The 45,548-nt window shown below is 59.8% G+C and carries 41 protein-coding genes and 1 pseudogene; 17 read left to right on the forward strand and 25 right to left on the reverse strand.

The features are described 5' to 3' along the window. Positions 1 to 167: 167 nt before the first annotated feature. Complete coding sequence (locus tag HU811_RS06600; RefSeq protein WP_186654790.1) at positions 168 to 992, reverse strand: SDR family oxidoreductase; 825 nt, start codon at positions 990 to 992, stop codon at positions 168 to 170. A gap of 30 nt (positions 993 to 1,022) precedes the next feature. Continuing rightward, positions 1,023 to 1,487 carry a multidrug transporter gene (locus HU811_RS06605; protein ID WP_092393758.1) on the reverse strand — a complete coding sequence of 155 codons (465 nt, stop codon included), beginning with the start codon at positions 1,485 to 1,487 and terminating at the stop codon, positions 1,023 to 1,025. Positions 1,488 to 1,660: 173 nt separating this feature from the next. Here HU811_RS06605 and HU811_RS06610 point away from each other — a divergent pair, with 173 nt between their 5' ends. Beyond that, positions 1,661 to 4,378, forward strand: a complete 2,718-nt coding sequence (locus HU811_RS06610; protein WP_186654791.1) for an RHS repeat domain-containing protein — start codon at positions 1,661 to 1,663, stop codon at positions 4,376 to 4,378. A 75-nt stretch (positions 4,379 to 4,453) separates the two neighbouring features. Here the strand turns inward: HU811_RS06610 and HU811_RS06615 are convergent, their stop codons facing one another. The 13 genes from HU811_RS06615 to yaaA form a co-directional block, all read right to left on the reverse strand. Next, positions 4,454 to 5,905: a mannose-1-phosphate guanylyltransferase/mannose-6-phosphate isomerase gene (locus HU811_RS06615; protein ID WP_092393749.1), complete on the reverse strand. Its 1,452-nt coding sequence runs from the start codon at positions 5,903 to 5,905 to the stop codon at positions 4,454 to 4,456. Between the two features lie 233 nt (positions 5,906 to 6,138). After that, positions 6,139 to 6,804 (reverse strand): alginate O-acetyltransferase AlgF, encoded by a 666-nt coding sequence (locus HU811_RS06620; protein WP_186654794.1) that lies wholly within the window; start codon positions 6,802 to 6,804, stop codon positions 6,139 to 6,141. Between the two features lie 14 nt (positions 6,805 to 6,818). Beyond that, positions 6,819 to 7,994 carry an alginate O-acetyltransferase gene (locus HU811_RS06625; RefSeq protein WP_186654795.1) on the reverse strand — a complete coding sequence of 392 codons (1,176 nt, stop codon included), beginning with the start codon at positions 7,992 to 7,994 and terminating at the stop codon, positions 6,819 to 6,821. Between the two features lie 11 nt (positions 7,995 to 8,005). Then, on the reverse strand, positions 8,006 to 9,571 hold the full coding sequence (locus HU811_RS06630) for an MBOAT family O-acyltransferase (RefSeq protein ID WP_092393740.1): 1,566 nt from the start codon (positions 9,569 to 9,571) through the stop codon (positions 8,006 to 8,008). Between the two features lie 221 nt (positions 9,572 to 9,792). Next, positions 9,793 to 10,917: a mannuronate-specific alginate lyase gene (locus HU811_RS06635; protein ID WP_092394888.1), complete on the reverse strand. Its 1,125-nt coding sequence runs from the start codon at positions 10,915 to 10,917 to the stop codon at positions 9,793 to 9,795. Between the two features lie 23 nt (positions 10,918 to 10,940). Beyond that, complete coding sequence (locus tag HU811_RS06640; protein ID WP_186654797.1) at positions 10,941 to 12,392, reverse strand: alginate O-acetyltransferase; 1,452 nt, start codon at positions 12,390 to 12,392, stop codon at positions 10,941 to 10,943. An 11-nt stretch (positions 12,393 to 12,403) separates the two neighbouring features. Continuing rightward, positions 12,404 to 13,996 (reverse strand): mannuronan 5-epimerase AlgG, encoded by a 1,593-nt coding sequence (gene algG / locus HU811_RS06645; RefSeq protein ID WP_186654799.1) that lies wholly within the window; start codon positions 13,994 to 13,996, stop codon positions 12,404 to 12,406. Between the two features lie 26 nt (positions 13,997 to 14,022). Continuing rightward, positions 14,023 to 15,507: an alginate export family protein gene (locus tag HU811_RS06650; protein ID WP_092394885.1), complete on the reverse strand. Its 1,485-nt coding sequence runs from the start codon at positions 15,505 to 15,507 to the stop codon at positions 14,023 to 14,025. A 5-nt stretch (positions 15,508 to 15,512) separates the two neighbouring features. Further along, a complete protein-coding gene (algK, locus tag HU811_RS06655; RefSeq protein ID WP_186654801.1) occupies positions 15,513 to 17,021 on the reverse strand; it encodes an alginate biosynthesis TPR repeat lipoprotein AlgK in 1,509 nt (502 codons plus the stop codon). Positions 17,022 to 17,030: 9 nt separating this feature from the next. Next, positions 17,031 to 18,200, reverse strand: coding sequence for an alginate biosynthesis protein Alg44 (locus HU811_RS06660; RefSeq protein ID WP_092393728.1), 1,170 nt, complete (start codon positions 18,198 to 18,200; stop codon positions 17,031 to 17,033). Between the two features lie 35 nt (positions 18,201 to 18,235). After that, positions 18,236 to 19,717 carry a mannuronan synthase gene (gene alg8, locus HU811_RS06665; RefSeq protein WP_371264131.1) on the reverse strand — a complete coding sequence of 494 codons (1,482 nt, stop codon included), beginning with the start codon at positions 19,715 to 19,717 and terminating at the stop codon, positions 18,236 to 18,238. 101 nt (positions 19,718 to 19,818) lie between these two features. Then, positions 19,819 to 21,135, reverse strand: a complete 1,317-nt coding sequence (locus tag HU811_RS06670; RefSeq protein WP_092393722.1) for a nucleotide sugar dehydrogenase — start codon at positions 21,133 to 21,135, stop codon at positions 19,819 to 19,821. An 811-nt stretch (positions 21,136 to 21,946) separates the two neighbouring features. Continuing rightward, complete coding sequence (yaaA, locus tag HU811_RS06675) at positions 21,947 to 22,726, reverse strand: peroxide stress protein YaaA (protein ID WP_186654803.1); 780 nt, start codon at positions 22,724 to 22,726, stop codon at positions 21,947 to 21,949. A 288-nt stretch (positions 22,727 to 23,014) separates the two neighbouring features. Here yaaA and HU811_RS06680 point away from each other — a divergent pair, with 288 nt between their 5' ends. From HU811_RS06680 to HU811_RS06705, 6 genes are all read left to right on the forward strand, one after another. Then, positions 23,015 to 24,139 (forward strand): polysaccharide deacetylase family protein, encoded by a 1,125-nt coding sequence (locus HU811_RS06680; RefSeq protein WP_186654817.1) that lies wholly within the window; start codon positions 23,015 to 23,017, stop codon positions 24,137 to 24,139. Between the two features lie 335 nt (positions 24,140 to 24,474). After that, the gene (locus HU811_RS06685) at positions 24,475 to 25,869 is read left to right on the forward strand and encodes a PhoH family protein (protein ID WP_047228849.1); all 1,395 of its coding nucleotides are present in this window, start codon (positions 24,475 to 24,477) and stop codon (positions 25,867 to 25,869) included. A gap of 258 nt (positions 25,870 to 26,127) precedes the next feature. Further along, a complete protein-coding gene (gene moaC, locus HU811_RS06690) occupies positions 26,128 to 26,601 on the forward strand; it encodes a cyclic pyranopterin monophosphate synthase MoaC (protein ID WP_047228850.1) in 474 nt (157 codons plus the stop codon). Continuing rightward, the gene (locus HU811_RS06695; RefSeq protein WP_092393710.1) at positions 26,598 to 26,840 is read left to right on the forward strand and encodes a MoaD/ThiS family protein; all 243 of its coding nucleotides are present in this window, start codon (positions 26,598 to 26,600) and stop codon (positions 26,838 to 26,840) included. The genes moaC and HU811_RS06695 overlap by 4 nt, the downstream gene beginning before the upstream one ends. A 3-nt stretch (positions 26,841 to 26,843) precedes the next feature. Further along, a complete protein-coding gene (gene moaE, locus HU811_RS06700; protein ID WP_092393707.1) occupies positions 26,844 to 27,296 on the forward strand; it encodes a molybdopterin synthase catalytic subunit MoaE in 453 nt (150 codons plus the stop codon). 270 nt (positions 27,297 to 27,566) lie between these two features. Next, entirely contained in the window at positions 27,567 to 28,343 is a 777-nt protein-coding gene (locus HU811_RS06705) for an ABC transporter substrate-binding protein (RefSeq protein WP_092393704.1), read from the forward strand. A 130-nt stretch (positions 28,344 to 28,473) separates the two neighbouring features. Here the strand turns inward: HU811_RS06705 and HU811_RS06710 are convergent, their stop codons facing one another. From HU811_RS06710 to HU811_RS06730, 5 genes are all read right to left on the reverse strand, one after another. Beyond that, on the reverse strand, positions 28,474 to 29,100 hold the full coding sequence (locus tag HU811_RS06710) for a helix-turn-helix transcriptional regulator (RefSeq protein ID WP_092393701.1): 627 nt from the start codon (positions 29,098 to 29,100) through the stop codon (positions 28,474 to 28,476). A gap of 88 nt (positions 29,101 to 29,188) precedes the next feature. Further along, a complete protein-coding gene (locus HU811_RS06715; protein WP_186654804.1) occupies positions 29,189 to 30,316 on the reverse strand; it encodes an NAD(P)/FAD-dependent oxidoreductase in 1,128 nt (375 codons plus the stop codon). A gap of 145 nt (positions 30,317 to 30,461) precedes the next feature. Beyond that, positions 30,462 to 31,409 carry an ornithine cyclodeaminase family protein gene (locus tag HU811_RS06720; RefSeq protein WP_186654806.1) on the reverse strand — a complete coding sequence of 316 codons (948 nt, stop codon included), beginning with the start codon at positions 31,407 to 31,409 and terminating at the stop codon, positions 30,462 to 30,464. Positions 31,410 to 31,534: 125 nt separating this feature from the next. Beyond that, entirely contained in the window at positions 31,535 to 32,998 is a 1,464-nt protein-coding gene (gene rhlB / locus HU811_RS06725) for an ATP-dependent RNA helicase RhlB (protein WP_092393691.1), read from the reverse strand. Positions 32,999 to 33,097: 99 nt separating this feature from the next. After that, positions 33,098 to 33,754 (reverse strand): alpha/beta hydrolase, encoded by a 657-nt coding sequence (locus tag HU811_RS06730; protein WP_186654807.1) that lies wholly within the window; start codon positions 33,752 to 33,754, stop codon positions 33,098 to 33,100. Positions 33,755 to 34,227: 473 nt separating this feature from the next. Here HU811_RS06730 and HU811_RS06735 point away from each other — a divergent pair, with 473 nt between their 5' ends. The 4 genes from HU811_RS06735 to HU811_RS06750 all read left to right on the forward strand — a co-directional run bounded on the left by HU811_RS06735 (position 34,228) and on the right by HU811_RS06750 (position 38,392). Further along, positions 34,228 to 35,259, forward strand: coding sequence for an amino acid ABC transporter substrate-binding protein (locus HU811_RS06735; protein ID WP_092393685.1), 1,032 nt, complete (start codon positions 34,228 to 34,230; stop codon positions 35,257 to 35,259). A 65-nt stretch (positions 35,260 to 35,324) separates the two neighbouring features. Then, positions 35,325 to 36,506, forward strand: a complete 1,182-nt coding sequence (locus HU811_RS06740) for an amino acid ABC transporter permease (protein ID WP_047228860.1) — start codon at positions 35,325 to 35,327, stop codon at positions 36,504 to 36,506. Positions 36,507 to 36,518: 12 nt separating this feature from the next. Then, positions 36,519 to 37,616, forward strand: coding sequence for an amino acid ABC transporter permease (locus HU811_RS06745; RefSeq protein WP_092393681.1), 1,098 nt, complete (start codon positions 36,519 to 36,521; stop codon positions 37,614 to 37,616). Between the two features lie 11 nt (positions 37,617 to 37,627). After that, the gene (locus tag HU811_RS06750; RefSeq protein ID WP_047228862.1) at positions 37,628 to 38,392 is read left to right on the forward strand and encodes an amino acid ABC transporter ATP-binding protein; all 765 of its coding nucleotides are present in this window, start codon (positions 37,628 to 37,630) and stop codon (positions 38,390 to 38,392) included. 58 nt (positions 38,393 to 38,450) lie between these two features. Here HU811_RS06750 and HU811_RS06755 read toward each other — a convergent pair whose 3' ends face one another. Both HU811_RS06755 and HU811_RS06760 read right to left on the reverse strand, forming a co-directional pair. Then, a complete protein-coding gene (locus tag HU811_RS06755; protein WP_092393678.1) occupies positions 38,451 to 38,939 on the reverse strand; it encodes a type II toxin-antitoxin system MqsA family antitoxin in 489 nt (162 codons plus the stop codon). After that, the gene (locus HU811_RS06760) at positions 38,936 to 39,247 is read right to left on the reverse strand and encodes a type II toxin-antitoxin system MqsR family toxin (RefSeq protein ID WP_092393675.1); all 312 of its coding nucleotides are present in this window, start codon (positions 39,245 to 39,247) and stop codon (positions 38,936 to 38,938) included. Before HU811_RS06760 ends, HU811_RS06755 begins: the two co-directional genes overlap by 4 nt. A gap of 152 nt (positions 39,248 to 39,399) precedes the next feature. Between HU811_RS06760 and HU811_RS06765 the strand changes: the two are divergent. The 5 genes and pseudogenes from HU811_RS06765 to HU811_RS06785 all read left to right on the forward strand — a co-directional run. Further along, positions 39,400 to 39,584, forward strand: a pseudogene (locus HU811_RS06765) (GntR family transcriptional regulator); the annotation flags it as partial. 14 nt (positions 39,585 to 39,598) lie between these two features. Further along, positions 39,599 to 40,903, forward strand: coding sequence for a CynX/NimT family MFS transporter (locus HU811_RS06770; RefSeq protein WP_186654808.1), 1,305 nt, complete (start codon positions 39,599 to 39,601; stop codon positions 40,901 to 40,903). A gap of 85 nt (positions 40,904 to 40,988) precedes the next feature. Next, the gene (locus tag HU811_RS06775; protein ID WP_186654810.1) at positions 40,989 to 41,459 is read left to right on the forward strand and encodes a nuclear transport factor 2 family protein; all 471 of its coding nucleotides are present in this window, start codon (positions 40,989 to 40,991) and stop codon (positions 41,457 to 41,459) included. A gap of 41 nt (positions 41,460 to 41,500) precedes the next feature. Further along, a complete protein-coding gene (locus HU811_RS06780) occupies positions 41,501 to 41,824 on the forward strand; it encodes a GIY-YIG nuclease family protein (RefSeq protein ID WP_186654811.1) in 324 nt (107 codons plus the stop codon). 79 nt (positions 41,825 to 41,903) lie between these two features. After that, the gene (locus HU811_RS06785) at positions 41,904 to 42,836 is read left to right on the forward strand and encodes a glutathione S-transferase family protein (RefSeq protein WP_186654812.1); all 933 of its coding nucleotides are present in this window, start codon (positions 41,904 to 41,906) and stop codon (positions 42,834 to 42,836) included. A gap of 86 nt (positions 42,837 to 42,922) precedes the next feature. On the opposite strand, the gene HU811_RS06790 is transcribed toward HU811_RS06785, so the two are convergent. The 3 genes from HU811_RS06790 to yejK form a co-directional block, all read right to left on the reverse strand. Further along, complete coding sequence (locus HU811_RS06790; protein WP_186654815.1) at positions 42,923 to 43,198, reverse strand: hypothetical protein; 276 nt, start codon at positions 43,196 to 43,198, stop codon at positions 42,923 to 42,925. A 179-nt stretch (positions 43,199 to 43,377) separates the two neighbouring features. Continuing rightward, positions 43,378 to 43,734 (reverse strand): glutaredoxin family protein, encoded by a 357-nt coding sequence (locus HU811_RS06795; protein ID WP_092393657.1) that lies wholly within the window; start codon positions 43,732 to 43,734, stop codon positions 43,378 to 43,380. Further along, positions 43,734 to 44,738, reverse strand: coding sequence for a nucleoid-associated protein YejK (yejK, locus tag HU811_RS06800; RefSeq protein ID WP_092393654.1), 1,005 nt, complete (start codon positions 44,736 to 44,738; stop codon positions 43,734 to 43,736). The genes HU811_RS06795 and yejK overlap by 1 nt, the downstream gene beginning before the upstream one ends. Before the next feature lie 395 nt (positions 44,739 to 45,133). Here yejK and HU811_RS06805 point away from each other — a divergent pair, with 395 nt between their 5' ends. Continuing rightward, on the forward strand, positions 45,134 to 45,415 hold the full coding sequence (locus HU811_RS06805) for an HU family DNA-binding protein (protein WP_092393651.1): 282 nt from the start codon (positions 45,134 to 45,136) through the stop codon (positions 45,413 to 45,415). Positions 45,416 to 45,548 lie beyond the last annotated feature (133 nt).

Below are 45,548 nucleotides of genomic sequence, written 5' to 3' on the forward strand. Positions count from 1 at the left end.
CCGCTGGGCTGCGAAGCAGCCCCAAAACCAAGCAACCCGGTGTACGAGTCGAAACCGCATCAGACAGACGACGACTGCTCCGCAGCCGAACGGGGATAAATCCCCTCGCCACAGGGATTAACCATATCCCCGGTCCAAACAAGGTAAGGCCTGCTATCCTCCAGCCCTTACAGCGAACCACCCAACCCAAACCGCTTCCTCAAGCCTTTTTCCAGCAATGCTTTGGGCAGCAAACCGGCCATCAACGGCAACGCCCGGCTGCCATTACCCAGGCGCAGCAGGCGCGGGGGCTTGGGTTGCTGCACGGCCTTGAGCAGGCCTGCGGCAAAATCGCTCGCCGGGGTCGGGTTGTCCTGGGATGCTTTGGCGCGGCTGCGGATGCCGTCGCGCAGAGGCCACCAGGGTGACTGTTCGCTGATCAGTTGCTCGGCTTCATGGCCGGCATTTTTGGCGAAACTGGAGGCGATGGCGCCGGGCTGGACTTCCATTACGCGGATGCCGAACGGTGCCAGTTCCATGCGCAGCGCATCGCTCAAGGCATGCACCGCCGCCTTTGAGGCGCAGTAGGCGCCGGCAAATGGCGTCACCAGCACGCCGGAAACGCTGCCGATGTTCACCACCAATCCCTTGGCCCGGCGCAGCACCGGGAACAGTGCGCGGGTCACCCCGACGATGGCGAACACATTGGTTTCGAACTGGCGCTGCATGGCCGGCACACCACCGTCCAATAGCGGCCCCATGGCGCCGTAACCGGCATTGTTGATCAGCACATCGAGGCCGCCGTGCTGCTGGTTGATGCGTTCGCTCAACTGTTCCAAGGCCTGGCCATCATTGACGTCCAGCTGTATGGCGGTAAACCCGGCAGCACTGAGCAGCGCCACGTCCTCATCCTTGCGAGCACTGGCCCATACTTGATAGCCGGCGGCCTTGAAGACATCGGCGAGGGCGCGGCCGATGCCGCTGGAACATCCGGTAATCAACGCAACGGGCATGGCCATTCCTTATGCAAACAATGAGAGGGATCAGTTGGAGAAGCTGCCTTGCAATCGTTCGGCGCGAAACTCCAGGGTTTGTGGACGATATCCGGGACGCAGCGGCGGCAAGGGCAGGCAGTCCTGCCAGTCAGCGCCGGGCTGCAACTCGCCTGGGCCTCGATAACGCGGTGCGGTGTACTGATTGTCGGCCAGGTTGATGGTGTCGCCGGGTGCATAAGCCGCGATCCGCCAGCGCAGTTCGATCAGCGGTACATCGTTGCCATTGGTCATGTTCAGCAACAGCGGACGGTCGGCCGGGCAGCGGTCGGGGGCGTAGCTGACGCGCAGATCCAGGCGCGCCAGTTGCCGGGTTTCGCGACTGTCCTCCCAGATTACCCACGCGGCCACCAGTCCCAGACCGACGAACGCCGCCAGGGACACCGGCAACGCCTTGGCCGGATAGCGCAGCAGCAGGATGAGCCAGGTGATGACCAGCAAGACGCCGATAAGCATGGTTGAAGCCTCCGTTATCGTCACACCATCCTACCGGAGGGGGCGGGCCGTGGATATTCATCCGTCTCGGGCCGTCGGTCGCCGCTGTCATATCTGACAGTAGGCAAGGGTTGTCTGCCCTTGTTAGATGCCGGTTACGAGGCAGCGGTGCTACGACCAAGAGGTCTGATTAGATGGGTATGGATCAGAGAACCCCGAGGCTGATGGCCTTTGACCCAAGGAATTTACCGGTTCGCTCGGTCGACTATTGGCGCAACGTCGAGAACGGACCCACGCAAGAGCGTGTCACTCGCAGCCTTTTCGATGCCGCCGGTCGTTTGGCAAAACAGTGGGATCCTCGATTGTGGTGTTTGCAACAAGACGATCAGTCGGCGCCGGCCAACCTTGCGACGGTTTATTCGCTGTCCGCTGCCGCGCTGCGTACCGATAGCGTCGATGCGGGCTTGCAGATCGATCTGCCTGGGCTCGCCGGCGAGGGTTTGCGGGCGTGGGACGGTCGGGGAACGCATCGCGAGGTGGGCTACGACGACCTGCTCCGTCCCGTGGTGGTGCTCGAACAGGGCGCCGGGCAACCGCGTCGCTGCATGGAGCGGTTGAAGTACGGTTCCCCGGGCCGGGGCGATCGCGACCATAACCAGTACGGGCAGTTGATCCGCCACGATGACCCAGCAGGTAGCGTGCAGATGGAGTCGTTTGCCCTCACCGCGCAGAACCTTGTCCAGAACCGTCGCTTCATCCTTGATGCCGTCGCTCCCGACTGGCCGGAGCCGGAAGCCGAGCGTGAAACATTGCTCGAACCCGGCGAGGGCGCCCGGTCAACCTGGTGCCTTGGCCCCCAGGGCGACGTGCTGGAGCAAATGGATGCCCTGGGCAATCGACAACGCAAAAGGCTGACCCTCGATGGCCGGTTGCGTGAAACTCACTTGTTATTAAACGGGCAGGACACATGGCAGCCGCTGGTCAGCGATATTCGTTACAACGCCGACGGGCAAATAGCGCAGGAGACGGCCGGGAACGGTGTGCAGACCCTGCTTGAATACAGCCCCGACGACGGCCGGTTGATGGAGCGCCGCGCCAGGCGCGCCGACCAGGTGCTGCAAGACCTGTTCTACACCTATGACCCCATGGGTAACGTGCTGAGCATCGAGGACAAGGCCCTGCCGGTGCGCTACTTCGCCAATCAGCGTGTCGAGCCCGCCAGCCGTTTCAGCTACGACAGTCTTTATCAGGTGACCGAAGCCAGCGGCTGGGAGGCGGGCGCTGCCAACCAGGGACCGGAGTCCGTTGGCCGCCTCGACCCGGCGGCGGTGAGCAACTACCGGCAGACCTACCGCTACGATGAGAGCGGTAACTTGCTGGAACTGACCCATGTCGGCGCTCAGAATCATGGCCGCCAGTTGCAAGCGGCCCGCTACAGCAATCGTTGTTTGCCGTACCGCAACGGCGTGCCTCCAACTGAAGATGACATCTGCGCCGCGTTCGATGCGCGGGGCAATTGTCTGGAACAGGATGAGGGGCGTTTCCTGGCTTGGGATCTGCGCAACCAGTTGAGTTCGGTCACCCCCATCGAACGCGCCTCAAGGCTTAACGACGGTGAGATTTATGTCTATGACGGTAGCGGTCTGCGCGTGCGCAAATTGCGCACACTGCAAGCCGGTGCCCGGACGCTGGCCACCGAGGTGCGTTATTTGCCTGGGTTGGAACTGCGTGCCGACAGCGGCACTGGGGAGTCTCTCCAGGTCATCATCGTCCAGGGTGGGCTCAACAGTGTGCGGGTATTGCATTGGGAAAGCCCATCACCTGCGGGGGCCAATGACCTCTATCGATACAGTTTTACCGACCACTTGGGTTCGACCAGCCTGGAGCTTGCCCAGGACGGGCGAATCATCAGCCGCGAGCACTTCTATCCTTTCGGCGAGACCGCGTACCTGGCGGGACCTGATGGGGTGGAGGTCAGTTACAAGACGGCCCGTTACTCAGGTAAGGAGCGGGACGCAACGGGGTTGTATTACTACGGCTATCGGTACTACATGCCCGGCCTGCAGCGCTGGCTTAATCCGGACCCTGCGGGAGATATCGATGGGCTGAACCTGTACGCGATGGTCAGCAATAACCCGCTGACTTTTCGGGACGCGGAGGGGCTTAACAAGACTGGAAAGTACGAAATTGAAGTGGGCGTGAAAAACCGACTGAAGCTCACAGCGGCGGCGCTGACGAGCAGGGTGGGCGTGTTCAAGGAGGCCACGGGAAAGTACAGCGATGTGAACGACTTCAAAGTGGTGGAGGTCGGTGCATTCAATGACTATCTGGTGGGAGGCGATGAGGTCAAACAGAATCTGCAACGCTACAAGCAACGCTATAAAGCCCTCTCCAACGAAACCACGAGTTCGAAGGTCGTTGGACAACCTTCAAACTTCGGTCTGGGGGCCAGCATTTCCAGTTACATGTTGCGCAGTGCCAACGATGTATTCGTGGACGAGCCAATCGATCCGGACGCTTTGAACAGACACCCTGATTTCGTCGTTGAGCGGCGCTTTTTCGCGGTCATGAAAAAATCCGACAAGTTGAAACCGCCTGAGGAACGACAGATTTATGGTCTGGCCGAATTGAACGCGTTTACAACGAAGGGAAAAACGGAAGTGGATGTTGTGCAAGTGGTCGTCCACCCTGAAACCCAGGGTGACGGGGCCTTGAAAAAGGAGGCGTTGGCGCAGGCCAGCTCAGTGGCGCGGCTGCCGATGCTGAAGGGGGTGGGGACATTCTTGACGGTGCATGCCATCAAGGCCATTTCCAAGGGGGCGGATATCCGGAAAATCAGAACGGACGCGGTCAATCCGCGCTCGGCCAGGATTGCCGAAAAGTTTGATGCCAAGCGAGTGGTCAATCAATAAAAAAGCCCCCACCCAACCCACTGCGGATAGGGGACGCAGTGGGCTGGACGGGGGCTTCTTTTTTTCTACCGAGCGTTACTGCGCGATGGTTTTCACCGACACGCCACGTTCGATCGGAGTTGAGCGACCGTAGATGTCTTCAAAGCGCTCGATGTCGTCTTCGCCCAGGTAGCTGCCGGACTGCACTTCGATGATTTCCAACGGGATCTTGCCCGGGTTGCGCAGACGATGAACCGAGGCGATCGGGATATAGGTCGACTGGTTTTCGCAGAGCAGGAACACATTCTCATCGCAGGTCACTTCGGCGGTGCCGCTGACCACGATCCAGTGTTCGGCGCGGTGGTGGTGCATCTGCAGCGACAGGCACGCACCCGGCTTGACCGAGATGTGCTTGACCTGGAAACGACCGCCCATGTCCACCGAATCATAGGAACCCCACGGACGATAGACCTCGCAATGGTTCTGGGTTTCGGTGCGGCCCTGGGCGTTGAGGGTGTTGACCATTTGCTTGACGCCTTGGACCTTGTCCTTGTGGGCGATCATCATGGCGTCCTTGGTTTCGACCACCACAATGTTGTCCAGGCCGATCACCGACACCAGCTTGCCGTTGCCATGGATCATGCAGTTACGGCTGTCCTGGACGACGACGTCGCCCTTGGTGACGTTGCCGTTGGCGTCCTTGGGGTTGACTTCCCACAGCGACGACCAGCAGCCGACATCGCTCCAGCCGGCCGACAGTGGCACCACGCAGGCGCGCTGGGTCTTTTCCATGACGGCGTAGTCGATGGAATTGTCCGGGCAGCAGGCGAAGGTGGCTTCGTCGAAGGTGATGGTGTCGGGGGTCTGCTCGCTGCGCTCCAGGGTCAGCAGGCAGGTGTCGTAGATGTCCGGATCGTGCTTTTTCAGCTCTTCGAGGAAACGGCTGGCGCGGAACAGGAACATGCCGCTGTTCCAGAAGTAACCGCCGGCTTCGACGAACTCGGTGGCGCGCTTGACGTCGGGTTTTTCGACGAAGTGCGAAACGCGGCTCACCCCTTCAGGCAGCAGGGCATCGTTGGTCGACTTGATGTAGCCATAACCGGTTTCCGGTTTGGTGGCCGGTACGCCGAACAGCACCATTTCGCCACGCTCGGCGGCCACGGTGGCCAGGGCCAATGCGCGTTGCAGGGCCTTCTGGTCTTCCAGCACGTGGTCGGCCGGCAGGACCAGCATCAGCTCGTCGCGACCTTCATTGACCAGCATCATCGCCGTCAGCGCCACGGCCGGCGCGGTGTTGCGTCCGAACGGTTCCATCAGAATGCGCTGGGCTTCCAGCTTGCGGTTGGTCAACTGCTCGTTGACGATGAACCGGTGGTCTTTGTTGCAAACCACGATCGGGGTGTCCATGCCTTCGAACACCAGGCGCTCGAGGGTTTGCTGGAACAGGGTGTGTTCGCCGGTCAGGGCCAGGAACTGTTTAGGGAATTGCTTGCGCGAAAGCGGCCAAAGACGTGAGCCGCTACCACCTGACAAGATCACCGGAATCATGTTTGTTACTCCTACAAATCGAAATGGTTTTTAGAGCTACTGCGTTCTGTCGTTTCACTCTCTTGTTGTTGTTCCGTACCTGAGTGACTGACCTTTGCTGTAGGAGCTGACGAGTGCAGCGAGGCTGCGATCTTTGCGCTAACACTTGAATCCCAAGCGAAAGATCAAGATCAAAAGATCGCACCCTGCGGCAGCTCCTACACAAATAGGCGTTCAGCCCTCAGGTGAATTGATCAGCGGGTCGACACTGGGCGTTTTACCCACACTGGCGACAGGCTGCTGCCCGAACCGGTGACGTACAGTACGGCCGCTTCGCCGCGTTCCAGGGCCACGGGCTTGAGATCGCCGACTTTCTTGTCGCCGTCGAACAGCGCCAGGCTCACTTTCACCGGGTTGATTTCACGCTCGCCACGGCTCTTGGCCGCCACCGTCTTGACCACTTCGGTCTTGCCATCGGCGGTCTTGAGGGTCAGTGGTTTGTCGCTGAGGTTCTGCACGCGTACCAGGGACTTCTGCTTGTTCTTGAACGGCGGTTCTTCAATCAACTGAGGCTGGCCGCTGGCGTTGTTGACCAGGGTGTAATAGTGATCGGGGGCCAGTTTTACCGGGACGGTCTGACTGCCGACCTTGGCGCTGTAGTCGCCGCCGGGCATGAAGCTGAAGTCAGTGCTGGCCAGTGGTGCTACGTCGCTCAGGTTGGTGCTGCCGACGGTGGCGCTGACTTCGGCATTGCTGGCGTTGTAGATCCGCACGAAGCTCGAACCTTTTGGCGCAACCGGACCGTACAGGGCCGAGTCACCGGCAAAGGCGGACAGGGAAAGGGCGCTCATGCTGGCAACCAGGGCAACGGCCTTGAGGGAGCGAGCGGCGAGACGGCGAGGAGTTGTAGTGAAAGTCATGGTGGACCTCTCTTTCAGTTTTGCGCCCGGTCGGGCGTCTCGGATGGGGTGTTGGCAGCGACGTTCTGTTGGCGCGCGCCGGCTTGTTTGAGTTCTGCGACCCACTGCGGGTCGGCGTCACCGATTTCGTTGTTCACAGGCAGATAACGTTCAGGAAACTCCCAGATCAGCACCTGTGGCGGGCTGTTCTTGAAGGCGTCGCTCTTGAGGTAGCTGAGCATCGGCAGAATCGGGCCATGGCCGTCTTCGGCGTAGTTCACGACGTCGCTGTTGAGGGCCTGCTTGAGGGCGCCGACGAAGTTCCAGTTGGGGTTGGCGCTGTAACTGGTGCCGATCAGCGCCACGGGTACCTGGGCATCTGTAAACAGCGCGTCGCCTTCGGCCGGCTGGTCGTCGGCTTCACGGGTGGTGCGTTTGACCAGCGGCTCCTGGGCTGGCATCAGGTTTTCGAACAGCGGGTCCAGGGGCAGGAACTGACGCAGGTCGCCCTTATGAGTGATTTTTTCCGCAATCTCGGTGACGAAGCGTTGTGGCTCGCCGTTGAGTGGGGTGCGCTCGGCAATCGTCTTCGCCAGCTTCTCGGCGGCGACCTGCGCGCCTTCCGGGGTCCAGTGGGTGTCGGTGCGCAGGAACACTTGCTGGCCGCTTTGCTTGGCCTGTTGCATCGGGCCGAGCAGGTCAGGGGCCAGGATCTTGTCTGCCGCCACACGGGCATGGAAATCCTGGTAGAGGTTGGCGTGAATGCTCGAAGGCTTCACTTCACCCAAGTGCTCCGGATACAACCGCACCTTGGCCGGCACGATGGCCATGACCAGGGTGATGCCCTGTTCCTTGAGCTTCTGGCGCACGCCTTCGACCAGCGCGTAGTTGCCTTGCAGGTTCTGTTCTTCGTTGACGATCGGATTGAACTCTTCGTCGCTGTACAGCCACTGGTCGCGGCCCAGGACCACGCCTTTGCGGCCCTCGTTGAACAGCTTGTAGTCCAATGCCGCCCAGATGTTGGTACCCAGGCGCTTGATCGGGAACTCTTCGTCGTAGTGCGTCTCGACGGCTTTGCTCCAGCGACCGTTGAGCACGGTCGCGTCGGGGTTGGTGCTGAAGCCGAAGAAGCTGCGCACCGACCACAGGCCCAGGACCGTCAAGGTCAGCAAGAACAGTGCGATGTAGAAGATGCGTAATGAGCGGGTCATGTTCAGATCCCTCAGAACTGGAAGTAAAGGAACGGCGAGAAGCTTTGCGCCGAGAGTTTGAGAATCGAGGCAATGAACAACATCAGCACCAGGGCGCGCATTGCATAGCGTGACCAGTCCGCGGTCCAGTAGGCCGGTTGCACCTGGGCTTCGACGCCTACGGTGTAGCCCGGTTCATGAATGTTCGACGGGTTTTCACCCGGGACGGCTTTGATCAGCCCTGGTTGAGCCGTAGCCGGACCGTCGGCCTCGGTGTTCACTTCAGGTTTGGTCTTGACCGGTGGCTGATTGGTGTAGAGATCGCGCAGGCCGAAGAAGGCGAGGGTGGCGTAGGCCACCGCCAGCGTGGCGATTTGCAGACCGGTGAGGTTGGCGCGGGTCAGTTCCGACAGCGACCAGTCGCCGAAGCTGAACATGGCGCTGTACATGCGGCCGGCTACGTGCAGGTTCTCGGCACGGAAGATCACCCAGCCCATCACCACCAGCAGGAACGTCAGTGCCCAGCGGATCGGATTCAGAGCGCGTGGCGTGGTGTTGATGCCGACTGCTTTTTCGATGGCCAGCCACATACCGTGCCAGGCGCCCCAGATCACGTAGGTGATGTTCGCGCCGTGCCACAGACCACCGAGCAGCATGGTCAGGAACAGGTTGCGATAGGTCATCAACGTGCCTTTGCGATTGCCGCCCAGGGTGATGTAGAGGTAATCGCGCAGCCAGGTCGACAGGCTGATGTGCCAGCGCCGCCAGAACTCGGTGATCGACTGGCTGATGTAGGGCTGCTTGAAGTTTTCCATGAAACGGAAACCCATCATCAAGCCCAGGCCGATGGCCATGTCGCTGTAGCCGGAGAAGTCGAAGTACAGTTGTGCGGTGTAAGCCAGGGCGCCGAGCCAGGCATCGCCCGTTGTGGGGTTCTCCAGGGCAAAGCAATGGTCGGCCACCACCGCCAGGGTGTCGGCGATGAACACCTTCTTGATGAAACCCTGCATGAAGCGCGTGCAGCCTTCGGAGAACTTGTCCAGGGTGTGGGTGCGGTTGTTGAACTGATCGGCCAGGTCGCGGAAACGCAACACGGGGCCGGCGATCAGGTGCGGGAAGATCGCCACGAACGCTGCGAAGTCGATCAGGTTGTGGGTCGCCGGGGTATCACCGCGATACACGTCGATGATGTAGCTGATGGACTCGAAAATGTAGAACGAGATCCCGATCGGCAACAGCACGTGGGTCAGGATGAACGGATTGAGACCGAAGCCGGTAATGATCGCGTTAAGGCTGTCCACACCGAAGTTGGCGTACTTGAAATAGCCCAGGATGCACAGGTCCACGCCCACGCCGAGCAACAGCCAGCGCTGGGCCGGTTTGGTGCGCACGCCGGCGGCGCCGACTTTCAGGCCGATCCAGTAGTTCCACAGGGTGACACCGGCGAACAACGCCAGGAAGTCCACGCGCCACCAGGCATAGAACACATAGCTGGCCAGCAATAACAGCAGGTTGCGATAGCGTTGCCCGCTCAAGTAGTACAAGCCGAGAAAGATCGGCAAGAACAGGAACAGGAACACGTTGGATGAAAATACCATCCCGATCTCTCCATGTTGAATCAACAGTCAAGGGCCAGAGCCCCCCCAAACCCCCCCATGAAAACCGGGGGCTCATTACATTCCAAAACAGACCAGACTCCCTGTGGGAGCGAGCCTGCTCGCGATGACGGCGTACCAGTCGACATTTTTGGTGAATGTCAGACCGCTATCGCGAGCAGGCTCGCTCCCACAGGATTCCCCGCCTCGCAGGGAGCCTGCGGTCAGCTTCCTTTCTCACCTTTTTCCCATGAAGGGTCGTACACCTTGGTCAAGTCCCCGCCGAGGCGGAACGTCTTGAACGGCTGCATTTCATGCTTGCGCTCCAGCACATCCTCGGGGCAGGTGTAGAGGCTGCAGAACGGTTCGAGCCAGGCGAACTTGGAATCGACTTTCAGATCCTTCATGTCCTGTTCATCGCCGTTCTTGTCTTCGAAGATGTCCGGATCTTTCACCCCGGCCAGGACCTGGTCAGCCAGGCGCTTGAGGGCGCCGTTGTTTTCCTGGCGCAGGTCCACGCCGTTGACCTGAGCGAAACTGGCAATCATCGCCAGGGGCGGCAGGGCATAGTTGTGGTAGGACAGGGCGCGTTGCTTGCGCTTGAGTTCGTTGGGCAAGAAGCCCTCGGCGTCGACCTGGTTGACGCCGACCTTGTATTCCTTGACGGCCCAGTCGAACAGGTCGCGGCGGTTGGTCGCCACGGCGGTGGCCATCACCGACCAGGCGGCCCAGTAGGAGTGGTTGTTGATTTTTTTCAGCGGCAGGTTGTCCCAGTCGCTGACCACCTGATCGGCCATCTTGCTGAACCAGCCTTCGATCAGTTGCGCCTGCTCCTGATGATTGGCCAGTGGATGTGACTCGGAGAACTTCAGGCGAACATAGGCCGACGCCATGCTTCCCAAGGCCCATTTGCGCATGGACTTGCCGGTGTGGTTGAAGTCCTTGGACATCAGCGCATCGGCCTTGGCCCAGGCGGTCAGCCAGTTCAGGGTGCATTCCAGCTGCTCGGGGCGCCCGTCGCGCATGAATTGCATCACTTGTTTGCTGATGCCGCGCTCGATCTTGGTGATGTCGGCGGTGCTGTCACGGAAGGCTTTTTCCGATTGCGTGTTCAGGGTTGCACGGGCCTTGTCGGAGCCTTCGTACTTGCTGCGAAACTGCAGCGAGCCGGTGTAAGGCGTCGGTACCGATTCGCAGCGCTCGTCAGAGCTGCCCGTCTTGAATTTTTCAATCGGTGCGAAGTAACCCTGGGGCGGGCGTAGCGGGGCCGCAGCCTGCGTCGCGCCGGCGAATATCGCCAGGGTCAGCAGGGACGGCGCCAGCAGCGTTTTCAACGTTCGGGTGCGCATGGTTCTGGTCATGAGACGAGACCTCATTGTCCGATTTGAGCCGTTTGTTGCCCGGCTTGCGGAGATGCGTTGCGTTTGCAGACTTTCGCTTCGATTTGCTGTGGCTCGGCACCGGCTTCAGGTCCCTGGACTTCTACAGCCAGCAGGTTCTGGGAAGCCCAGTCCTCATCGGTACGCAATTGGAAGGCGAAACGTCCGTCGGTTTCGGAAGTGTCCGGTTTTTCGATCTTGATATCCTCGTGGCGCCCATTCATGTACCAGAGGGTGGCTTGTAGGGTTTTCACCGAGGTATCGGCGAAGCGGATATCGATCTGGTGGCTGCTGTTACGCAGGTCCATGTTCTTGCTGTTGACCATCAATTCGTTCTTGCCGGGCTTGAGCGCTGTTTTGCTGCTCAGCAGCGCGGGCTTGCCTTCGCAACCGTTGTTGTCCAGCAGCGCCATCATCTGGCGGTAGATGGTTTCCTGGTCCAGGCGATACAGCGGCGAGAACTCCCAGATGAGGATTTTCGGCGGGCTCTTCTGGAATTCTTCGCTGCCCAGGTACTGGATCATCGCGCCTTCCAGACCGCCACCGGGGAAGGCGACGTTGAGGATGTCGGCGCCGATGGCTTCTTGCAGGAAGCCGGCGAAGTTGTAGTTTTTGCCGCTGTGGCTGGTGCCCACGAGGGTGATCTGCGGATCACCGGAATCGCCGAACAGATCACCGCCGCCGGCTTCGCCTTTCGGCTCGGTGGTGAACTGGTCCATGTACTGGATCGCGTAGCTGGTGCCGCACAGCTGACCGGCCATGTTGTGCAGAGTGCCGGTCTTGCCCATGCGGCCGGACTTCTTGGTTTCGAATTCCTGCTTGGGAATGTCGGCGAAGGCCGGGATCTGCTTGACCTTCTCGGCCACGATCTTCGCTGTGCGCTGGGCGCCATAAGGGGTCCAGTGCTGGTCGCCACGGAAGTAGAAATCGTGGGCCGGCAGGGTGTCGGGCAGGTTTTCGTTGGTCAGCGGTGACAGGTCAGGCACCACATAACCCATCTGCGCGAAGCGCCCGAGCATGGTTTTGTAGTTGGTCAGGGCTTTGTCGAAGTCGTAGCTGGCCTTTTCCTGGGGGTTGAGTTTGTTGCGGTTCACCAGACCCCGGGTCGGTTGGTAGACGAGCACCAACTCAACGCCTTTTTTCTTGAAGGCGTCGTGCAACTGCTGCATGCGCTTGTAGCCGGCCGGGGTGGTGTCGAATTCGGTGCGCAGGTCTTCCTGGGTACGGAACAGCCAATCGCCCTGGGCCTGCACCAGCGTGGTGAAGTTCTGCTGATAGCGCGTGGTGTAGTTCTTCGCGTCATGGGCAGCAGGGCACAGGTTGCAGCACGGTTCGGCAGTAAACGTGGGGGCCGTGATTTCATCGGCGCGCGCGCCGCTGGTGGCGGCGAGAATGCCGGCAGTCAGGGCGGACAGGCCCAGAAGTTTGATCATCTGTGGGTTCATAAAGGTCATCCTCAGTCCCGCATTTCGGTCTGGCGTTCGACAGGGTCGATCAGCACGGCTTTCTGCTGGCGCACCAGCAGGTCGAGAATTTCATCCTGGCGCTCGCCCAGAATCCCCGAGAAGCTGATGCCGCTGGATTTGGTCGGCGCGAGCATGGACACGCGGTACAGCTCAACGCTCAATGGAGAGTCGATGGACAATGGGCCGCTGCCGTTGGCAGCCAGTTCGCCACCGACCACGATCAGCGAGACCTGGGCGTCGAACGGGTCGAGCTTGATGTCCCGGTCGGTGTCGGACAGGTCCTTGATGTGGCCGTAAAGGCCGGTCAGGCCGTTGGCCATGGAGACGTTTTCGTAAAGGCGGATGTTCACGCTGTTACGAATCCGGATGCCGTGGCGCCGGTTGCTGATCACTTTGTTGCCCCACAACAGGTTGTCACCACTCTCGTACAGCGTGATGCCGTCGGTGTGGTTCTTGTAGATCTCGTTGTAGGCGATCACGTTGTTCACGCTGTTACGGTCGATCACCAGGCCCGAGAGTTTGTTGTCGTAGCTGCGGTTGTTGAAAATGAAGCTGTCGTTGACCTCACGGGAAATGATGATCCCGTGCTTCTTCTTGGTCCCGTAGACAGTGTTGTCGGCGATGATCAGCCGATGGGAACGGTCGTGGGGGTCAATGCCGTAGACGATGTTGTCCTTGTAGGTGTTGCCCTTGACCACAAAGTCGTTGGTTTCGTAGCAGTAGAAGCCGTACCACATGTCCGAGAACTCGGAATCGATGATCCAGCCGGTCGGTTCCGGGCGCTTGAGGACCTTGGCCATGTTGGGCGTGTACTGGGAAATACTCACCCCGTACGACTTACTGTTGGCGTAGCCGAAGCTGGCCATTTTGGTATTGACGATGTAAGTCTCGGTGCCGCCCCAGGACAGCAGGAACGGGCGGAATTCGTTGGCCGAGCGGAACGTGGCGGGGCCATTGTCCTTTTCGCGCCAGCCGGTGACCTTGGTATCGCGGATGTACATCTTTCCATCGTTGACCAGGAACGAGCCGCCCTCTTGGGACAGGCGCAGCTCCTGGGTCTGTTGGTCGATTTCCAGAATGCCTTTTTCACCCACCACAATGGGAATCCTGGCCAGGAAGACCCCCGGCGAGGTTTCCTTGAGGTACTGCTTGGGCACTTTCTTGGCCAGGTCCTTGAGGTTCATGTAGCCATCGTCGATGAAGATGGCCTGTGGGATGCCGTGCTGGCGCACCACCCACTCGGCCATCTTGTTGTCGCCGCCGATGAAGTCCTTCAAGGCGTTTTCCTGCATCATCCGGCGTACGCTGACCTTGCCGGGCTTGCTGCGCACGATCTTGGCCGCGGCCGCTTCGGCGGTGAAGCCTGTGAGGTCGGGCAGGGTCGGCGCAGCCAGTTCCAGCGGAGCGGTCGGCGCGCTGCTGACGGTGTAGGTCTTGGCTTGTTGCAGTTCCTTGACCACGTTGCCCGGTTTGACCACCGGTTCAACGTTGGCGAACGCCGACGAGCCGGCCAGCAGCAACGCTGCGGCCAACAGGCTGATCGAACCTTTCATCGCCTGGCTGTTCCTGAGGTAGCGGTTCATATCGGGCACTCCCATGGTCATTCGCATCAGAAGCGCCAGATCACGTCGACAAAGGCGCGATGCATGTATGAATCGACCTCTTTGCCGTAGGCGTCGCCAGGCTTGAACACACCGCCGCGAAAGCGCACCAGCGCCGACGGCTCGTCGATGGACTGGCTCAGCGCGGCCGGCAGCAGGCCTTGCTTGAAGTACTTGGTGACCACCAGGTCGACTTCCTGGCCCAGGTCCTTGTTACCGTCGCGCAATGGCAGGGACGAGGTGGACAGGATTGCGCCGGTCACATCGTCGGTGTTGTTTTGCACCGCGTTGATGCCGTTGCTGCCCACCGGCTTGTTGCCGTCCACGCGCCAGAACTTGTGGTACACCAGGCTTGCGTCGTATTCGTCTCGCAACTGCCAGGAACCGAACAGGCTGGCACTCTGGGTGTTGGCCATTTCGCCACGGAAGGCTTCACCGAAACGGTGGACGCGCGAGCGGGTGCCGGTGTAGTTCGAGCGGTTACTTTGCAGACCGTTCTGTTCGTAGTCCTCGCTGGCGCGGGCATAGGCCGCGCCGACTTGCCACTGCGGGTCCAGGCGCAGGCGGATGCCCAGGTCGGTGGCCCAGCCATCGACGTCGTCGCTGCGCTTGAGTTGGGCGGGGCGCGTGCCGTCGGCGTTGAGCGGGTTGACGGTGTCGCGATCGCCGGTCATGCCGGTGAGGCTGGCCCAGTAGTTGACGGTGTTGGTATTGCGCCAGTTGTAGGCGTCGCTATTGGCTTCCAGGCCCAGCCAGGACAGGTCACCGTTCTGGGTCTTGTCCAGGGAGTCGGTGGCTTCGCCCGGGGTCGGGTAATCGAGGCTGCCATTGTCGTGGGTGTGGTGGGCGCGGATCCCGGCCCACTGGCCTGGCATCCACTGGTAGCCCACGTCACCGTAGACGTGCAGGCGGTCCTTGTCGTCGGGCGCCAACTCCTTGAGGTCGGTGCGGTATTCGCTGAAACGCTCGGCAACACCCAGGTTGGCCCGCAACAAGGTGGTGTCGAAGGTCCAGTTCAGGGCTTCGATATTGGTGTCGCGCCATTGGCCGTCTTCGTTGCGCAGGCGCTGGCGACCGAACTTCAGCTGCTCGCCCGGGTAAGGGGTCAGGCCCCGATAGCCAATCCAGAACTCGCGCATGGCCAGGTAGTTCTTCTTGACTTCGCGATCACCGCTGTCGGTTTGCGCGGTTGCGTCATCGGACTGTTGCAGGGTGTCGGTCTCGATGGTGTCGGTAGACGTCACGGCCTGGGCCATGGCGTAGGCGCTCCAGGCACCGCGTTCACCGTAGATCCATGGACGCAGGTCCAGACCGATACCGTTGACGTCGCCGCCGCGCTGGGTGCCGAGGTCGCGATCGTCTTCGGACTGGGCGGTGATTTTCACGTCCAGCCCGAAGTTCTGGTCTTCAGTCAGGGCCGCCAGGGTCGGGCAGGACCACAGCAGGGCAAACGACAGGCCAATACCGGCCTGCACAAAAGGATTGAGCTTCAAAGGCTTCATAGAGGTTCCTCGCCGTCATCTTCTTTTAGGGCTTGCAGTTCCAGCGTATCGGGGCTCATGGCGCCGCGAATGGCCTGCTCTTGTTGTAGCAGGCGCTGGGCTTGTGCAAGCTGGTTCGGCGGTAATTGGGCTTCGAGGGTCTGGGCAAGCTCGATGGCTTGCGGGGTGTTCTGGACCTTGGCCAACTGACTGAACACATAAGCATTGACCGGGTCGGGCTTGGTGCCCTTGCCTTGGGAGAACAACTGGGCGATGGCGAAGTCAGCGCTGTTCTGGCCGTTGCGCGCGGCCTTGAGCAGATGGTCCAGGGCCTTTTGCGAGTACACCTGGCCCAGGTAACCACGGCGATAGATCTGGCCCAGGTAGTAATCGGCGGCCACTTCGCGGCCAACGGCTTTCTGGAAATGCGCTTCGGCGACCTTGGCGTCAGCCGGTACCCACTTGCCTTCGTAGTACAGCTTGCCCAGCAACAGATCGGCACGCGGCTGATCGGCGGCGCGGCCGTTTTCCAGGTACTGCATCATCTTGTCGACGTCACCCAACTCGGGGAAGTCGTAGAGAATCTGCGCCAGGCTGACCCAGGCAGCGGGATAGCCAGGGGCGATGCCTTCGAGCAACGACTGTGCGGTCTTTTCGTCGGTCTTGCCCAGGTTCGCATCGGCCAGGACGCGGGCGACGCTGTCCACGCGCTGGGCAGACACGGTGCCACTCTGATGACCGGCCTGCATTTGCTTGAGCAACTCGGCCTGCTGTTCAGGCTGGCCGCGTTTCTGATAGACCGTGGCCAGTTCGACGTAGCAGATATCGGTGGTAGCCAATGCGGCCTTGCAGACTTTTTCCACTTCATCCAGATGCTGGTCGTAGGTGCCCTGGGTGCGATAGAGCAGAATCTGCGCCAGGCCCGCTTCCGGGTAACCGGCACTGCGCCATTGGCTGATCTGCTGCTGAGCGTTGACGTTCGGGAAGCTTTGAGGATATTGCAGGTACAGCATCGCCAGCGGGATGAGGGTGCCGCCCTGACCGTTGGCGAAGGCTTTCTTCAACAGGCCTTCGGCTTCGTGTTTTTCCGCTTCGCTGGAGCCGGGCTTGGCCACCAGCAGGCGGCCCAGGCGAGCCTGGGCCCGTGGCGAGATATCGGCTGCGGCGCGGTAAGTCGCCTCGGCTTTTTTCATCTGCTCGGGGTCTCGGCTGTCCACCTGGATGTCGGCCAGGCCGACCTGGGCTTCGCTGTAGCCCAGGTCTGCCAGTTGCTGATAGTTCTGCTGCGCCAGCGTGGTGTCACCGCGCTTGAGGGCCTCGTTGGCCAGGCGCTGGTCGGGCAGGCCCGCGCAGCCGGCCAGGCTCACGGCCAGCGCCAGCACGCAGAAGGCACTTGTGTGGGAGCGAGCCTGCTCGCGATGCAGGCCGCTCGGTACACCAGGCACACCGCACTTATCCCATCGCGAGCAGGCTCGCTCCCACAGGGAATGCGGCGTTTTGTTTTTTTGTGGAGTCGTCACGGGCATGTCCTCGACTTAAATACCGACAGCCATGGCTTTGTCGATCAGCCAGTTCAGGTTCGGGCCACGGTCACTGGTGACTTCTACCGGCCGGCCGGCCAGCGAGCTGTCCAGGGGTTCGTCAGGCTGGATCAGTACACGGATATCGGACGACAGGTCGGCGCTTTTCAGGCTGGTGCTGCTGACGATCTTGCCGGTACGGGTGGTGTCTTCGCCGGCAACCTGGAAGCTGACCGGGGTGCCTGGGCGCACGTCGCTGAACTGGCGATAGGAGAAGCGTGCTTCGACGTTGGCTTCGGTGCCCCGTGGGACCAGTTGGAAGATCACGTCACCCTTGCTGGCGTACTGACCGTCGGACACCAGTTGCTGGGCCACGATGCAGTCGCACGGCGAGGTCAGGGTGCCGGTCATTTGCTTGCCGAACAGTTCCTCGACCTTGGACGGTTGCAGCTGGTTGTCGTCCAGATGGCCCTTGAGCACATCGAGCATGCTGGTGCTGAACGTGGCCAGCGGGGCACCTTTGGCGGCTACGCCGTCGGCCTGGACCAGGCTCTGCACGGTGCCGTCACGCGGCATGGTGATGGAGGTGCCCGGTACATTCACCAGGCCCGCCTGGGCGTGGCTGACGAAGTACATGCCGTACACCGACTTGAAGATGAAGCCGAACGCCGCCAGGCCGACGATAAAAATCGCCAGGCTGAAGGTCACGGCCCGCAGGCGACCCAGGGCGGTCATGCCACCGTTGTCATCCTTCTGCTTGCGCGCCTTGGTGAAGTTGTCGCGTTGCAACGTCGCCAGCACATCGCCGACGCCGACGATGTCGCCGGCCAAGTGCGAGGTGATGATGTGACGCAGCGTCGAGATGTCCCGAGGCTCCAGATTCTGGAACTGGCAACCGGTGCGACCGGTCTGTCGGTCGTAGGAGCGAACCTGCAGTTCCACGTCCATGGCCAGGCCAAGGTTGTCGATCACAAATTGCAGGCGACCCTTGTACGCCTCGCCCACCTTGAGCGGCATCTGGCCGGCGTTGAAGCACAGGCCTCCGGCGGACAGGTCCAGGACCTTGACTTCCATGGGCGTACGGTCGGGGCCGAAGAAACGCAACTTGGCCGGGATTTTCACTCGGGCGTGTTGGCGCTGGGCTTCGGATTCATGCACTACGTTGACATTCACGGCGGTGTTCATAGGGGCGATTTCCTAGTTAATTCAGGCGAGTTCGGTCAGACCATCATCAGCAGCACGGCAACAAACACGCTGCCGGCGGAGAAGGTCATGGTCCGAGACGACCAAGTGTTGAACCAACGTTGAAAGCTGGCGAGATCACGGGTCAGATGGGTGGGCTGGCGAGTCCAGGACTGTTGGTCGAGGCGGAAGAACACGTAGATCTTCACCAGCGCACCAACGATCTGGTTGTAATAGAGAATCGCCGGGTAGGCCGGACCGATCCGGTGGCCGGAGCACGACAGCAACAGGGTCAAGAGCAACCGGGTGATGCCGATCCACAGCAGGTACACCAGGATGAATGCGGTGCCGTACTTGAAGCTGGCAATCAGTGCCACGGTCAGGCCCAGCAGCGAGGTCCACATCGACACGCGCTGGTCGAACAGCACCACCGAGGTGAACAGACCCAGACGCTTCATGCCCAGGCCCAGTGCCCGGGAGTTCTGCCGCAGGTTGTTGCCATACCAGCGGAACATCAGCTTGCGACTGGCCTTGATGAAGCTTTTTTCCGGCGGATGCTCGACGGTATTGATCGCCGCATCGGGTACGTAGAACGTGTCGTAGCCCAAACGCATCAGGCTGAACCAGCTCGACTTGTCGTCGCCAGTGAGAAACTTGAAGCGGCCCAGGCGCCAGTGTTGCAGCGAGTCGCTTTCCACGTCGGCGATGAAGTCCGGGTTGGTGACCACAGTGGCGCGGAACACCGACATGCGGCCGGTCATGGTCAGCACACGCTTGGACAGGGCCATGGAGCACATGTTGATGTGGCGCTGAGCGAAGCGCAGTTTGTGCCATTCGCTCATGATGTAGCCGCCGCGCACTTCGCAGAACTCGTTGGTGGTCAGGCCGCCGACGTTGCCGAACAGTTGGAACCACGGCACGGTCTTGCGCACCACGCCTTCGGCGAGCACGGTATCGCCATCGATCACCGCGACCACTGCACGGTCGTCCGGCAAGTGGCGGGAAATGGCGCGGAAACCGAAGGCCAGGCCGTCACGCTTGCCGGTGCCTGGGATGCGCACGAAGTCCAGCTTGACGCGCTCTGGCGGGTTCATGCGCGCCCAAAGGCTCTTGACCAGCAATTCGTCGGACATCTCCACGATGGAGCAGACCACGGTAGTGGGCAGCCCACAGTCGATGGCTTCGCGGATCACCGAACTGTAGACCTGGGCGGTCGTCAGCGCGTCGATCCGGAAGCTGGTGACCATCAGGTACACGTGGGACGGATCCGCCGCCTTGCCCAGCTTGCGTACCTTGCGGCGCAGATGCGGGTAGACGATGTACAGGAAGATCATGCCGCGCACGAAATGCGTCGCTCCCATGGAGTAACGCCAGATGCCCACGGCGCCGATCAGGAAAATGAAATCCTTGGATTCGGAGTCGAACGTGGACGTGGGCAACGCCATGGCGATGCCCATCAATAAACTCAAGTAAAACAGCCAACCGGCGGCCTGAAGCAGGCCGTGCTTTAGCCTGTGCATAATCTGCATCCGTCTCTATCTCGGGCGGGCCTTGTGGGCGGCCCGATGGGTTAAGGCAGGCGAAAGGCCGGCCGGGGCGTTGCCCCGGCCGGCAAACAGACTTACCAGCAGATGCCTTCGGTCCGGCCACTCGGGTTGGTGGCCTTGGACATGAAGCCAACCAGGTCGATGACCTGCTTGCCTTCCGGTACGTTTTCGGTCAGCGCGCGGAACTTCTCGTCGCGGTTGCCCAGGATGATGATGTCGGAGCTGTCGATCACCGAGTCGAAATCGGCGTTGAGCAAGGACGAGACGTGAGGGATCTTCGACTCGATGTAATCCTTGTTCGCACCGTGGACGCGGGCGTATTCGACGTTGCTGTCGTAGATCTTCAGGTCGAAACCCTTGCCGATCAGCATTTCCGCCAGTTCTACCAGTGGGCTTTCACGCAGGTCGTCGGTGCCGGCCTTGAAGCTCAGGCCCAGCAGGGCGACTTTGCGCTTGTCGTGGCTGGAAACGATATCGAAGGCGTTCTGCACCTGGGATTCGTTGCTGCGCATCAGCGAGTTGAGCAGCGGCGCTTCCACGTCCAGAGAGCTGGCGCGGTAGGTCAGGGCGCGAACGTCCTTTGGCAGGCACGAGCCGCCGAATGCAAAGCCTGGGCGCATGTAGTACTGGGACAGGTTCAGGGTCTTGTCCTGGCAGACCACGTCCATCACTTCACGACCATCGACGCCGACGGCCTTGGCGATGTTGCCGATCTCGTTGGCAAAGGTCACCTTGGTGGCGTGCCAGACGTTGCAGGTGTACTTGATCATCTCGGCGACAGCGATGTCCTTGCGGATGATCGGCGCATCGAGCTCTTCGTACAGCGATTGCAGAACGTCGCCGGAGGCTTTGTCGAACTCGCCGATGACGGTCATCGGTGGCAGGTCGTAGTCCTTGATCGCGGTGCTTTCACGCAGGAACTCAGGGTTGACCGCGACGCCGAAATCGACACCGGCCTTTTTGCCGGAGCAGTCTTCCAGAATCGGGATGACCACATTCGCCACGGTGCCTGGCAGTACGGTGCTGCGAACCACGACGGTGTGGCGGGTGGTCTTGTCGCGCAGGACAAAACCGATCTCGCGGCACACCGCTTCGATGTAGTTGAGTTCCAGATCGCCGTTCTTCTTGCTCGGTGTACCGACGCAAATCATCGACAGGTCAGTATCACGAATCGCTTCGGCGAAGTTGGTGGTTCCGCGCAGACGGCCTGTTTCGATACCTTGTGCCAACAGCTCGCCCAGACCGGGTTCAACGATCGGTGATTTACCGGCGTTGATCATGTCGATTTTGTCTTTGGCGACATCTACGCCAACGACATCATGGCCCCGTGCAGACAGGCAACCGGCACATACTGCACCGACGTAACCCAAACCAAATATGCTAATGCGCATCGCATTTACCTCTGTTTTTCACGCCATTAAATGGCCGGAGTTAATAGTGTTCAGCGGTCATAGTGCACTCGGAAGTGTGGAATGCAGGCGCCACAGTGCCGTGTGCAGGCATACTAAGTTCCGAGTGTCTAAATAAGTGCACTCAAGTTGTGCGCAATGCGGCCTAGTTGTTATGACCTGCCCTGTTATGCAGCCAGTCCTCGTATTCGGGAACGCTCGTGCAAAGGTCTTTCACCTCTGATCTCTGGCAAAAAGCCCACAAAATCAGAAGCTTGTGTGCTCGGGTGAGCACGTTATAGGGGCGCAGCCTTGGCCTTGTAGGGGATAGTAATGGTGCGTTATCTCCTGTCCTTTATAAGATGGATCCAAATAGGCGACCGTTTCGCTAAATTGCCATGACAACTTGGTTACTTGGATCGACGGCCTATGTAAGTCTTCTCTTACACGCTCCGTGAGAATCGTTACGGGTGGTATGAGCCGTGCAATTTCACATAGTTCCGATCCGCTCATCGCGATTTTCGAAATTTTTCGAAATATTATGAAAGATGGCACTGACCTCATGATGATGGCACTTGCCATTTTGACCTTTGATAACGGGGAGTTAAGGGGGGTAGATATTTTTGTGCCACTACCGAATAAAAAATTTTGTGCCACTACGTAAAAAACTGACAGATGTCGAGTGAAACAAAAGTTAGCGAGGGGTGGGGGCGATTTATTGGCGTCATGGAACTGACGAAGTGGGCGGGGAAGTTAGATGACGTGTTCGGGTTTGATCAAGGCCCCTGATCAAGGGGCCATATAAAGATGTGCTTTATTCGGGGGCATGGTCACGCAGGAACACCAGTTTGTCCGCGCTCGATTGTTGGGCATTGAAACGGTAGCCATGGGCATCGAACTGCTTGAGTGCTGCCGGATCGTTGATGCGTTCCTGAATCACGAAGCGGCTCATCAGGCCACGGGCCTTCTTGGCGTAGAAACTGATGATTTTGTACTGGCCGTTCTTCAGGTCCTTGAACTCGGTATCAATGACACGCGCTTTGAGCACGCTGCGTTTGACCGCCGAGAAGTATTCATTGGAGGCCAGGTTCAACAGTATGTCGTCACCCTGTTCGGCCAACGCTTCGTTCAGCCACTCACTGATACGCGGGCCCCAGAACGCATAAAGGTCCTTGCCCCGGGCATTGGCCAGCTTGGTGCCCATCTCCAGGCGATAGGGTTGCATCAGGTCCAAAGGGCGCAGCAGGCCATAAAGACCGGAGAGCATGCGCAGATGCTCCTGGGCATAGTCGAAATCGGCTTCGGCAAAGCTTTGTGCATCGAGGCCGGTGTACACATCACCCTTGAACGCCAGCAGAGCCTGTTTGGCATTGGCCGGAGTAAACGCCGGGGTCCAACTGCCGAACCGTGCGGCATTGAGGCCGCCGATCTTGTCGGAAACGTGCATCAGCTCGCTGATTTGAGCCGGAGAAAGTTCGCGTAATTGCTCGATCAACGCCTGGGAGTGATCCAGGTATTGCGGCTGGGTAAAACGCTCAGTGGCCGGCGCAGTTTCGTAATCGAGGGTCTTGGCGGGGGAAATCACCATCAGCATGCAATCGTCTCCTTCAAAGGTGCGGCGATTCTAGGGGGTTGTCCGGGTGGACTCCAGCTATTGGGGTGATAGGTGATCGGTGGGCGAGTATTGATGGGCTGGGTGGCGAGGGAGCTTGCTCCCGCTGGGTTGCGAAGCAACCCCAAGAAAGATGGCGACCGCTTCGCGCTCGAGCGGGAGCAAGCTCCCTCGCCACAAAAGCGCCTCTCTCCACAGATGCTTCCCCCACAATGAACTCACCAGGATCAGCTATGATGCCGCGCGGGTTTCGTTATGGAGACATCCCTTTTGCGCATCGTCCTTCTATTGTCGGCCTGGTTCCTGAGTTTTGCGGCCATTGCCGCACCCAACGACATAGCCACTCTGGACCGCAGCACCTGGCCGGAGCAGCTCACCAGCCCGACGCTGTTCGACGTGGCCTCGCGAGCCGAGATCCTGATGTTCGCCCGGGTCCTGCTGGACACCGATGCCATGGACGAAATCGCCCTCAAGCAGCACCTGGGGCTGCGCACAATCAATATGGCGGCGATCGACACCCTGCGCGCGCGGTTGTGGCAGCGACTGCTGAGCAACTACAACTTCGCCCAGCAAAGCTGCGATCAGGACGCTTCGTTCTGTTTTCTGGTGGAAGACCTGGCGACGTTGCGCGAAGAGGCGGGCAGGCTCACGCTCGATGAAAACTCCTATTACATCAAGTGGGCTGAGCCGAGCCGGATCTTCCACACTCAATACCTGGACGAGCTGTTGCGCAAGGCCGCGTTGTTTCCGCAGACCAGCAGCGAAATCGCGCGTTTCGGCGATTACGAACGCAACGGTGATGATCTGAACGACCGGCTGTTCCTGCTGACCTTCGACAGCGCGGCCAACATCACGCCGGACAATACCCCGTGGCTGACTGAATACCTGCGCAAGTCGAACATGAACGGCACTTTCTTCGTGCTGGGCAAGGACATCCAGGCGCGGCTTGCCGAGCGCTCGGTCAACAACCTCCAGGCCTTGTATTCGGGGCAATGCGTCGGTGTCCAGGGTTGGGAGTTCCGCTCCCACAGCCATTGGCAGGACTGGCAGGACTCAGTGCGGCGCAGCGTCGATCTGGTCAAGGGCAAGCTGCCGGAAAACTACGTGCCGCTGTTCCGCCCGCCCCAGGGCCAGCGTCGTGGCGATGCCGGCGCATTTTTCCGCAACCAGGGCCTGCAAGTGGCGCTCTGGGATATCGACCCCCAGGACAGCGCCGGCCGGCTCAACCCCGAGCAAAGCGCCCAGCGCACACTGACCCTGATGCTGTTGTGGCGGCGCGGCGTGATCAATTTCAACGTCAAGCAGGATGCGCTGAAAACGGCGCTGCCCTGGCTCATTACGCAAACGGCGCAAAGCGGGATCGGCTGGGAAGATTGTCGGGTCGCGTTTCGCTGATTTGGCCAAAGGCCCGGAAACACGGGGGGAAGAGGAGAATTCGGCGCACTTTCATGACGACCGGACTTCCGACTTTAACGGCGCAACGCCACAACGCCAAGGGTTATTCGTCACTCTGAAAAATAAACTTCAAAAAAGCGTCAAAGTGCTTTTTCCTGTCATGTGTTTTGGAGTATCAAGAAGTCAGACCGCCGAAACCTGCAACACAGGTGGCGTCTTCCAAGACCCAGTTGTGTGCAGTTCACCTCAAGCCTTGCGGGTGAATTCGGTGGCTACCTCGAGGCGCAGCACTGTCACGGTATTGCGTCGAATGGCCCCCACAAAGGTGACCGAGTATGGATGACCACGGACGTAGCCCTTCCTCCAACCAGCCAATCCTGTATGTACTCGATACCAACGTATTGATCCACGATCCAAACGCACTCCTGAACTTCGAAGAACACCATGTTGCCATCCCGATGACCGTGCTCGAGGAGCTGGACAAGCTCAAGAGCGGGCATCACAGCGTCGCCGCCGAATGCCGGCAGGCGATCCGCCTGATCGACAAGACCCTGGGAGACGCCTCGCCCGAGGACGTTGAACTGGGGGTGCCGATCCAGCGGGGCAAAAGTGGTCCCAAAGGCCTGCTCTCGATCCTGATGAGCAAGCGCACCGAACCCAACCTGGTGCTGCCCGAACACCTGAACGACAACATCATCATCAACCAGTTGATCGACCTGCACGCGCGCAACCAGGATCAGGCCGTGGTGCTGGTGACCAAAGACATCAACATGCGCCTCAAGGCCCGCGCCTGCGGGATCGCGGCGGAGGACTACAGCACCGACCAGTTGGTCGACGATGTATCACTGCTGCCCAACGGTTATCACACCATGACCGGCTCCTTCTGGGACCGGGTGAGCAAGGTCGAGACCCGTCAGGACCATGGTCGCACCTGGCATCAGGTGCAGTTGATCGACAATCTGCCGGCGGTGCACATCAATGAGTTCATCATCGACGAGCAGGGTTTCGTCGGCTGGATCAAGGAAATCCAGGTCGACAAGCTGCTGATTCTCGATCTGCACCAGGAACCCCTGCTGCATCAGGAGGCCTGGGGCCTCAAGCCGAGGGATATCTACCAGAGCCTGGCCCTGTTCGCCTTGCTCGACCCGGACATCCACCTGGTCAACCTGTCCGGCGCCGCCGGTTCCGGCAAGACCATCCTGGCCCTGGCCGCCGCCATCGAACAGACCATGGTCAGCAAGCGCTACCGGCGCATCATCGCCACCCGTAGCGTGCAGGGCCTGGACCAGGAAATCGGCTTTTTGCCCGGCACCGAAGCGGAAAAAATGGAGCCTTGGCTGGGCGCTATCACCGATAACCTCGAAGCCTTGCACATGGATGACGAAAGCACCCATGGCAGCGTCGATTACATCCTCAGCAAAGTGCCGTTGCAGTTCAAATCCCTCAACTACATTCGCGGCCGCAGCTTCCAGCAGAGCCTGATCCTGATCGACGAATGCCAGAACCTCACCCCGCACCAGATGAAAACCATCATCACCCGTGCCGGCGCCGGTTCCAAAGTGGTGTGCCTGGGCAACCTGGCACAGATCGACACCCCTTACCTGTCCGCGACCAGTTCCGGGCTGACCTACCTGACCGAACGCTTCAAAGACTTCCCCAACGGGGTCCACATCACTCTGCAGGGCGTACCGCGCTCGATCCTGGCCGAATACGCCGAATCTCACCTGTAACCCCACCCAAACCGGGCGATCTCAACATCGCCCGGTTTTTTTGTGGATGCTCGAAAAACCTGTGGGAGCGAGCCTGCTCGCGATGACGGTGTATCAGATAAAAATATGTGGCTGATGCACCGCTATCGCGAGCAGGCTCGCTCCCACAGGGGATTGGTGGTGTCTGGGCAATTGCCGGTCGCGACAGATGCGACAATCAAGCGTGCCGGAATCTGACTCACGGGTTTACAATCGATGCTCCCGATCAGGAGTAACCCCGTGCTGACTCATCTCGATTCCCAAGGTCGCGCTAACATGGTCGACGTGACCGACAAGGCCGTGACGTTCCGTGAAGCCACGGCCGAGGCCTTTGTGCGCATGCTGCCCGAAACGCTGCAGATGATCGTCAGCGGTGGTCATCCCAAAGGCGATGTGTTCGCCGTTGCGCGGATTGCCGGCATTCAGGCGGCGAAAAAAACCAGTGATCTGATTCCGCTCTGCCATCCGCTGATGCTCACCAGCGTCAAGGTCGAGCTCAATGCCGAAGGCGAGGACCGGGTGCGCATCGTTGCCCGTTGCAAACTCTCGGGGCAGACCGGGGTGGAGATGGAGGCGCTCACCGCCGCCAGCGTTGCCGCGTTGACGATCTATGACATGTGCAAAGCCGTGGATCGGGGCATGACCATCGAAGGCGTGCGGGTGCTGGAGAAACTCGGCGGCAAGAGCGGCCACTTCCAGGCGGATGCGTCATGAACATTACCGTGAAGTTCTTTGCGCGTTATCGCGAAGCGTTGGGCGTTGACTCGCAGAAGGTCGAGGGTGATTTCTCCACGGTGGACGACGTTCGAGCACTGTTGGCCGCTCGTGAAGGTTTCGACGTGTTGAAAGAGCAAAACCTGATGTGCGCCCGCAACGAAGACCTGTGCCAGCTCGACGAGCCACTGGTCGATGGTGACGAAGTGGCATTCTTTCCCACCGTGACCGGAGGCTGAGCCATGGCGATTCGTGTGCAAGCCGATCCGTTCGACCCGGGCGTCGAAGTCAACGCGATGCACGCAGCCAATGTCGGCGTGGGGGCGGTGGTGAGTTTTGTCGGCTACGTGCGTGACTTCAATGACGGCCTCGATGTGTCGGGGATGTTCCTGGAGCATTACCCAGGCATGACGGAAAAAGCCTTGGGCAAGATCGCCGTCGAGGCCGAGCAGCGTTGGCCGTTGCTCAAGCTGGAGGTGTTGCACCGCATCGGCGCCCTGGAGCCGGGCGAACCGATCGTCTTCGTGGCGGCCGCCAGTGCCCATCGCCAGGCGGCATTCGACGCCTGCGCCTTTGTCATGGACTACCTCAAGACCCGCGCGCCGTTCTGGAAAAAGGAAAACACCGCTGATGGTCCGCGCTGGGTCGAAGGGCGCGCCAGTGATCATGCCGCGGCGGATCGCTGGAAGCGGTAGATAGCCTGTTAGTCATCTGGAGGCTGTGAATCCGCCTTCGCGAGCAAGCCCGCTCCCACAGGGGCCTGCGTCGAGCACAAATACGGTGTACGGCATACATTCCTGTGGGAGCGGGCTTGCTCGCGAAGGGGTCGTTAGCCTCCCATCACTTTTCCCGGTTTCCCCAATTGACGGTATGTACATTAAAGTCCAGTATGGATTTATAAGTACATAAATCCATCGCTTCACCTTTCTCTGCCAAAACCAACAACAACCCGCGCGAGATCGATCATGAAAAAACTCCCCCTCATCACCGGCCTGGCCTTGAGCCTGCTGGCCTCCAGCAGCCTGTTTGCCGCCGAAAAAACTTTGCGTATCGGCATCGAAGCGGCTTATCCGCCGTTTGCTTCCAAGACCTCCGAAGGAAAGATCGAGGGGTTTGACTATGACATTGGCAATGCGCTGTGCGCGCAGATGAAGGTCAAGTGTCAGTGGATCGAGAGCGAGTTTGACGGACTGATTCCGTCGCTCAAGGTGAAAAAAATCGACATGGCGCTGTCGTCCATGACGATCACCGAAGAGCGCAAGAAGTCGGTGGATTTTACCCACAAGTACTACTTCACCTCGTCGCGGCTGGTCATGAAGGAAGGCGCGGTGGTCGATGACCAGTACGCCAGTCTCAAAGGCAAGACCGTGGGTGTGCAGCGAGCGACTACCACCGACCGCTTCGCCACGGAAGTCTTCGAACCCAAGGGCGTGACAGTCAAGCGCTACAGCAACAACGAAGAAATCTACATGGACCTGGCGTCAGGTCGGCTGGACGCAATATTCGCCGACACCATCCCGCTGGAAGATTTCCTGTCGATGCCCCGGGGCAAGGGCTACGCGTTTGTCGGCCCGGAGCTCAAGGACCCGAAATACGTCGGTGAGGGCGCGGGTATCGCGGTACGCAAGGGCAATACCGAGCTGGTGGCGGACTTGAACAAGGCCATCGACGGGATTCGGGCCAATGGTGAGTATCAGAAAATCCAGGCCAAGTATTTCAAGTCGGATATCTACGGCGACTGATTGATCGCCATCGCGAGCAGGCTCGCTCCCACAAGAGATTTGCGTCGGACACAGTTTTTGTGTTCAACGAGATCCACTGTGGGAGCGAGCCTGCTCGCGATGAGGCCAGCCAGGCCAGGCAATACAAATCCTAGCCCTTCAATTCCTTCAAATGCTTGTACACCGTAGCCCGTCCCATGTTCAGCACATTGGCCACATAGTTGGAGGCGCTCTTGCCTTTGAAGGCGCCTTCGGCATGCAGCGCCAGCACCAGTTCGCGTTTATGGTCGCGGGTCAGCAGGTTCAGGCTCAACTGACGCTCGCGCATCCAAGCGTGGAGGAAGGTGTTGATCCGTTCCTGCCAGTCATCGCGAAACAGTGAGTCCGGCTGCGGGATCAGCTTGCCCGGCGACAGGAACAGATCCAGCGCGGCCTTGGCATTCTCGAACAGCGAAATATTCAGATTGATGCACAGCACCGCCAGCGGGCGCCCCCCTGCATCGCGCAGCACGCTGCTGAGGCTGCGGATTTTCTGCCCGTCCCAATTGAGTTTTTCGTAGGGCCCGATGTTCCGTTCGCTGATCTCTTCGCTGAGCATGTCCTCCAGGGACGAGTCATCCCCTATCACGCGCTTGGACAGGTTGTTGGCGATGTAATCGACTTTCTGCGTACGCAGGTCGTGCAGCACCACTTCGGCGTGAGGGTAGAACAGCGTGGCGATGGCGTCGGCGATGGTACGGAAATTATCCAGTGTCGGATCAGGTAGCGGGGCGTTCATGACAGGGCTCCAGGCAGCGTCAGCGCCCCGTGAAGCGGGGGCGCGCAGAAGTGTGCCGCAATCGTGGCGATGCGTCACCTGAGCGGGTTCAACCCAGGCGTGCCGGCGACAGCAGGGTGGTGCTCAGGCCGAAACGGGTCAGGGTCTCGGGCAATGGCTCGCCGCGCACCAGGGCCGCGCTGGCCTGACCCATGGCCGGGGACGTCTGGATGCCGTAGCCGCCCTGGGCCGCGACCCAGAACAACCCCGGTACCTGGGGATCGAAACCGGACAAGAGGTCGCCGTCGTGGACGAAGCTGCGCAACCCCGCCCAGGTGCGGGTCGGACGGCGGATGGTCAGGGTGGTGGCTTCTTCGATCTGGTAGATGCCCATGGCAATGTCCAGTTCTTCAGGCTGCACGTCGTGAGGTTCCACCGGATCGGCATTGGCCGGCGAGCCGAGGAACATGCCGGCGTCGGGCTTCATGTAGAACGACTCGTCGAGGCTCACCAGCATCGGCCAGTCATGAATGTCCACGCCCTCGGGGCCGGCAAAAATGAATGCCGCCCGCCGCTTGGGTTGCAGGCCCAACTTGCGTGCGCCTGCCATTTCGGCAATGTGATCGGCCCAGGCGCCGGCCGCGTTGATCACTACCGGCGCGCTGAAGGTCTGGCCAGCGGTTGCCACCTGCCACATCCCCTGATCGTCGCGGCTCAGACCCAGCACTTCTGTGTCGGTGTGCACCTGACCGCCGTTGCGGCGGATACCGCGCAGGTAGCCTTGGTGCAGCGCGTCGGTGTCGATGTCACAGGCCGTGGGGTCGTAGATTGCACCGTGCACCTTGTCCCGTCGCAGGATCGGCAGTCGCACACAGGCCTCTTCGGCGCTGAGCAGTTGCATTTGCGGCACCGTGGCCTTGGCGCTGAGGTACTGGTTGTTCAGCTCGGCCGGGTCGCCGGTGAAATCCACGGTCATTTCGCCCCGTGGGGTGAGCAGCGGGTGTTCGCAGAAACCGGCCGGCGGCGTATCGAAAAAGTCACGGCTGGCCTGGGTCAACGCCCGCACCTGGGGCGTGCCATAGGCCGCGGTGTACAGCGCCGCTGAACGCCCGGTGGAGTGATAACCCGGATGGGATTCGCGCTCGAGCACAATGACCCGACCATGGGGCGCCAGCCAGTAGCCGGTGGAAGCACCGGCGATGCCACCGCCGATGATGATGAAGTCTGCTGAGGTCATGAAGCTCTCCTGTGGAACGCGGTGCCGGGAGTTAGTACAACCTTGTGGGAGCGAGCCTGCTCGCGATGCGGTGTGTCAGACACATATATTTCTTTGATACACCACATCGCGAGCAGGCTCGCTCCCACAAGGGAAATTGGCTGTGTCAGTTGTGAAGCTGATAAAGCGCATTCGCCAGCGCAACGTCTTCCAACCCCAGGCCGATGGAGCGGAAGAACACATGGCGTGCATAGCTGGGACGCGCCACGTGTTCGCTGAGCAGTTCAGGCAGATCCCCAGCCAGGCGTGACGCGTCCCAGCCGTGCTGTTCAGCGGCAATCAGCATTTCACCGGCCGATCCTGGAGTGGTCTGACGATAGTCACAGAACACGTCCATGTCGTTGAGGCTCTGGGGTGGCACTTCGTGGGCGCGCGGAGCATTGGTGCTGATGGAGGTAATCAGCGTCGGCTTGCTCAGTGTCTGCGGATCGAGCACTGCCTTGGCGGACGAGGTGCAGAGCATCACCACATCGGCGTCGTGCAGCGCCGCTTCAAGGCTGGCAGCGATTTGCAGGCGCGGATCCAGCTCGGTGAGCGAAGCAAGCTCTTGCGCCGATTTATTTTGCAGGCTGGGGGAATAGAGGCTGATGCTTTGCCAGTCCCGCAGGCCCTTGACGTATTGCACATGAGCCTTTGCCACTGCGCCGCTGCCGATGACTGCCAAGCGCCGGGCCTGGAATGGGGCGAGGGCATCCACGGCGACGGCAGTGGTGGCTGCGGTGCGGGCGGTCGTCAGTTCGGCAGCATCGCACAGCAGCAGTGGCTGGCCGGTCTGCATCGACATCAGCAAGGTCCAGGCTGTCACCACTGGACCTTGCTCGCGCACGATATACGGTGAGGTCTTGACCCCGTAGACCTGCTCTTCAGCCAGCACGCCCAGGTAGTTGATGAAATCCCCGGCGCCTTGGGGAAACTCCACAAGTTGCTGGGGCGGTTGGACGGCCTTTCCGGCGGCAAGGTCGTGGAACAGCTTGCGTAAAATCTGCGGTACGTCGACTTGGCCGAGCAGCTCTCGGGCCTGGGCTTGGTTCATCACATAAGGCGCGCTGGGCATCGGGACTCCGGAGTGCTTGATGTAAACTGTTTTGTCTATTATGGACTTTTAGTTTGATCGAGCAATATGCCGGACAAAAAAAAGCGCAGCCACCCAGGGCTGCGCTTTTTGGCTGGTCGCGTCGGTTAAGGCCGCTTGCGCTCAACCGGACGAAGCAGGTGGGTCGGCGGGGTTTCGCAACTGATCTTTTTCCCCAGCAGCGCCTCGATGGACGGTAACTGGTAGGAATCGTCTTCGCCGGCAAAGCTGATGGACACGCCCTCGGCCCCTGCGCGACCTGTGCGCCCGATCCGGTGCACATAGTCATCCGGCACTTCCGGCAGGGTGAAGTTGATCACGTGGCTGATCCCGTCGATATGAATCCCGCGCCCGGCCACATCGGTGGCCACCAGCACACGGATCTTGCCTTCGCGAAAGCCTTCCAGCGTCTTGATGCGCTTGTGTTGCGGCACGTCACCCGACAACTGGGCGGCGTTGACGCCATCGCGCACCAGGCGCTCCTCGATACGGCGTACTTCGTCCTTGCGGTTGGCGAACACCATCACCCGCTCCCAACCGTTGTCGTTGACCAGGTTGTAGAGCAGCTTGTACTTATCGGCGCCGGCCACAGCGTAGATGTGCTGCTCGACGTTTTCGCTGGCGACGTTCAGCGCCTCGATCTCGACGATGGACGGGTCGGTGGTCCATTGCTTGGCCAGGTTCATCACGTCTTCGGTGAACGTGGCGGAAAACAGCAACGTCTGGCGTTCGCTTTTCGGCGGGGTCTGACGAATGATCTGGCGCACCTGTGGAATGAAGCCCATGTCGAGCATGCGGTCGGCTTCGTCCAGCACCATCACCTCGACCATGTCCAGGTGCACATCGCCGCGCTGGTTGAAGTCCAGCAGGCGTCCTGGCGTTGCCACCAGAATGTCGCAGTGACGGGCTTCGAGATGCTTGAGTTGCTTGTCGAAGTCCATGCCGCCGACGAACGTCATCACGTTCAGTCCGGTGTACTTGGTCAGGTCGGCGGCGTCCTTGGCGATCTGCACCACCAGTTCGCGGGTCGGGGCGATGATCAGCGCCCGTGGCTCGCCCATGTAGCGTTCTTTGGGCGGCGGGGTCTGCAGCAACTGGGTGATGATGGAAATCAGGAACGCAGCGGTCTTGCCGGTGCCGGTCTGGGCACGACCGATGGCATCTTTACCGGCGAGGGTGAACCCCAGCACCTGCGCCTGGATCGGCGTGCAGTACGGGAAGCCCAGGTCCTGGATGGCATGCATCAGTTCAGGGGCGAGTTTGAAATCATGGAAGCGGGTCTTGCCTTCCTGGGGTTCTACGACGAAATCCTCGAGCTTCCAGGCGACGGCCGGCGGTTTTGGGGCGCGCTCGCGGCGTGGCTTGGGGGCATCGTTGCGTGTCTGTTCCGGCGGAGGGGCAACAGGCGCGGTGGCCGCGTCTTTTTCTGTGTTCGCAACAGGCGGTGTCCGCTGCGGCTTTTTTTGCACCTCGGTACGGCTCGGGCTGTGGGCAGGTGCGCTGGAGCCAGGCACGAGCTGCTCGGCCTCGCTTTTACCGAACATCTTCTTGAGTGCTTTGAGCACGGTCATCTCATCGATTGGTTAAGGAATGTACGCCGGCCAGTGTAATGCAAGAAACGGGCGCGGCGTAGTGTGATCGTCAAGGGCTTGACATGTCCTTACGCCCGCTTAGCGCAGCCGCTCGCTCAGCCAGGTGCCGATGTCGCGAATCTCCTCGGGTAACACTTCATGGCCCATTGGGTATTCTTGCCATGTCACGGTGACACCATGCTGTTTCAAATACTCTTTTGCGGTCCGCCCCATGGGGTTGAGTACCACTTCGTCGTACTGGCCGTGTAGCGCCAATACCGGAATGCGCTGCTGGCTGGCCGACAATTGCAGTTCTTCGCTGAAAGTCGGTGCATAAGTGGACAGCGCGACTACGCCCCCCAATGGACCCTGCCATTTCACGAATGCGGTGTGATAGACCACCGCGCCGCCCTGGGAGAAACCTGCGAGGAAAATCCGCGAGGCGTCTATTCCAAGGGCTCGCTGGGCTTCGATCAGGTCCATGACCCGCTGCGCCGACACTTCCAGTTGCTGCTCGTCGATGGCGCGCGCGGGGCTCAGGGCGCGGATGTCGTACCAACTGGGCATGGCGTAACCGCCGTTGATGGTCACCGGCTGGGTTGGCGCTTGAGGCAGAACGAAACGTGTCGTGAGCAGGCTTTGCTGCAGCATTTCGGCCACCGGCAGAAAGTCGTAACGATCGGCGCCCAGGCCGTGGAGCCAGATGACGCACGCGTCGGCGGTGCCGCTGGGCTCGAGAATCAAGGGGTCGGTCATGGTGTGCTCCAGATCTGTGCGGGCGCGCTCATTCAGTGCGTTATTACAGTGCGGGCCCGGTGCCTCAGTTAATTAGATGTCGCAATGTTAAAAGTTTTTGTCTTGACGTGTCACATAAGGGCCAAGCGCAGCGGTGTGGTACGGCGTTTGCTTTGAGGTAGCTTGAGTGATGATTCTTACGCTGCGCGGTAACACTATCAGCTTGACGCGACGCATGGGATATCAGAAATCCGGTGATGGATGTTCGCCAATAGCCGCTACGGGCTTCGCGAACGTGAAGGGCTACAGCCCGTTCGGCCGATTGGTGAGAGATGAGTTAGGCGCCCTGTTTAAGGGCATTCTCATTATTAGACTCATAGCGAAGGTCCAGACGTCGGTTGACCCTAAAAAAAGCCAACAAGGGTCGGCAATGCCCCATAAGGGTGCGACAGGGCTCGAGCTCCGACACAACAAGAGCAAAACTGGAGGTTTGAATGAAGTTACTGAAATCCACCCTGGCCGTCGTGACTGCAGCAGCAGTGCTCGGCGTCAGCGGGTTCGCTCAGGCGGGTGCAACCCTGGATGCCGTACAGAAGAAAGGCTTTGTGCAATGTGGCGTGAGTGATGGTTTGCCGGGTTTCTCGGTCCCAGATGCCAAGGGCGTGATTCTGGGCATTGACGCGGACTTCTGCCGTGCCGTTGCTGCTGCCGTGTTTGGCGATGCGACCAAGGTGAAGTTCAGCCAGTTGAACGCCAAGGAGCGCTTCACCGCGCTGCAGTCCGGCGAAATCGACATCCTTTCGCGCAACACCACCATGACCAGTTCCCGTGATGCGGGCATGGGCCTGAAATTTCCAGGCTTCATTACCTATTACGACGGCATCGGCTTCCTGGTAAACAACAAGCTGGGCGTCAAGAGCGCCAAGGAACTGGACGGTGCAACCATCTGCATCCAGGCCGGTACCACCACCGAGCTGAACGTTTCCGACTACTTCCGTGGCAACGGCCTCAAATACACCCCGATCACCTTCGACACCTCCGATGAAAGCGCCAAGTCGCTGGAATCCGGTCGTTGCGACGTGTTGACCTCCGACAAGTCCCAGCTGTTCGCCCAGCGCAGCAAGCTGGCCGCGCCGAAGGACTACGTAGTTCTGCCGGAAACCATTTCCAAGGAACCACTGGGTCCGGTCGTGCGTAACGGCGACGACGAGTGGCTGGCCGTTGTGCGCTGGACTGGCTACGCCATGCTCAACGCCGAAGAAGCCGGCATCACTTCCAAGAACGTTGAAGCTGAAGCCAAGTCCACCAAGAACCCGGACGTCGCCCGTATGCTCGGCGCGGATGGTGAATATGGTAAGGACCTCAAGCTGCCGAAAGACTGGGTTGTCCAGATCGTCAAGCAAGTCGGCAACTATGGTGAAGTGTTCGAGAAGAACCTGGGCAAAGGCACCCCGCTGGAAATCGACCGCGGCCTGAACGCGCTGTGGACCAACGGCGGCATTCAATACGCACCACCAGTGCGCTGATGGTTCTATCACCCGGTGGGCCAACCACCGGGTGATGTTCTGTTCCATTCTTTGCGGGGCACTTCATGCAAAATTCAATCGGCGCACCTAAGCAGAGGCTTAGCCTCAGCGATCCACGCGTGCGTGCCTGGGTATTTCAGATCGTCACCATTGTGGCGGTGGTTTCACTGGGCTGGTTTCTGTTCGACAACACGCAAACCAACCTTGAGCACCGGGGCATCACCTCCGGCTTCAGCTTTCTGGAGCGCAGTGCCGGGTTCGGCATCGCTCAAACCCTGATCGACTACACCGAAGCGGACAGCTATGCCCGCGTCTTTGTCATCGGGTTGCTCAACACTCTGCTGGTGACGTTCATCGGCGTAATCCTGGCGACGATTCTCGGTTTCATTGTCGGCGTGGCCCGACTGTCGAAAAACTGGATCATCGCCAAAGTGGCAACGGTGTATGTGGAGGTTTTCCGAAACATCCCGCCACTGCTGCAGATCCTGTTCTGGTACTTCGCGGTGTTCCTGACCATGCCGGGGCCGCGCGCCGCTCATAACTTCGGCGACACCTTCTTTGTCAGCAGCCGGGGCCTGAACATGCCGGCCGCACTGGTGGCGGACGGGTTCTGGCCATTCGTGATCAGCGTCGTGCTGGCCATCGTCGCCATCGTGCTGATGACCCGCTGGGCCAACAAGCGCTTCGAAGCCACGGGCGAGCCGTTCCATAAATTCTGGGTCGGCCTGGCGTTGTTCCTGGTGATCCCGGCGCTGTGCGCCCTGGTCTTCGGTGCCCCTGTGCACTGGGAAATGCCGGAACTCAAGGGCTTCAACTTCGTTGGTGGCTGGGTGCTGATTCCCGAGTTGCTGGCATTGACTTTGGCCCTGACGGTGTACACCGCGGCGTTCATCGCCGAGATCGTGCGTTCGGGCATCAAGTCGGTCAGCCACGGCCAAACCGAAGCCGCCCATTCCCTGGGCTTGCGCAACGGTCCGACCCTGCGCAAAGTGATTATCCCGCAAGCCCTGCGCGTGATCATCCCGCCGCTGACCAGCCAATACCTGAACCTGGCGAAGAACTCCTCGCTGGCGGCCGGTATCGGTTATCCGGAAATGGTTTCGCTGTTTGCCGGTACGGTGCTGAACCAGACCGGGCAGGCGATCGAAGTGATTGCGATCACCATGAGCGTGTACCTGGCGATCAGTATCAGCATTTCCCTGCTGATGAACTGGTACAACAAGCGCATTGCGCTGATCGAGCGGTGAGGAAAAACGCGCATGACATCCCATACTTTCAAGCCTGACATGCCCCCACCGAGCAGTAGCATCGGTGTCGTGGCATGGATGCGCGCGAACATGTTCTCCAGCTGGCTCAACACCTTGCTGACGTTGTTTGCGTTCTACCTGATTTACCTGGTCGTTCCACCGATCCTCAGTTGGGCGATCCTTGATGCCAACTGGGTCGGCACCACACAGGCTGACTGCACCAAGGAGGGCGCCTGCTGGGTGTTCATCCAGCAGCGCTTTGGCCAGTTCATGTATGGCTACTATCCGACGGGACTGCGCTGGCGCGTGGACCTGACCGTGTGGTTGGCGGTCATTGGTGTGGCTCCGCTGTTCATCTCGCGCTTCCCGCGCAAAGCGGTCTACGGCCTGAGCTTCCTGGTGCTGTATCCGATCATCGCCTGGTGCCTGTTGCACGGTGGCGTGTTCGGCCTGGCCACCGTGTCGACCAGCCAATGGGGCGGCCTGATGCTGACCCTGGTCATCGCCACCGTCGGTATTGCCGGGGCTTTGCCGCTTGGCATCGTGCTGGCGTTGGGGCGGCGCTCCAACATGCCGGCGATCCGTGTGGTCTGCGTGACCTTCATCGAGTTCTGGCGCGGCGTGCCATTGATCACGGTGCTGTTCATGTCTTCGGTGATGCTGCCGCTGTTCCTGCCTGAAGGCATGAACTTCGACAAGCTGCTGCGGGCACTGATCGGCGTGATCCTGTTCCAGTCGGCGTATGTGGCTGAAGTGGTGCGTGGCGGCTTGCAAGCGATTCCCAAGGGACAGTATGAAGCGGCCGCAGCGATGGGCCTGGGCTACTGGCGCAGCATGGGGCTGGTGATTTTGCCGCAAGCCCTGAAGATGGTGATCCCGGGTATCGTCAACACCTTCATTGCGTTGTTCAAGGACACCAGCCTGGTGATCATCATCGGCCTGTTCGACCTGCTCAACAGCGTGAAACAAGCCGCCGCCGACCCGAAATGGCTGGGCATGGCCACCGAAGGCTATGTGTTCGCTGCCCTGGTGTTCTGGATTTTCTGTTTTGGTATGTCCCGCTATTCCATGCATTTGGAACGCAAGCTGGACACTGGCCACAAGCGTTAGGAGCGTAGTTTATGAGTGAAGCGATCAAACAGCCTGTGAGCCCTGAAGGCATTATTCAGATGCAGGGCGTAAACAAGTGGTACGGCCAGTTCCATGTGTTGAAAGACATCAACCTGAACGTCCAGCAGGGCGAGCGTATCGTGTTGTGCGGCCCGTCGGGTTCCGGCAAGTCCACCACTATCCGCTGCCTCAACCGTCTGGAAGAACACCAGCAGGGCCGCATCGTGGTCGATGGCGTGGAACTGACCAACGACCTCAAGCAGATCGAAGCGATCCGTCGTGAAGTCGGCATGGTGTTCCAGCACTTCAACCTGTTCCCGCACTTGACCATCCTGCAGAACTGCACCCTGGCGCCGATGTGGGTGCGCAAGATGCCCAAGCGCAAGGCCGAGGAAATCGCCATGCATTATCTGGAGCGCGTGCGCATTCCAGAGCAGGCGCACAAATACCCGGGCCAGCTCTCTGGCGGTCAGCAGCAGCGTGTGGCCATCGCCCGTGCCCTGTGCATGAAACCGAAAATCATGCTGTTCGACGAACCGACTTCGGCACTCGACCCGGAAATGGTGAAAGAGGTTCTGGACACCATGATCGGTTTGGCCGAAGACGGTATGACCATGCTCTGCGTGACCCACGAAATGGGCTTTGCCCGCACCGTGGCCAACCGTGTGATCTTCATGGACAAGGGTGAAATCGTCGAACAGGCCGCGCCGAACGACTTCTTCGACAACCCGCAGAACGACCGCACCAAGCTGTTCCTGAGCCAGATTCTGCATTGATCCGGCCTTAGGCATTGAAATAGACCCGGACTTGTCCGGGTTTATTTTTTCCTGGTATTCAGGGTGTCAGAACGGTTTCCTGTTCCGGATGACGGGTAGCCAACAACTGCTTCAAATCGGTGCCCTCGCTCAGTGCGAGTACCTCCGCCATCAGATGGGGGTGGCGGTCGAGCAGACGCATCAGCGTGAACAGTGGTTGCGGTGGGGTGATTTCGCCACGCTCGTAACGGGAAAAGGCGTTGTGTCCGCCGCCAGACAGCAGCTTCACCGCTTCTTTCTGCGTGAGGTGCAGTTTGCGGCGGATGCGTTTCATCTCCGCCCCCATCGCCTGGGCGCAATCTTCGAGCAACTGATCGCTCACGCGGGAATAACGTTGCGCGCTGTCGGTGTCGTGATCAAATTCGATTTCACCGCAAACCCGGCACTCCCACCCGGCGATGTCGTGCACCTGCCGTGCTACCTGCTTGTAGTCGATGGTAAAGCTGCGGCCCTCAAAGTGTTGCATGGCGTCTTGAGTGCCGCAGTTGACACATTGCTGCGTTTTCATTGGTCCTTCTCCTTGAAGGAGACTACCGGGTGCCCACCGCCAGGGCGGTAGGTCACCTTGATGTAAATCTCCCGATCCTGAAATGTTGTGTGATAAACGTCCTGCCAGACTCGATGATCGACGTAGGTCGTCATCGATTTGTGCAACATCCTGTACTCCAGCGAGGCAATGATTCGCAGCATCCGGGCAGTGTTTAGCGACATTTTTCGAGCGCCTTGCTGAGCGCTCATAGTAAATGCCTTGCTCCCCAGCCTGAGGACTTCGGCCTTGACCACTGCCAGGTCGTAGTGAGGTGTGCTCTTTTCCATAGAACTGTATGCCTTGTCCTTAAAGTTACCCTCAAAGGGTAATTTTGACCAATCGAAAATTTCGTTCCTTTTCCCTCACATTGACCTTAGGCGGTTGCCGTCCTACAAGAAGCTGACTAACCTGTCAGAAAAATCAACCTGTGCTGCCGACCCCTGCGCTCAGCGAATGCTATCGCTGCTTCTCCAGCGTCAACGGTGCGCAGTTGCGCCAGAGCCTTAACTTCGTTGCGCGTCATCTACCTGTGTTCGATCTGCACATCGAATCCTCGGCGCTGTCCAAGAGCAGTCCCGGCAGTGGGCCAAGGCCCTCCGTCGACAGTTGATCAATGAACCCTGAACCAGAGCTTTTCCATGTCCCGCGATACGCTTGACCGCAGCACCCCGACGACACCCAGACGCGCCGCAGAGCTTGAAGAACTGTTGATCGACGCCGAGGCCGATGACGAACAGGCCCAGCAACCCCATCCCGTGTTGCGCAGGCCCTGGCTGTTGTTGCTCGGACTGATCCTGGTTGCACTGAACCTGCGTCCGGCGCTGTCGAGCATGGCCCCGTTGCTTAGCGAAGTTTCAAGAAGCCTTGGTTTGTCGGCTGCCCAAGCCGGCTTGCTGACTACGCTGCCCGTACTTTGCCTGGGCCTGTTCGCACCGCTGGCGCCGGTGCTGGCGAGGCGCTTTGGCGCCGAGCGCGTGGTGCTGGGGATCTTGCTGGCTCTGGCCGGCGGGGTCATCTTGCGCAGTTCTTTCGGTCAGGTAGGCCTGTTTGCTGGCAGCATCCTGGCCGGTGCGAGCATTGGTGTGATCGGTGTGCTGTTGCCGGGCATCGTCAAGCGTGACTTCGCCAAACACGCCGGCACCATGACCGGCGTCTACACCATGGCGCTGTGCCTGGGTGCGGCAATGGCGGCCGGGGCCACGGTGCCGTTGAGCGAGCATCTGGATCACAGTTGGGCGATGGGCCTGGGTTTCTGGGTGGTGCCGGCGCTGCTGGCCGCAGTGTTCTGGCTGCCGCAAGTGGGCCCGAAACACGGTGCGCATCAGGTGGCGTATCGGGTTCGTGGTTTGCTGCGTGATCCGTTGGCCTGGCAGGTGACGTTGTACATGGGGCTGCAGTCGTCACTGGCCTACATCGTGTTCGGGTGGCTGCCGTCGATCCTCATTGGCCGTGGCCTGACGCCGACCCACGCCGGGCTGGTGTTGTCCGGCTCGGTCATTGTGCAACTGATCAGTTCCCTGGCCGCGCCCTGGCTGGCGACCCGGGGCAAGGATCAGCGCCTGGCCATTGTGATTGTCATGCTCATGACCCTCGGCGGGCTGTTCGGGTGCCTTTATGCGCCTATCGATGGCTTGTGGGGCTGGGCGATCCTGCTGGGGTTGGGGCAGGGCGCCACGTTCAGTCTGGCACTGACGCTGATCGTGCTGCGTTCGCGGGACGCCCATGTGGCCGCGAACCTTTCCAGCATGGCCCAAGGGTTTGGCTACACATTGGCGTCCATGGGGCCGTTCGCGGTCGGAGTGGTCCACGACTGGACCGGCGGCTGGAGTGCCCTGGGCTGGATCTTCGGCGTGATTGGCCTGGGTGCGATCATTGCGGGCATCGGGGCCGGCCGGGCGCTATACGTTGGGGTCAGCAGCGAAAGAGTCAGCGATCTTCGCTGATGCTATTTTCGTGGCGAATGACGATAGTGTTCCTCGCCAGAGCAGATTATCGTGCAGCTCTACTGAAGATTTCCGGAGCTTGTTCATGAGTGATGCCCACAACGCCTTGATCACCCGCTTCTATCAGGCCTTCCAGCGCCTGGATGCCGACGCCATGAGCGCCTGCTACACCGACGATGTGGTGTTCAGCGACCCGGCGTTCGGCGAACTGCGCGGGCGTGATGCCGGCGACATGTGGCGCATGCTTACCACTCGGGCCAAGGATTTTTCCCTGACCTTCGATAACGTGCGCAGCGATGAGCGTACCGGCGGCGCCCACTGGGTGGCGACTTACCTGTTCAGCCAGACCGGCAACACCGTGATCAATGACATTCAGGCGCGATTCGTGTTTCGCGACGGCAAGATTTGCGAGCACCATGACAGCTTTGATCTGTGGCGCTGGTCTCGCCAGGCGCTGGGCACCAAGGGCCTGCTGCTGGGCTGGACGCCTCTGGTGCGCAATGCCGTCAGGGCCCAGGCCCTCAAGGGGCTGCGGGCGTTCCAGGCCAGTCGCTGATAAGATCGCGGCTTGTTTCCTAGACACCTGCTGAACATCCTGTGACGACCGCCAAGCCATCTTCCGACCTGCCAGGGCACGCTGCAGCCGAACCGGGAAAACCCTGGTTCGTCTACCTGGTGCGGGCCGCCAACGGATCGCTGTACTGCGGCATCAGCGATGACCCGGTGCGACGTTTTGCCAAGCATCAAAGCGGCAAAGGCGCGCGTTTTTTTCTTTCCAGCCCGGCGGTGGCGCTGGTGTATACCGAAGCCTGCCGCGATAAGGGTGAAGCCTTGCGTCAGGAGCGGCTGATCAAGAAACTCAAGAAAAGCGCCAAGGAATGCCTGGTGGCGAGTGCATCGTTGCTCCATCAACCCCACTGATACGTCTCCATCAGGAGGGTAGGCTGTCTGACCCTGGCACGCTAAGCTGCAGCACTTCCTCCCTGCAATGGCGAACCTCATGTCAGAGTTGATTCTTCATCATTACCCGACGTCTCCCTTCGCTGAGAAAGCCCGTTTGCTGCTGGGTTTCAAGGGGCTGTCCTGGCGTTCGGTGCATATCCCGCCGATGATGCCCAAGCCCGACTTGACGGCACTGACGGGTGGCTACCGCAAAACCCCGGTGCTGCAGATCGGCGCTGATGTTTATTGCGACACGTCGCTGATCGCCCGCCGACTGGAACAGGAAAAAACCTCGCCGGCGCTGTTTCCCGAAGGCCGGGAGATGATTGCAGCGTCTTTTGCCGCATGGGCCGATTCGGTGGTGTTCCAGCATGCGGTGAGCCTGGTGTTCCAGCCTGAGTCGGTGGCGGTACGTTTCGCCAAGCTACCGCCCGAAGCGATCAAGGCATTCATCGCCGACCGCGCCGGGCTGTTCAGCGGCGGCACGAGCACACGCTTGTCCGCCGAACAGGCCAAGCATCAATGGCCAACGATCATGGCGCGCCTGGAGCAACAATTGCAGCGCGAGGAAGGGGACTTTTTGCTGGGTGATCCTTCGATTGCCGACTTCGCCATGGCTCACCCGCTGTGGTTTCTTAAAGGCACGCCGGTGACTTCGCCGCTGGTAGACGCCTACCCGGCGATTTCGGCATGGCTGGCGCGAGTGCTGGGTTTCGGCCACGGTGCGCCGAATCAGATGAGTTCCGAAGAGGCCCTGGAAGTCGCCCGCAACGCGACGCCGGCAGCGCTGCCGGAGGAGTCGTTCGAAGAGCCGAACGGGTTTGCATTGGGGCAGCGTGTGACCATCGCCGCGACCGATTATGGCGTCGATCCAGTGGCCGGGGAGTTGCTGTTTGCCGGTCGCGAAGAGCTGATCCTGCGTCGCGAAGACGCGCTTGGCGGGGTGGTGCATGTGCACTTTCCGCGGCTGGGTTTTCAATTATCAACTTGATAAGAAGGTCAGACGCTCGATTAAAGTCGATCTGTCGCCCGGAGCAGGCAATACCGGGCGTTTACTCCAGAAGAGAACACACGATATTACAGCTCGCAGAGAACCAGGTGTGGCGCATTGGGAGGAATAAGGCCTTGCAGGTCGAAGATCGTTGTGGCGCGGCTGATTGCATCGCTCGTGCTGCTCCCGTTGAAAACGGTGGTGGTCTGTATCACGGTTTGGTTCGGTGGCAGGAAGAGTTGGCAGGTGTATTGCGCGGCAGAGGCGGAACCGGCGTAGATCGCAATGAAAGACAACACCAGGGCGCGTTGGATGATTTTTATAACGCGGTTTTGGGCTGGGTAGCACTGTATCGAGCTCATTTTATATGCTCCGTCTGTTCAGGCGTTCTCGCAAGAGGTTCGGCTCAGCGATGGATTCGGCTGAGGGGCATATATAAAAATGAACGCTATTTCAGGCATTGATACTGTAGGAGTTGACAGTCCCGATCAACGGGCGCTTACCGTCTACCCAGGGCTTGCGCGCGATGAGGCCATCAGAACTATAAAGCGGACAACGCCTTGAGAATGTTCTCTGGTTCATACCCACGAATCAACGTGCCATTGACCTCCAGGATCGGAATCCCCCGCCCACCCAGCGCCTCATAGGCCTTGCGCGCCTGCGCATCCTTCTCGATATCGAACTCGCGATAGGGCACGCCTTTTTCATCCAGGAACCGCCGTGTGGCCTTGCAGTAACCGCACCAGTCGGTGGCATACAGCACGACCCGGGCATCGGCCCGGATCTGTTCAGGCAGCATTTGCGAGGGGTTGAACACCCGTTCGATTTTGCCCCAGTTCTGGTACGCCACAATCACCAGAACAATCAGCAGGAATTTCTTGAGTACCTTTCCAAGCATCAATTGCGGCGCTTGAGCTGATCGGTCAGCGCCGTGGGCAGGCCCTTGATGATCAGCGTGCCGGCTTCTTCGTCATATTCGATCTTGGAGCCCAGCAGGTGGGCTTCGAAGCTGATGGACAAGCCTTCGGCGCGGCCGGTGAAGCGGCGGAACTGGTTGAGGGTGCGTTTATCCGCTGGAATCTCCGGCGACAGGCCATAGTCCTTGTTGCGGATGTGGTCGTAGAAGGCTTTCGGGCGATCTTCGTCGATCAGTTCGGACAGTTCTTCCAGGCCCATCGGCTCGCCGAGCTTGGCCTGGCTGCTGGCGTAATCCACCAGGGTCTTGGTTTTCTCCCGGGCATCGTCTTCGGGCAGGTCTTCGCTTTCGACGAAGTCACTGAAGGCCTTGAGCAGGGTACGGGTTTCGCCGGGGCCGTCGACGCCTTCCTGGCAGCCGATGAAGTCGCGGAAATACTCCGAGACCTTCTTGCCGTTCTTACCTTTGATGAACGAGATGTACTGCCTGGACTGTTTGTTGTTCTGCCATTCCGACACATTGATCCGCGCTGCCAGGTGCAGTTGGCCCAGATCAAGGTGACGGGACGGGGTCACGTCCAGCTCGTCGGTGACCGCCACGCCTTCGCTGTGGTGCAGCAGGGCGATCGCCAGGTAATCGGTCATGCCCTGTTGATAATGGGCAAACAGCACGTGGCCGCCCACCGACAGGTTGGACTCTTCCATCAGCTTTTGCAGGTGCTCCACCGCCACGCGACTGAATGCGGTGAAATCCTTGCCACCCTCGAGATACTCCTTCAGCCAGCCGCTGAACGGGTGCGCCCCGGACTCGGCATGGAAGAAACCCCAGGCCTTGCCTTGTTTGGCGTTGTAGCTCTCATTGAGGTCGGCGAGCATGTTCTCGATGGCTGTGGACTCGCTCAGCTCGGAGTCACGGGCATGGAGCACGGCGGGCGTGCCGTCGGGTTTTTTGTCGATCAGGTGGACGATGCAATGACGGATCGGCATGGATTTCTCGGCTGATAGAAGAGAGGAGGGCGCGCTCCCCCCAAAAGGCCCAGTGTACCGCAATCACTGGTTTTGGAACCCTGCAAAGCCCCTTTCAGACCCGTCCGACACGCCATATGCATTTTTTTACCGTTTTAGCGCAAGAAAGCTGACCAAATGGGTAGCTAGAGGCGGATATTTCACAGGCGTTGTGCTAGTTTTGCCCGGTCTTACGCGAAGTCACTGCGTTAAGCGTGCATTCAGCATTTGTCAGGTCGAACCAAACCCGGTTTTCGGCATCTATTACCCCGATCCGTCGTGGTGATTACCGAGGGTGTCTGATCCTCTGAGATCGGGCTCGATGGCTGACACTGCACTCTGCAATCCATATGAATTTGATAGGGAAGGAACACTACATGGCTCTTACTAAAGACCAACTGATCGCTGACATCGCTGAAGCTATCGACGCGCCAAAAACTACTGCGCGTAACGCTTTGGACCAACTGGGTCAGATCGTTGCCGATCAGCTGGAAAATGGCGGCGAAATCACCTTGCCAGGCATCGGCAAGCTGAAAGTCACCGAGCGTCCTGCCCGCACCGGCCGCAACCCTTCGACTGGCGCAGCCATCGAAATCGCTGCCAAGAAAGTTGTTAAGTTCGTGCCAGCCAAAGCGCTGAACGACGGCATCAACAAGTAAGATCGCGTTCAAAAGAAAACCGTGCGGCGGAGTGATCCGGGCACGGTTTTTTGTTGCCCTGAATAAAGTGGCCTGTGGCGAGGGGATAAGTCCCTCATGGTGCGGCTTTTGTGGCGAGGGAGCTTGCTCCCGC

This window comes from Pseudomonas tehranensis (genome assembly GCF_014268615.1).
Taxonomy (GTDB): Bacteria; Pseudomonadota; Gammaproteobacteria; order Pseudomonadales; family Pseudomonadaceae; genus Aquipseudomonas; species Aquipseudomonas tehranensis.

What these genes read in the sequence shown, in the direction of transcription:
- HU811_RS06600 (WP_186654790.1), bottom strand. Translation starts at nt 992, where the DNA reads ATGCCCGTTGCGTTGATTACCGGATGTTCCAGCGGCATCGGCCGCGCC.
- HU811_RS06635 (WP_092394888.1), bottom strand. Translation starts at nt 10,917, where the DNA reads ATGCGCACCCGAACGTTGAAAACGCTGCTGGCGCCGTCCCTGCTGACC.
- HU811_RS06640 (WP_186654797.1), bottom strand. Translation starts at nt 12,392, where the DNA reads ATGAACCCACAGATGATCAAACTTCTGGGCCTGTCCGCCCTGACTGCC.
- yejK (WP_092393654.1), bottom strand. Translation starts at nt 44,738, where the DNA reads ATGCCGATCCGTCATTGCATCGTCCACCTGATCGACAAAAAACCCGAC.
- algG (WP_186654799.1), bottom strand. Translation starts at nt 13,996, where the DNA reads ATGAACCGCTACCTCAGGAACAGCCAGGCGATGAAAGGTTCGATCAGC.
- HU811_RS06715 (WP_186654804.1), bottom strand. Translation starts at nt 30,316, where the DNA reads ATGACCTCAGCAGACTTCATCATCATCGGCGGTGGCATCGCCGGTGCT.
- HU811_RS06630 (WP_092393740.1), bottom strand. Translation starts at nt 9,571, where the DNA reads ATGGTATTTTCATCCAACGTGTTCCTGTTCCTGTTCTTGCCGATCTTT.
- HU811_RS06720 (WP_186654806.1), bottom strand. Translation starts at nt 31,409, where the DNA reads ATGCCCAGCGCGCCTTATGTGATGAACCAAGCCCAGGCCCGAGAGCTG.
- HU811_RS06770 (WP_186654808.1), top strand. Translation starts at nt 39,599, where the DNA reads ATGTCCCGCGATACGCTTGACCGCAGCACCCCGACGACACCCAGACGC.
- HU811_RS06745 (WP_092393681.1), top strand. Translation starts at nt 36,519, where the DNA reads ATGACATCCCATACTTTCAAGCCTGACATGCCCCCACCGAGCAGTAGC.
- HU811_RS06760 (WP_092393675.1), bottom strand. Translation starts at nt 39,247, where the DNA reads ATGGAAAAGAGCACACCTCACTACGACCTGGCAGTGGTCAAGGCCGAA.
- HU811_RS06710 (WP_092393701.1), bottom strand. Translation starts at nt 29,100, where the DNA reads ATGAACGCCCCGCTACCTGATCCGACACTGGATAATTTCCGTACCATC.
- HU811_RS06790 (WP_186654815.1), bottom strand. Translation starts at nt 43,198, where the DNA reads ATGAGCTCGATACAGTGCTACCCAGCCCAAAACCGCGTTATAAAAATC.
- HU811_RS06740 (WP_047228860.1), top strand. Translation starts at nt 35,325, where the DNA reads ATGCAAAATTCAATCGGCGCACCTAAGCAGAGGCTTAGCCTCAGCGAT.
- HU811_RS06750 (WP_047228862.1), top strand. Translation starts at nt 37,628, where the DNA reads ATGAGTGAAGCGATCAAACAGCCTGTGAGCCCTGAAGGCATTATTCAG.
- HU811_RS06705 (WP_092393704.1), top strand. Translation starts at nt 27,567, where the DNA reads ATGAAAAAACTCCCCCTCATCACCGGCCTGGCCTTGAGCCTGCTGGCC.
- HU811_RS06730 (WP_186654807.1), bottom strand. Translation starts at nt 33,754, where the DNA reads ATGACCGACCCCTTGATTCTCGAGCCCAGCGGCACCGCCGACGCGTGC.
- yaaA (WP_186654803.1), bottom strand. Translation starts at nt 22,726, where the DNA reads ATGCTGATGGTGATTTCCCCCGCCAAGACCCTCGATTACGAAACTGCG.
- HU811_RS06785 (WP_186654812.1), top strand. Translation starts at nt 41,904, where the DNA reads ATGTCAGAGTTGATTCTTCATCATTACCCGACGTCTCCCTTCGCTGAG.
- HU811_RS06620 (WP_186654794.1), bottom strand. Translation starts at nt 6,804, where the DNA reads ATGACTTTCACTACAACTCCTCGCCGTCTCGCCGCTCGCTCCCTCAAG.
- rhlB (WP_092393691.1), bottom strand. Translation starts at nt 32,998, where the DNA reads ATGACCGTGCTCAAAGCACTCAAGAAGATGTTCGGTAAAAGCGAGGCC.
- HU811_RS06685 (WP_047228849.1), top strand. Translation starts at nt 24,475, where the DNA reads ATGGATGACCACGGACGTAGCCCTTCCTCCAACCAGCCAATCCTGTAT.
- HU811_RS06795 (WP_092393657.1), bottom strand. Translation starts at nt 43,734, where the DNA reads ATGCTTGGAAAGGTACTCAAGAAATTCCTGCTGATTGTTCTGGTGATT.
- HU811_RS06670 (WP_092393722.1), bottom strand. Translation starts at nt 21,135, where the DNA reads ATGCGCATTAGCATATTTGGTTTGGGTTACGTCGGTGCAGTATGTGCC.
- alg8 (WP_371264131.1), bottom strand. Translation starts at nt 19,717, where the DNA reads ATGCACAGGCTAAAGCACGGCCTGCTTCAGGCCGCCGGTTGGCTGTTT.
- HU811_RS06660 (WP_092393728.1), bottom strand. Translation starts at nt 18,200, where the DNA reads ATGAACACCGCCGTGAATGTCAACGTAGTGCATGAATCCGAAGCCCAG.
- HU811_RS06695 (WP_092393710.1), top strand. Translation starts at nt 26,598, where the DNA reads ATGAACATTACCGTGAAGTTCTTTGCGCGTTATCGCGAAGCGTTGGGC.
- HU811_RS06615 (WP_092393749.1), bottom strand. Translation starts at nt 5,905, where the DNA reads ATGATTCCGGTGATCTTGTCAGGTGGTAGCGGCTCACGTCTTTGGCCG.
- HU811_RS06775 (WP_186654810.1), top strand. Translation starts at nt 40,989, where the DNA reads ATGAGTGATGCCCACAACGCCTTGATCACCCGCTTCTATCAGGCCTTC.
- HU811_RS06605 (WP_092393758.1), bottom strand. Translation starts at nt 1,487, where the DNA reads ATGCTTATCGGCGTCTTGCTGGTCATCACCTGGCTCATCCTGCTGCTG.
- HU811_RS06625 (WP_186654795.1), bottom strand. Translation starts at nt 7,994, where the DNA reads ATGACCCGCTCATTACGCATCTTCTACATCGCACTGTTCTTGCTGACC.
- HU811_RS06735 (WP_092393685.1), top strand. Translation starts at nt 34,228, where the DNA reads ATGAAGTTACTGAAATCCACCCTGGCCGTCGTGACTGCAGCAGCAGTG.
- moaE (WP_092393707.1), top strand. Translation starts at nt 26,844, where the DNA reads ATGGCGATTCGTGTGCAAGCCGATCCGTTCGACCCGGGCGTCGAAGTC.
- HU811_RS06755 (WP_092393678.1), bottom strand. Translation starts at nt 38,939, where the DNA reads ATGAAAACGCAGCAATGTGTCAACTGCGGCACTCAAGACGCCATGCAA.
- HU811_RS06610 (WP_186654791.1), top strand. Translation starts at nt 1,661, where the DNA reads ATGGGTATGGATCAGAGAACCCCGAGGCTGATGGCCTTTGACCCAAGG.
- HU811_RS06805 (WP_092393651.1), top strand. Translation starts at nt 45,134, where the DNA reads ATGGCTCTTACTAAAGACCAACTGATCGCTGACATCGCTGAAGCTATC.
- algK (WP_186654801.1), bottom strand. Translation starts at nt 17,021, where the DNA reads ATGCCCGTGACGACTCCACAAAAAAACAAAACGCCGCATTCCCTGTGG.